Below are 56827 nucleotides of genomic sequence, written 5' to 3'. Positions count from 1 at the left end.
CGGTCTCGGCGATGTTCACGGGCGACGCCGAGCGCGCCTACGTCGTCATGAGCCGCACGCGCAACCGCGGGCCGGACGGCTCGGGCGCGGGGCTGGGGCCGGGTGCGGAGTTCGTGCGGTTCTTCGCGAGCCCGTTCGTGCTCGCCCGCGCGGTCTCGCTCACGTTCGGCGAGGTCGTCAAGGAGCTGTACCAGGCGCGGCGCCAGCACGTGCGCGACGTGCGGCCGCGGATCTCGCGCGGCGGCTGGTACGTGCTCCTGCGGGGCGTGACCAACGTGCTCATGCGGGACCTGTCGACCTCGCTCGTCGCCGAGGCGCTCGTGCGCGGCGACCCGACCGTGTTCGTCGACCTCGTCGACTACGACGAGATCGCCCACCACGCGGGTCCGACGCGGCCGGAGTCGCTGCGTGCGCTCGAGGGGCTCGACCGCGTGCTGCGCACGCTCGAGCAGGCAGTCCTGGTCGCGCCCCGTGACTACCGCGTCGTCGTGCTGTCCGACCACGGGCAGGCGCTCGGCGAGACCTTCGAGCAGCTCGAGGGCCGCAGCCTGATCGATGTCGTGCGCGAGCTCATGGCCCGGCCCGACGCGAGCGGGCTGGAGAGCGGGACGGGTGAGGACTGGGGGCCGCTGAACGCGCTCGTGACGAGCGTGGTGGGCTCGGGCGGGAGCCGGGCGATGGGACCCGACGCCGGGCGTGCGTCGCGTCGCCCGCCGGGCGAGGGGACGCCCGAGCCCCCCGAGCTGGTCGTCGTCGGGTCCGGGAACCTGGGGCTCGTGTGGTTCCCGCGCGTGGACCACCGGCTCGTGCTCGAAGAGCTGCAGGACCGCTGGCCCGCGCTCGTCGCCGGGCTCGCGGCGCGACCGGGGGTCGGCGTGGTCGTGGTCGACACGCGTGAGCGGGGGCTCGTCGCGTTCGGCGCTCGCGGGCTCGCGCTGCTCGAACCGCGCGAGGGCGACCATGACGTCGAGGGCGAGGACCCGCTCGCGCCCTACGGGCCCCGCGCTCGCGCGGACCTGGCGCGCGCCGCGCGGCTGCCGCACACCGGCGACCTGCTCCTGGTCTCGACGGTCACCGCACGCGGTCACGTGCACGCGTTCGAGGGGCAGGTCGGGTCGCACGGCGGGATCGGCGGGCACCAGAACAGCGCGATGCTCCTGCACCCGACCGACTGGCCCGTGGACGACGACCTGCGCGAACGGGTCGGGGACGACGAGCTGCTCGTCGGCGCCGAGGCGGTGCACGCACAGCTCGTGCGGTGGGCGCAGCGGCACGGGGTGCGGGAGGTGTGACGTGGACGGATCCCGGCACGTGAGCGTGGCGGCCGGTGCCTCGGGCGCGACCGGCGTCGACCCGGACGTCGCGGTCGGCATCGACCCCGTCGCGGCGGGACCCGCCCCGGGCGCGGCGCGGGAGGTCACCGTGCGGTGGCTGGGGCACGCGAGCGTCGTGCTCGACCTGCCGGTGCCCGACGAGCGCACCTCGGGCACGCGGCGGGTGCGGGTGCTCACGGACCCCTTGCTGCGGCGGCACGCCGGTCTGCTGCGCCGGCGCGGGGGAGCGCCGCGGAGCGAGGACTGGGGCGACGCGGACGCCGTGCTGGTCTCGCACCTGCACCACGACCACGCCGAGCTCGGCTCGCTCGAGCTCGTCCCCGACGTGCCCGTGGTCACCGCGCCGAGCAACGCGCACTGGCTGCGTCATCACGATGTGCGGGCGGTCGGGGTCGCGGAGGGCGCGTGGTGGCAGGTGCCCGGCGCCCCGGTGTGGGTGCGTCCGGTCACCGCGGTGCACGGTCATCGACCGATGCCGCACCGACCCAATGCGGCCGTGGGGTTCCTCGTGGTCGCGCCCAGCGCGCGGGTGTGGTTCGCGGGGGACACGGCGCCGTTCGCGCAGATGGCCGAGCTCACCGAGCTGGCCGGCGGCCCGATCGACCTCGCGCTGGTGCCGGTGGGGGGCTGGGGGCCGCGGCTGTCCGGCGGGCACATGGACCCCGTCCAGGCGGCGCACGCGGTCGAGGTGGTCGAGGCGTCGACGGCCGTCCCGGTGCACTGGGGCACGCTGCACGCCCCCGTGTCCCGGCACCTGCCCCCCGGGTGGATGGACGCCGCGGGCCCGGCCTTCGCGGCGGCGGTCGCGCGGGGCTCGGGGCGGTGCGCGGTGCACGTCCTCGCGCCCGGCGAGCAGGTCCGGCTGCCCGTCGCGTGACGCCACGACGAGCCGCGCGACACGCGTGCGGCGTGTCGCGCGCGATCGAACGTCTGTTCGGTAGTGTGGGCCGTGGTGACGACGACCGTGTCGTCCACCCGTCCCCAGGCCGGGCCCGCACAGGGTCCGTCCCCAGGGTCGGCGGGCGGCGCGGACGGTGTGTCGGTGGTCGGGCATAGCGTCACCGCGACGAAGAGACCAGCCCCCGCAAGGCGCAGCGTGACGCGCTGCCGAGACGAAGGTGAGCACCATGCCTCCTGCACCCCAGGACCGCGAGAAGGCCCTCGAGGCCGCCCTGTCCCAGATCGACCGTCAGTTCGGCAAGGGCTCGATCATGCGCCTCGGCGACGAGGGCCGCGCCCCCGTCGAGGTGATCCCGACCGGCTCGATCGCGCTCGACGTCGCGCTCGGCATCGGCGGTCTGCCGCGCGGTCGCGTCGTGGAGATCTACGGCCCGGAGTCCTCCGGGAAGACGACCGTCGCGCTCCACGCCGTGGCCAACGCCCAGAAGGCGGGCGGCATCGCGGCGTTCATCGACGCCGAGCACGCGCTCGACCCGGAGTACGCCAAGAAGCTCGGCGTCGACACCGACGCGCTCCTCGTGTCCCAGCCGGACACCGGTGAGCAGGCGCTCGAGATCATGGACATGCTGATCCGCTCGGGCGCGATCGACATCGTCGTCATCGACTCGGTCGCGGCTCTCGTGCCCAAGGCCGAGATCGAGGGCGAGATGGGTGACAGCCACGTCGGGCTCCAGGCGCGCCTCATGTCGCAGGCGCTGCGCAAGATCACGGGTGCCCTCAACCAGTCGGGCACGACCGCGATCTTCATCAACCAGCTCCGCGAGAAGATCGGCGTGTTCTTCGGATCGCCTGAGACGACGACCGGTGGCAAGGCGCTGAAGTTCTACGCGTCCGTGCGCATGGACATCCGGCGCATCGAGACCCTCAAGGAGGGCACCGAGGCCGTCGGCAACCGCACGCGCGTCAAGGTCGTGAAGAACAAGATGTCGCCCCCGTTCAAGCAGGCGGAGTTCGACATCCTGTACGGCGTCGGGATCTCGCGTGAGGGCTCGCTCATCGACCTCGGCGTCGAGCACGGCTTCGTCCGCAAGTCCGGCGCGTGGTTCACCTACGAAGGTGACCAGCTCGGGCAGGGCAAGGAGAACGCGCGCAAGTTCCTGCGCGACAACCCCGACCTGGCCGACGAGCTCGACAAGAAGATCAAGGAGAAGCTCGGCATCGGCGCCCGGGTCGACGCGCCGGCCGATCCCGCGGCCGCGGTCGACTTCTGACCGCATGACCGGTGACTCGGTCGACGACGTGGTGACGGGCTGACATGGCACGACGTGACACGGCACCCCGTCGGCGGCGCTCCCAGGAGCCGCCGTCGACGGGCGCCGCGGCCATGGACGCGGAGCCGGACCCCGAGTCCGTCGCGCGTGCCATCGCCTTGCGCCAGCTGACGAGCGCCCCCCGCAGCCGCTCCCAGCTCGAGGAGGCGATGGCGCGCCGCGACGTTCCCGAGGACGTCGCGGCGCGTGTGCTCGACCGGTTCACCGAGGTCGGTCTCGTCGACGACGCCGAGTACGCGCGCATGCTCGTGCGGACCCGCCACGCCGAACGCGGGCTCTCGCGGCGCGCGATCGCCGTCGAGCTGCGGCGTCGGGGGATCGACGAGGAGACGGCGACGGCCGCGCTCGAGCAGGTGGACGCCGACGACGAGACGCAGGCCGCCCGGGCGCTGGTCCGGCGCAAGCTGAGGGCGACCGCGAGCCTGGACACCGAGACGCGGCTGCGCCGCGTGGTGGGCACGCTCGGACGCAAGGGTTACGCGCCCTCGCTGGTCCTGCGCCTCGCGCGCGAGGAGCTCGCGGCGGAGGGCGCCGACCCCGCGCCGGACGACGACCCGTGGCCCGCCACGGAGTGACCGCCGACTGACCGTCGGCGGGCGCGCCAAGGCCCAGCGCGTCGCGCCCTGACGAGGACCCTGGGCTCGGCCAGCCCGCTGCGCGTGACCCACTCGGCTCCCGATCGGGTGTCGGGTTCGGCCGGCCGTGCAGGGTGTCGCGAGCCACACGGGACGGCGCGTGCGCGAGAATGTTCCAGCCGCGGCGTGCCCCGGCACGGTGAGACGGCGGGTGCGGCCCGTTCGACGAGCCGCCCGATGCCGCAGCAGCGGCCGGACGAGCGGGAGGTGCGCGTGGGAGAGGGCGGGATCGCCACTGTCGTGGGGCTGCTCGGCGCGTGCCTCGTCGCCCTCATCCTCGTCCTCCTCGCGCGTCGCGAGGCGAGCGCCCAGCGTGAGCAGGCCGAGAAGGACGTCGCGGAGATCAAGGACGAGGCCCGCGCTCTGCTGGCCACGGCGGAGCGGCGCGAGCAGCGCGCGCGCGAGCGTGACGAGACCGCCGCCGCCGCGCAGGCGGCTGCCGCCGAGGCCGAGCAGAAGGCGCGCGAGCACGAGCGCGTCGCTGCGCAGTCCGAACGCGCCGCGGAGCGCGCGCTCGGGGCCGCCGAGCGCGACGCCGCCGCCCAGCTCGCGCACGCGCACGAGCAGGCCCGCGCTGCGATCGACGAGGCGCAGGACAAGGCGCGCGTCGAGCTCGAGTCGGTGACCGGCCTGACCATCGACGAGGCCCGCGACGCGCTCACGCGGCGCATCACCGAGCAGGCGCAGAACGAGGCGTCGTCCTACGTGCGCCGTGCCGAGGCGCAGGCCCGCCGGACCGCCGAGGCGCGGGCCCGACGCATCGTCGCGACCGCTGTGCAGCGCACGGCCGTCGCGACCAGCGCGCAGTCCGGGCTGACGGTGCTGCCCTTGCCCTCGGACGAGATGAAGGGCCGGATCATCGGCAAAGAGGGCCGCAACATCCGGTCGTTCGAGGCGCTGACCGGGGTCAACGTGCTGGTCGACGAGCAGCCGGACGCCGTGGTCCTGTCGTGCTTCGACGCGGAGCGCCGTGAGGTCGCGCAGGTCGCGCTCGAGGCGCTCATGGCCGACGGCCGCATCCACCCGCAGCGCATCGAGGCGGCGTACGCCGAAGCACTCGCGGGTGCGGACGAGCGCGCGGTCGCCGCGGGCCACGATGCGGCCGAGCGGGCGGGAGTCGCCGACCTGCATCCCGTGCTCGTCCGCGCGCTCGGGCGGTTGCGGTTGCGCACGTCGTACGGGCAGAACGTGCTCGAGCACCTCGTGGAGTGTGCGTTGCTCGCCGGTTCGCTCGCCGCGGAGCTGGGTGCGAACGAGGCGGTTGCGCGTCGGGCTGCGTTCCTGCACGACCTGGGCAAGGCGCTCACCAACGAGGTCGCCGGCACGCACGCGGCCGTGGGTGCCGATCTCGCACGCCGTCACGGCGAGAGCGACATCGTGGTCAACGCCATCGCGGCGCACCACGACGAGGTGCCGCTCGAGACGGTCGAGGGCGTGGTCGTCCAGGTCGCGGACGCCATCTCGGCGGCTCGGCCGGGAGCGCGGCGCCAGGAGCTCGACCAGTACGTCGAGCGGATGGACAAGCTGGAGAGCCTCGTGGCGGCGCACGACGGTGTGCGCCGGGCTCTGGCGATGTCGGCGGGCCGTGAGGTCCGCGTGGTCGTCGAACCGTCCGAGGTGGACGACGCGGCGCTGCCGCAGCTCGCGGTCGCGATCGCCCGGCACATCGAGGCTGACCTGTCGTACCCGGGCGAGATCCAGGTCACCGTCGTGCGGGAGATCCGGGCGAGCGCGACCGCAGGCTGACCCAGCCAGGACGCGTCAGTCGCGCGCCGTGACGGCCAGGCTCGGTGCCTCGACGCGCGTCTTGCCCGCCGTGCGGCGGCCGACGCGTCCGGCGAGCGCTTCGGCGAGCCGCGTGAGCAGCCAGTTGATGACGATGAAGACGACGGCCGCGACGACGAGCGCCTGCAGGATGTTGCCGTTGCCCGACCCGAACCGCCGCGCGGCTGCGAGCAGCTCCGGGTAGGTGATGATCGCGCCGAGCGCGGTGTCCTTGAGGATCACGACGAGCTGGCTCGCGATCGCGGGCAGCATCGCGATGATCGCCTGGGGGACCTCGACGAGGCGAAGCGACTGCGACCGACGCAGGCCGATCGCGAGCGCCGCCTCGCGCTGGCCCCGGGGCAGCCCGTGCACGCCGGAACGCACGAGCTCGGCGAACACCGAGCCGTTGTAGAGCGTCAGGCCCAGCACGACCGCGACGAGCGGCAGGTCCTTCGGCGAGACGATGTCGAGCCGGGGGATCGCCATGTAGAAGAACACCATCATGATCAGCACCGGGACCGCGCGGAAGAACTCCACGACGCCCCCGGACAGCGCGCGCACGGTGCGGGACGCGGAGAGTCGTCCGAGTCCGAACACCAGCCCGAACACGCCCGCCGTGACGATCGACAGGCCCGCCGCGACGAGGGTCTGGCGAAGGCCGGGCAGGAAGAAGTTCTCCCAGGCGTTCGCCGTGAACAGCGGGCTCCAGAGGTCGGCGTCGAGCTGGCCCTTGCGGTTCAGCAGGACCAGCGCGTAGAAGCCGATCCCCGCGACGACGAGCGTCGCCCCGACGTTGACCCACACCATCCGGCGCCGGGCCCGCGGACCCGGTGCGTCGAAGAGGACCGAGCCGCTCATCGCGCCACCGCCAGACGCCGCGACAGGCTCGTCGTCGCCAGACCGATCGGGACGACGATGAGCACGAAGCCGAACGCGAAGACCAGGAAGATCGCCACCATCAGGTCGGGCCGGAACTCGATCATCTGCTTGAGCAGGCCGGAGGTCTCGGCGACGGACCCGGCGGCGGCGACCGTCGAGTTCTTGGTGAGCGCGATGAGCACGTTGCCGAGCGGTGCGACCGCGCCGCGGAAGGCCTGCGGCAGGATCACGAGCCGCGCCGAGTCGCCGAACCCGAGGCCGATCGCGCGCGCGGCCTCGGCCTGCCCGACGGGCACGGTGTTGACGCCCGAGCGCAGCGCCTCGCACACGAACGCGGCGTGGTACACGGTCAGCCCGAGCACCGAGAGCCAGAAGAAGTTGCGCTGGAAGTCCGACGACAGCGTGATCCCCAGCTGCCCCCAGAGGCCGAGCACGCAGAACACGATGATCACCGTCAGCGGTGTGTTCCGCAGCAGCGTGACGTACGTCGTGCCGGCCCAGCGCAGGCTCGGCACGGGTGAGATGCGCATGACCGCCAGGACCGTGCCGAGGACGAGGGCGAAGATCGCCGCGAAGAACGTGAGCTGGATGTTCACCCAGAACGCGCCGAGCACGTCGAACTCGTCGAACAACGACGCGAAGTCGTCCACCGGTCCTCCTGTCGTGGCGGGGTCTGGCGCGGACCGCGGGCCGGGCGACGACGCGAGCGCCGCTCGGCCCGCGGGCTCAGCGGCTCACGCGCAGGCGGCCGGCTCGGGCGGGTTGAGGTCGGCGTTCGGCTTGTACCCGGACGTGCTGACGTTGTCGTCGAGCGCCTTCTGCCACGAGCCGTCCTCGATCATGGCCTTGATCGCGTCGGTCACGGCCTGGCACTTGTCGGTGTCCTTGGGCAGCCCGACCCCGTAGTTCTCCTCGGAGAACGGGTTCCCGACGACCTTGACCTTGCCCTCGTTGGCCGGGATGGCGGCCAGGCCGGCGAGGATGATGTCGTCGGTGGTGACGGCGTCGACCGTGCCCGCCGTCAGCGCCGTGACGCACTCGCTGTAGCCGGGCTGCTCGAGCAGGTTGGTCCCGGCCGCGTGCTCGTCCTTGATGCGCTGCGCCGAGGTGGACCCCGTCACCGAGCACAGGTTCTTGCCGTCGAGGTCCTCGGGCCCCGTGATCGTGTCGTCGTCGACGGCCACCAGCAGGTCCTGCCCGGCGACGAAGTACGGCCCCGCGAACGAGACGACCTCCTTGCGGGCGTCCGTGATCGAGTACGTCGCGAAGATCATGTCGACCTGCTTGTTCTGCAGCATGGTCTCGCGCTGGGCCGAGGGTGACTCCACGAACTCGATGTCGTCCTCGGCGTAGCCGAGCTTGTCGGCGACGTACTTGGCCACGTCGACGTCGAAGCCCGTGTAGGTGTCGCCGTCCTTGAAGCCGAGACCCGGCTGGTCGAACTTGATGCCGATGCGGATGGTCCCGCCGCCGCTGTCGCCGCTGCTCCCGCCCGTGGCGTCGTCGGACGTGTCGCTGTCCGAGGAGCAGGCGGCGAGCGTGAGGGCGCCTGCGAGGGTGAGTGCGGTCGCCATGATTCGGGTGCGCATGGTGGTTCCCTTCGTGTCGGTTCTCAACGTGTCGTGCGGGAAGCCTCGGAGGGACGGTCGGGCAGGGTCGGCGGCGGCGTCAGTGGGTGAGGATCTTGGACAGGAAGTCGCGGGCGCGCTCGCTGCGCGGTGCGGTGAAGAACGTCTCGGGGTCCGCCTGCTCGACGATCTCGCCCGCGTCCATGAACACCACGCGGTGCGCGGCGCGACGCGCGAAGCCCATCTCGTGCGTGACGACGAGCATCGTCATGCCGTCGCGCGCGAGCCCGACCATGACGTCGAGGACCTCGTTGATCATCTCGGGGTCGAGCGCCGACGTCGGCTCGTCGAAGAGCATGACCTTCGGACCCATCGCCAGCGCGCGAGCGATCGCCACGCGCTGCTGCTGCCCGCCGGAGAGCTGCGCCGGGAGCTTGGCGGCCTGGTTGCCGACCCCGACACGCTCGAGCAGCTCGGTCGCTCGGGCCGTCGCCTCGGCCTTCTTCATGCCCTTGGCCTTGATCGGCCCGAGCGTGACGTTCTCCAGCACGGTCCGGTGCGCGAAGAGGTTGAACGACTGGAAGACCATGCCGACCTCGGCCCGCAGCCGTGCGAGGTCGCGGCCCTCCTCGGGCAGCTCGCGCCCGTCGATCACGATCGAGCCGGAGTCGATCGTCTCGAGACGGTTGATGGTGCGGCACAGCGTCGACTTGCCGCTCCCGGAGGGGCCGATGATGACGACGACCTCACCGCGCGAGACGGTCAGGTCGATGTCCTTGAGCACGTGCAGCGCACCGAAGTGCTTGTCGACTCCGCGCAGCTCGACGAGCGGGGGGCCGAGCTGCCCGGGCGCAGGTGCGGGCTCAGCCCCGGGTCCGGGTTCCGTCACGACGTCCGCCATCCGTCGAACGTAGGGGGAATTGTCCGATCCTGCATCCGTCGTGCGTCTCGATCCGGCAACATTCGTCGGGGCAACAGGCCGGTCAGGCGAACGGGTGACCTGCGGGAGCGTGCGGCAGGCGCGTCCATGCGGTTCCGGCGGGCACGGTCGTCGGCCGTACCCTGGTCGGTGATGTCCACGACCCTGCCCGCGCCCGACCACGCCCCGACCACGACCACGTCGGGCGGTTCTGCGCGCACGTACCTCGTCAAGACGCTCGGCTGCCAGATGAACGTGCACGACTCCGAGCACATGGCCGGCATGCTCGAGCAGGCGGGCTACGTCGCGGCCACGCCCGAGCAGGCGGCGTCCGAGGACGCCGACGTGATCGTCATCAACACGTGCGCGGTGCGCGAGAACGCGGCCGACAAGCTGTACGGGAACCTGGGCCGCCTGGCCCGCACCAAGCGCAGCCGCCCGGACATGCAGATCGCCGTCGGCGGGTGCCTCGCGCAGAAGGACCGCGCCGGCATCGTCGAGCGCGCACCCTGGGTCGACGTGGTGTTCGGCACGCACAACCTCGACGTGCTGCCGGTGCTGCTCGAGCGCGCGCGGCACAACGCGGCCGCGCAGGTGGAGATCGAGGAGTCGCTCAAGGTCTTCCCGTCGACGCTGCCCACGCGCCGCGAGTCCGTCTACGCGGGCTGGGTCTCCATCAGCGTCGGGTGCAACAACACGTGCACGTTCTGCATCGTGCCGCACCTGCGCGGCAAGGAGCGCGACCGGCGGCCGGGGGAGATCCTCGCCGAGGTCGAGGCCCTCGTCGCAACCGGCGCGATCGAGGTCACGCTGCTCGGGCAGAACGTGAACTCCTACGGTGTGGGCTTCGGCGACCGCGGTGCGTTCGCCAAGCTCCTGCGTGCCGTGGGCGCGATCCCCGGCCTCGAGCGGGTGCGCTTCACCTCGCCTCATCCCGCGGCGTTCACCGACGACGTCATCGAGGCGATGGCGGCGACGCCGACGGTCATGCCGTCGCTCCACATGCCCCTGCAGTCCGGCTCGGACCGGGTGCTGCGCGCGATGCGCCGCTCCTACCGGTCCGAGAAGTTCCTCGGCATCCTCGACCGCGTGCGCGCGGCCATCCCGCACGCGGCGATCACGACCGACATCATCGTCGGCTTCCCGGGGGAGACCGACGAGGACTTCGAGGACACGCTGCGCGTGGTCGAGGCCGCGCGGTTCTCCTCCGCGTTCACGTTCCAGTACTCGCAGCGGCCGGGGACGCCGGCCGCCGACCTGCCGGACCAGCTGCCCAAGGCGGTCGTGCAGGAGCGGTACGAGCGGCTGATCGCGCTCCAGGAGCGCATCTGTGCGCAGGAGAACGCGGCCCAGGAGGGTCGGGTCGTCGAGGTGCTCGTGGCGGAGGGCGAGGGGCGCAAGGATGGCGAGACGCGCCGGATCTCGGGGCGCGCCGCCGACAACCGTCTCGTGCACCTCGCGCTGCCGGCTGACCTCGACCCCGACGCCGCGCCCCGGCCGGGTGACCTCGTGACCGTTCAGGTGACGCACGGTGCACCGCACCACCTGGTCGCGGACTCCGCGCTCACGGGTGGGCCGTTCGCCGTGCGGCGCACGCGAGCCGGTGACGCGTGGCAGACGCGGCAGTCGGGCGACGACGAGCACGCGGGCGGGCACGGCGCAGACGCGTGCGGCACGGGCGCGGCGCCCGGTCCCGTCAGCCTCGGGATGCCGTCGCTCACCGTCCGCTGAGCTCGGGTACGACTGAGCTCGGGTACGGCTGAGCTCGGGTGCGACTGAGCTCGGGTGCGACTGCGCTCGGGTACGGCTGAGGACCGGTTCGACGAGCGCCAGTGCCGCCGAGCCGTCAGTTGTCCGGCACGTCCGGGGGCAGACCGCCGCCGGGGATGGTCGCCTCGAGCGCGGCGAACAGCTGCACGCCCGTGCCCAGCCCGCACGACAGGACCTGGGCGAGCTGGTTGTCGGTCGCGCCCGGCTCGAAGTCCGCGCTGACCTCGGAGTAGAGCGCGAGCATGCCCTCCTCCTCGCGGACGTACGCCTTGGGCCAGATGCGCTCGCGGTTCCAGTCGTTGAGCGCGAGCGAGACGGCCGCCCGCTGCTCGAGCGGCACCTGCCGGTGCCACCGTCCGCGCACCTGGACGATCTCGTCGTGCTCGCCGAGCAGCAGGAACCAGAACCGGCTGCCGTCCCACGTCCCGGTGAGGTCGCCGTCGTCGTCGACGATGAACCGGTAGCCCTTGTCGAGCAGGTAGTCGCCCACCCGGTCGCGCGTGACGGGCTGCGGCTCCTCGTCGTCGGCGGGAGCGTGCTTGGCGGGCTTCGGCAGCCCGCCCAGCACGCGCAGGAGCCAGCCCGGCCCGCTCACGGCACGCTCCCGGCCGGGTCGGGGTACTTCTCGTCGATCGCGTCGAAGAACATCGAGCCGGTCGACAGGCCGCAGAACAGCAGCTGCGAGAGCTGGGCGTCGGTCGCGCCGTGCTCGAGGTCGGTGGCGACCTCCGCGACGACGTGCACGCGACCGTTGTCCCGCACGCGCACGTACGCCTTGGGCCAGATGCGGTCGGCGTTCCACTCGTTGCACAGGTCGAGGACCTCCTCGAGGCGCTCGATCGCGATCTCGCGGTGCCACTGCCCGCGGATCTGCAGGATCTCCGCACGCTCGCCGAAGAGGAAGAAGTAGAACAACCGCCCGCGCCACAGCCCGCCGAGATCGCCGTCGTTGTCGACGAAGTAGCTGAAGTGGTTGTCGGCCATCCACGCCGCGATGCGCGCGGGGGTGACCGACCGGGGGTGCTCGGTCGCCGACTCGGCGACACCCAGCTCGCGCGCGAGCAGGCGCGTGACGTTCGCGTGCAGCTCGTCGTCGCTCGGCTCCATGCGTGGTTCCGGGGCGTCCCCGGACGCACGCCGACGACGCCACCACGGGCGGTGCTCGTCGGGCTGCGCGGCCATGGGGCGACACTACCCGCGCGCGTCGGGGGGATCGCGGTGGCCGTCCCAGAGCGTGGACGGCGTGGCGCGTCGTGGTGCGGCGGGTGCCGCCGGGTTCGCGGGTGTCGTGGGGTGCGGGCTAGTGTCGCGAGGACCCGCGAGCCGGGTCCCGGAACGACGACGAGGACGGTGCCCATGGGCTTCTTCAGCAAGCACGACGCGCCGGAGCCGGCCCCTGCCGCGCCCGCGCCCGCGCTCGAGCCGTTGACGCACGAGCGCGTCACGGCGACGCTCGACGCCCACGGCTACCGGTACGCGATCGACTCGGACGGCGACATCGGCGGCATCTGGGACGACCACGTCTTCTACTTCGTGCGGATCGGAGCCGAGCGGGAGTTCCTGCAGGTCCGGGGTCGCTGGACGCGCCCGCTCGCGGCGTCGCGGTACCTCGAGGTCCTCAAGCTCGCGAACGCGTGGAACACCGACAAGGTCTTCCCGAAGACCTACGTGCGCGTCGAGGACGACCTGCTCGGGGTGTACGCGGAGCACGCGGTCGACTACCGGCCGGGGGTCGCGGACTCCCAGCTCGACCAGCACCTCGGCTGCGCGGTCTCCACGGCGCTCGCGTTCTTCTCCCACCTCGACGAGCAGTTCCCCGAGGCCGTCGAGGCGTTCCGGGCCCAGCGCTCCGCCGCCGCACGTGCCGCCGAGGACGCAGCCGCGCCGGGTGCCGCGAGCACCGACCCCGGCGGCACGGACCACGTCTGAGCCGCGCGGCACCGGCCCAGCGCCTGATCCGTCCCCGCGTAGGCCGTTCGAGCGGCCTGGCGCGTCCTGACCAGCCCGCGCTCGTCCGGCTCCTGCCCACGCGGCCCTCCCCGCCTGGTGACCGGAGCGCGCGGCGACCTCGGATAGCGTCACCTCATGCTGGTCGCCGCTGCTCTCGTCCCCGACACGGCGCTGCTGGTCCCCGGTGCGTCCGGTCGCACGGATCCTGCGGCCGGGCTGCGCGAGGTGGCGACGGCGGCGGTGCGGCGCGCGGTCGAGCACGCGGACCGCGTCGTGGTGGTCGCGCCCGGCAGGGCTGCTCGTCGGACGCCCGGGACCTCGCCGGAGGGGTCGGCAGCGCCGGGCGGTTCGGCGCACGCGAGAGCGGGGACGACGACGGTGCCCGCGGTCACTGTGGTCGGACAGGTGCGCGCCAGCCTCGCCGCCGCCGGGATCCCCGACCAGATGCTGGCGCAGGTCCCGCCGGCGGACCTCGTCGTCCCCGAGGAGGTGGCTGCGCGCCTCGGGCGCACGCACCGGGCGAGCGTCCCGACGGCGGTCGCGCTGCGGCTGCTGGCCGCCACGGGGCGCGGTGCGGCGCACGCCGTCGAGACCTGCGGGCGCGACGGGGTCGCGCTGCGCGCGCTCGGGTCCAGCCTGGTCTCGGCCCGGACGCGCACGGCGCTCGTCGTCGTCGGCTCGGCCTCGGGACGGCACGGCCCGGACGCGCCGCTCGCCGACGACCCCGAGGCGCTCGCCTACGACGACGCGCTCGTGGACGCCCTGCGCTCGGGGGAACCCGCGGCGCGCGAGCGGATCGCCGCGCTCGACCCCGTGCGTGCCGAGGCGCTCGCGGTCACCGGCTGGGGGCCGTGGCAGGTGCTCGTCGGCGCCACGGCGGCCGAGGTGCGGGCCGACGTCGAGGGGCTCGTGCTGCTCGGTGCGCAGCACGTCGTCGGGACCTGGCTGACGGGCGGCGCACGGTGAGCGCGCTCGTCGTCGCCGTCGTGGGGCCGACCGCGACCGGCAAGTCCGACCTGGCCGTCGCCCTCGCGCTCGCCCTGGGCGGCGAGGTGCTCAACGCCGACGCGCTCCAGCTGTACCGCGGCATGGACGTCGGCACCGCCAAGATGACGCTCGCCGAGCGTCGAGGCGTCCCGCACCACCTGCTCGACGTGCTCGACCCGCGCGAGGAGGCCTCCGTCGCGGACTACCAGGCGCTCGCGCGCGCGACGATCGACGACTGCGCCACGCGCGGTGTGCGCGTGGTCGCCGCGGGCGGGTCGGGCCTGTACGTGCGGGCGCTGCTCGACCACATGGAGTTCCCGGGTACCGACCCGGACGTGCGCGCGCGCCTCGAGGCTCGCGTCGAGGAGCACGGGTCGCGTGCCCTGCACGACGAGCTGGCGCGCCTGGACCCGATCGCGGCCGAGGCGATCGGGCCACGTAACGCGCGGCGCATCGTGCGTGCGCTCGAGGTCATCGAGCTCACCGGGCGGCGGTACTCCGCGTCGCTGCCGCAGCACGTGTACGAGGTCCCCGCGGTGCAGATCGGGCTCGACTGCGACCGCGCGGTCCTCGACGCCCGCGTCGCGGCGCGGACCGAGCACATGCTCGAGCGCGGGCTCGTCGCCGAGGTCGAGAGGTTGCTCGAGCACGGTCTGGGCCGCACCGCCGCACGCGCGGTCGGGTACGCGGAGACGGCAGCGATGCTGCGCGGCGAGCTCACGTCCGACGAGGCTCGTGACGCGATCACCGCCGGGACGCGCCGCCTGGCGCGCAAGCAGATGGGCTGGTTCGGCCGCGACCCGCGCGTGCACTGGCTCGACGCGCAGGACCCGGACCTGGTCGACCGGGCGCTCGCGCTCGTCGCCCAGGCGGACGCCGGACGGCTCGGCCCGGCCACCGACGACCCGGCACCCCGCCGTAGTCTGGGTTCATGACGACCGCCGTGGGCCCGTCCGTCGACGGACAGGCCGCCGCCCCACCCGCGCGCCCGGACGGGACCCTGCACGTGACCAAGGGTCACGGCACGCAGAACGACTTCGTCCTGCTCGACGACCGCGACGGTCACCTCGACCTGAGCGCCGACCTGGTGCGGGCGCTCGCGGACCGGCGTGCGGGCGTCGGGGGAGACGGCGTGATCCGGCTCGTCGCGAGCCGCCACGTGGTCGAGGGCGCCCCGCTGCTCGCCGACGCACCCGAGGCGCAGTGGTTCATGGACTACCGCAACGCGGACGGCTCGATCGCGGAGATGTGCGGGAACGGCGTGCGGGTGTTCGCCCTCTACCTCGACCGGCTCGGACTGTGGCCCGATGCCGACGAGGTCGCCGTCGGCACGCGCGCGGGCGTGATGCGCGTGCGGCGCGTCGCGGTGCCCGAGGGCGTCGGCGACGGCGCGTGGTTCGCGTTCGACATCGGCCGGTGGCACCTGCCCGGCGGTCGTGCCGCGGCCGAGGCCGGGTTCGACGCCGAGGTCGCGGTCACGGGGCTGGACGTCGTGCGACCGGCGCTGTCCGTCGACGTCGGCAACCCGCACAGCGTGCTCGCGCTGCCCGACGTCGCCGAGCTGGCCGCGGTCGACCTCACGCGCGCGCCGCAGGTGCAGCCGGTCCCGCCCCACGGCACGAACGTCGAGATCGTCGTCCCGCTCGGCGAGACGGTCGTCGACGGCCGCACGACGGGACGCGTGCGCATGCGGGTGCACGAGCGCGGCGTGGGGGAGACCCGCTCGTGCGGCACGGGTGCCGTCGCGGCAGCGATGGCGGTGCGCACGTGGGCGGGTGCCGACGCGCCTGACACCTGGCTCGTCGACGTGCCCGGCGGCACGGTCCGCGTCACCGCGCTGGGCGACGACCACGCCGAGCTGGCCGGTCCGGCCGTGCTCGTCGGCGAGATGGACGTCGACCTGACGGCGCTGCTCGGCCGGTGAGCGTGGCCGACCAGCAGGTCCTCACGCCGGACGACCTGGGAGTCCCGCTCGGCACGCGGGCGACGGTGGTCGAGCTGTCGAGCACGTTCTGCCAGCCGTGCCGGATGGCACGCGTGGTGCTGCAACGGGCCGTGGAGACCACCGACGGGGTGCGCCTGGTCGAGCTCGACGTCGCCGGGTCACGCGGCGAGCGGCTCGGGGCCCGCCTCGCCGTGCACAGCACGCCCACGGTGCTCGTGCTCGACGCGCACGGGCGCATCGTCGAGCGGACGGCCGGCGTCCCGCGGCTCGCTCATGTGCGTGCCACGCTCGACGCGGTCGGCGAGCCCGCAGCGTCCTGAGGCGCGCTCACCACCCGGGGCGTCACGCGGACGGCGACGAGCGCCGCGCCGGCGGCGAGCACCGACGTCAGCGCGAAGCACGCGGCGTACGGTGCGTCACCGCCGCGGGCCGAGAACGCTGCGAACAGCACCCCCGTCACCGCCAGCGAGAGCGACGCACCGATCGAGTCCGAGACGGACAGGGCGGAGCTGTTGGTGCCCGCGGCGCGGCCGGACGAGTACCGCAGCACGAGCACGGTCTGCCGCGCGTAGGTCAGACCCATGCCGAAACCCGCGACCGCCCACGCGGCGACGAGGACCGGGATCGGCGCGTGCGTCGCGGCACCCACGCCCGTGCCCGCGATACCCAGGGTGACGACGACCGTGCCGACCCGGATGGCCCGTGCGTGGGGGAGTCGCTCGCCCAGGCGCCCCTGCACCCACGCCGCACCCGCCCAGGTGAGCGCTGCGGCCGTCAGCGTCACGCCCGCGAACGTCGGCGAGACGTCGTACCGACGCGTCAGCAGGTAGGGCAGGTACACCTCGGCGCCGAAGAAGGCGCCCGCGAGCAGCCCGCGGTCGGCCACGATCGCGGGCAGCCCGCGGGCCGCTCGCAAGGTGCCGGGCGGGACGAGCCGGGACAGGGCAGCGAGCGCGACGGCGACGCCGCCGAGCGACGCCGCCACGGTCCCCGCGCCGCTGAGCTCGCCGCTGACGCCGAGCACGAGCACCGCCAGCGCGGCGAGCGCCGCCCACCCGATCCGGCGCGCGCTCGTCGTCGACGCGTCGTCGACGGGCTCCGCCCCGGGCTCGGGGGGCGCGGGGTGCTCGGGCGGTCCCACGGAGCGCACGCGGGCCAGCACGACGGCCGCGATGGGCGGGACGAGCACCGCCACGCCGAGGAACACCCACCGCCAGTCGGCGCGCTCGGTGACGAACCCCGCGACGGGCGGCCCGACGAGCGAGGGAATGACCCACGCCGCGGAGAACCCCGCGAAGACACGCGGGTGCAGCGCGCCGGGGTAGAGGCGCGCGACGACGACGTAGGAGACGACGGTGAGCGCGCCGCCGCCGAGGCCCTGCAGCAGCCGCCCGCCGGCCAGCACCGCCATCGTCGGCGCGGTCCCTGCGACCAGCAGCCCGGCGACGAAGGCGAGGGCGGCGGCCAGCAGGGGCCGCGCCGGTCCGACGCGATCCGCCCACGCCCCGGCGGCGACCATCCCGACCACGCCCGACGCGAGCGGGGCGGCGAAGGCCACGGCGTACAGAGCTGCGCCGTCGAGCTCGAGCGACACGGTCGGCATGACGGTCGTGACGGCGAGCGACTCGAAGGCGGCGAGGAACACGAGCGCGCACATGGCCCAGGTGGTCGTCCGCAGGCGGGCCCAGGTCGCGCGCGCGTCGTCGGTCACGACGGCGGGCATCGCAGCAGACTAGGCGTCGCGACCGACACGGACGTCAGGCGCTCCCGGGGGACGCCGTGACCTGCAGCACGCGGAAGCCCTTGGCACTCGCGACGCGCTCGACCGTCGCGCTACCGGCGAGCTCGTCGGCCAGCCAGCGCTGCAGCGAGTCCGCGCCCAAGTTCTTGCCGACGACGAGTGACGCCACGCCACCCGGCGCCAGGCGCGGCAACCACCGCCGCAGCAGCTCGTGCAGCGCGGCCTTGCCGACCCGGATCGGCGGGTTCGACCAGATCGCGGCGAACCGCACGTCGGCGGGCACGTCGTCGGGCTGCACGGCGTGCAGGTGCGACGCACCGACCGCGCGGGCGTTGTGGCGCACGAGGTCGAGCGCGCGCTCGTTGACGTCGACCGCCCACACCCGGGCCTGCGGCGAGCGCAGCGCGAGCTCGAGCGCGAGCGGCCCCCAGCCGCAGCCGAGGTCGAGCAGGTCGCCCGCGGCGGGCGGCGGCGGCACCTCGTCGAGCAGGACGCGCGTCGCGTGGTCCACGTGGTCGGGCGAGAAGACGCCGCCCGCGGTCTGCACGTGAAGGTCACGGCCCGCCAGGCGTACGACGATGTCGCGACGCTCGTCGTCCGAGGCCGGCTGTGCGGTGAAGTAGTGGTCTGCAGCCACGGGCCCGACCCTACCGACGAGCCTGCGCCTCCAGCGAAACACCTCGCACGTGCTCGGCCGTGCGTGCGACCCTGGAGGCTGAACGCGGGACGGCCCGCGTCCCCACCGAGAAGGAGCCGCGTGAGCGAGACGCACCACACCACCACACCGAGCACGACGCCGGACGAGCCCCGCTCGCCCCAGCAGGTGGCCGACGACGTGGTGGCGCGGGTGCTCGCGAGGGCGGGGACCGCGCTGCACGCGGGCGGCACCGTGCACTCGGCGTACGACGGCGACCAGCTCGACCTCGAGGAGCGCACGTCGCTGCGCCGCGTCGCGGGCCTGTCCACCGAGCTCGAGGACGTCACCGAGGTCGAGTACCGCGAGCTGCGGCTCGAGAAGGTCGTCCTCGTCGGGGTCTGGGGCTCGTCGTCGTCCGCGGGGACGTCCAACGGCACGCTGCAGGACGCCGAGGTGTCGCTGCGCGAGCTCGCGGCGCTCGCGGAGACCGCGGGGTCGACCGTGCTCGACGGTCTGCTGCAGCGGCGCGCCAAGCCGGACCCGGGCACCTACCTGGGCTCAGGCAAGGCCGCGGAGCTCGCGTCAGTCGTCGCGGCGGTCGGCGCGGACACCGTGGTCATCGACGGCGAGCTCGCCCCGTCGCAGCGCCGCGCGCTCGAGGACATCGTGCGCGTCAAGGTCGTCGACCGGACCGCGCTGATCCTCGACATCTTCGCCCAGCACGCGAAGTCGCGGGAGGGCAAGGCCCAGGTCGAGCTCGCGCAGCTCGAGTACCTGCTGCCGCGCCTGCGCGGCTGGGGCGAGTCGATGTCCCGGCAGGCCGGCGGTCAGGTCGGCGGCGCCGGGGCGGGCATGGGCTCGCGCGGACCGGGTGAGACGAAGATCGAGCTCGACCGACGGCGCATCCGCAACCGCATGGCCAAGCTGCGCCGCGAGATCGCGGCGATGGAGCCGGCGCGCATGACCAAGCGCGCGTCGCGCAAGCGGCACGCGATCCCGTCCGTCGCGATCGCGGGCTACACCAACGCGGGCAAGTCCTCGCTCCTGAACCGGCTGACGAACGCCGGCGTGCTGGTCGAGAACGCGCTGTTCGCGACCCTGGACCCCACGGTCCGCCGCGCCGAGACGGTCGACGGGCGCGTCTACACGCTCGCCGACACGGTCGGGTTCGTGCGGTCGTTGCCCCACCAGCTCGTCGAGGCATTTCGCTCGACGCTCGAGGAGGTCGCGGACGCCGACCTGATCCTGCACGTCGTCGACGCGTCGCACCCCGACCCCGAGGGCCAGATCGCCGCGGTCCGCCACGTGTTCGCGGACATCCCCGGCGCCATGGACGTGCCCGAGATCATCGTGCTCAACAAGGCCGACCTCGCCTCGCCCGAGGTGATCGCCCGGCTGCGCTCGCGCGAGCTGCACTCGATCGTCGTCTCCGCGCACAGCGGCGAGGGCATCGCCGAGCTGCAGGCGCTCGTCGCGGACCAGCTGCCGCGTCCGGGGGTCACGGTCGACGTCGTGGTGCCCTACCAGCGCGGTGACCTCGTCAGCCGTGTGCACGAGCACGGCGACATCGACCACGAGGAGCACACCGCGGACGGCACGCTGCTGCGCGCGCGCGTCGACGAGTCGCTCGCGGCCGAGCTCGAGGAGGCGTCGGTCCGACGCGCGTGAGCGGGCGTCGCACGCGGCGCCCGGCAGTCCGGCAGGCCCTCGACCCGCACTAGGCTGGCCCGATGCCCGCGTCCCCGTCCGTGCCCGACGACCCGGCGGCGACAGAGCCCGGTGCTCGCGAGCCCGACGGCCGCGAGCCCGGTGACCGCGACGGCGCCGTCGACGAGCTGCTCGACGTCGCCGTCGGCGTGCTCGGCGGAGCTCGCCGAGAGGGCCAGCACGCGATGGCCCGCGCGGTCGCGTCGTCGCTGCGGACCGGCGAGCACCTGCTGGTCCAGGCGGGCACCGGCACCGGAAAGTCGCTCGGGTACCTCGTGCCCGCCGTCCAGCACGCGGTGCACGCGGACGAGCGCGTCGTCGTCTCCACCGCCACGCTCGCGCTGCAGCGCCAGGTCCTCACGCGCGACCTCCCGCTCGTCGCCGACGCGCTCGCCCCTCACCTGCCGCGCCGCCCCGACATCGCGCTGCTCAAGGGCTGGCACAACTACCTGTGCCTGCACAAGGTCGAGGGCGGGTACCCGGCCGACGACCAGGGCTCGCTGTTCGACCTGCCGGAGAAGGCGGGCGCCGCCGAGCACCCCTCGGCCGGGGCGACCGGTCCCGGCGCGCTCGGCCAGCAGGTCGTGCGCCTGCGCGAGTGGTCGCAGGAGACCGACACGGGCGACCGGGACGACCTCGTCCCCGGCGTGAGCGACCGTGCGTGGCGCCAGGTGTCTGTGACGTCGCTCGAGTGCATCGGCTCGGCGTGCCCGAAGCTCGACGAGTGCTTCCCGGAGCGTGCGCGTGGCCGTGCACGCGAGGCCGACGTCGTCGTGACGAACCACGCGATGCTCGGGATCGCCGCGTCCGGCTCGCCGGGCGTCCTGCCCGAGCACCAGGTCCTCGTCGTCGACGAGGCGCACGAGCTCGCGGACCGGGTCACCACGCAGGCCACGGCCGAGCTGTCGCTGCCCGTCGTGCAGCACGCCGCGCGCGTCGCCCGGCGACACGGCGGAGTCCCCGCGTCCGACCTCGAGGCCGCGGGAGAGGCGCTCGCCGGGGTCATCGTGCCGCTGCGCGAAGGTCGCTTCCCCGCCGGGCTGCCGGCCGAGGTGCACGACGCCGTGGCGGTGGTCCGGGACGCGGCGCGCACGCTGCTGTCGCTCCTGCGGCCCGAGCCGGGCGGATCGGGTGGATCGGGTCCCGCGGACGGCGGCCGCAAGGTCGCGCAGTCGGCCGTCCTGACGTTGTTCGAGACGGCGGAGCGCATGACCGCCGAGGCCGAGGACGCCGCGCGCACCGTGATGTGGTGCGCGCGCGGTGAGGACCGCTCAGGCGCCGTGACGACGAGGCTGCACGCCGCGCCGCTCGCCGTCAACGGGCTGATCCGCACCCAGCTCTTCGCGGGGCGGACCGCTGTACTGACCTCCGCGACGCTCGCGCTCGGCGGCACGTTCGACCCGATGGCGCGCTCGGTGGGTCTCGAGCGCCGGCCGGACCTGGAGCCCGAGGGCCCCACCAGCGTCCCCGGCGCCGATCCCGTCCCGGCCGCCGTGGCAGCGGGCGAGATGCGCTGGACGGGCCTCGACGTCGGCAGCCCGTTCGACTACCCCCGGCAGGGCATCTGCTACGTCGCTCGCCGCCTCCCGCCGCCCGGCCGCGAGCCCGCCACCGACGCGCAGCTCGACGAGATCGAGGCGCTCGTGCGCGCCTCGGGCGGCGCGACGCTCGGGCTGTTCTCGTCCCGTCGAGCGGCCAACGCGGCCGCCGAGGCGATGCGGGAACGGCTCGACGTCCCCGTGCTGCTGCAGGGCGACGACCAGCTCCCCACGCTCGTCGCGCAGTTCGCGGCCGACGAGCCGAGCTGCCTGTTCGGGTCGCTCGCGCTGTGGCAGGGCGTCGACGTGCCGGGACGCGCGTGCCGCCTCGTGCTCATCGACCGCATCCCGTTCCCGCGCCCCGACGACCCGGTCCGCTCGGCCCGCGCCGACGTCGTGGCCGCGGCGGGCGGCAACGGCTTCATGGCCGTGTCGGCGACACACGCCGCGCTCCTGCTCGCGCAGGGCGCCGGACGGCTCATCCGCGGGCCGCAGGACAAGGGCGTGGTCGCGGTCCTCGACCCCCGGCTCGCCACGGCGCGGTACGGCGAGTTCCTCGCGCGGTCCATGCCGCCCTTCTGGCGGACCACCGAGCGCGACGTGGCCGTGGCGGCACTCACGCGCCTGCGTGACGGCTGAGCCGGTAGCCTGCGGACGAGGGTCAGCAGACAGTGGACACGCAGGTCGACGGCGTGTTCCGCGCCGGCGCACCCTCGCACGCCCGCACGACGCACGCCCGATCCCCGCACCCTCTGGAGGCGCACCGATGTCCGAGCAGATCCTCGAGAGCCGGGACAGCGACGACCCGTCCGCATCCGTGGGTGCGACCCACCGCCGGACGTCGAAGCTCGCGATCGTCGGGGCCGGAGCGGTCGGCTCGACCATGGCGTACGCCGCGCTCATGCGCGGCGCGGCACGCAACGTCGCGCTGTTCGACATCAACAAGGCCAAGGTCGAGGCCGAGGCGCTCGACCTCGGGCACGGCATCCAGTTCATGTCCATGGCGGAGGTCGTCGGGTCCGACGACATCGCGGTGTGCGCCGACGCCGACGTCGTCGTCTTCACCGCGGGAGCCAAGCAGAAGCCGGGCCAGACGCGCGTCGACCTCGCCGAGGCGACCATCGGCCTGGTGAAGAAGGTCCTGCCCTCGCTCGTCGAGGTCGCGCCGAACGCCGTCTACGTGATGGTCACCAACCCCGTCGACGTCGTGACCTACGCCTCGCTCAAGATCTCCGGCCTCCCGCCGTCGCAGATGTTCGGCTCGGGCACCGTGCTCGACTCCTCCCGCCTGCGCTACCTGATCGCCAAGCACACCGGCGTCGCGGTGCAGAACGTGCACGCGTACATCGCGGGCGAGCACGGTGACTCGGGGCTGCCGCTGTGGAGCTCGGCGTCCATCGGTGCCATCCCGCTGCTCGAGTGGCAGGGGATCGAGGGCGAGGGCCCGCTCACGCACTCGGTGCGCGACGAGATCGCCCGCGAGGTCGTCGAGTCCGCCTACCGGATCATCGAGGGCAAGGGTGCGACCAACTACGCGGTCGCGCTCGCCGGCTCGCGGATCATCGAGGCGATCATCAAGGACGAGCGACGGGTGCTGCCGGTCTCGTCGCTGCTGACGGACTTCTACGGGATCAGCGACGTGTGCCTGTCGGTGCCGACGATCGTGGGGTCGAGCGGCGTCCTCGACCGTCTGCCGGTCCCGATGTCGGTCGACGAGCTCTCGGGCCTGCGGGCGTCCGCCCAGGCGGTCCGGGACGTCGCCCGGCGCTTCGGCTTCTGACCGGACCCGCTGCCGGTCGAGGTCCGATCGTGATCCGGCACCGATCCTGATCGGACCCTGGGCCGACTGACACGCTCACGCCCGTCAGTCGGCCCAGGAGTCGTCCTCCCACCGGTCCCCGTCCGGAACCGGCCCGTCCTGCGCGGAACGGTCGGGGGACGGGTGCTCCGCACTCGGGTCGACGTGGTGCGGGGCGGGGCCGTGCTCCGCGTGATCCGCGCCGTCGCCCGGGTCCGTCTCGGCGAGGCTCGTCTCGTCGGCGAGGTTCGTCTCGGCGAGGTTCGTCTCGTGGGCGTCATGCGTGCCGGAGAACGCGTCGCGCAGGCGGCGGTCGAGGTCGCGGCCCGGGTCCGGGAGTCGTCCAGGCATGGGCGTCAGAGGCTGCGCAGCACGCTGACGACGCGGCCGAGGATCGTCGCGTCGTCACCGGCGATCGGCGCGTAGGCGGCGTTGTGCGGCATGAGCCACACGTGCCCGTCCGCACGCCGCAGCGTCTTGACCGTCGCCTCGCCGTCGATCATGGCGGCGACGATCTCGCCGTTCTCCGCGACGGGCTGCCGGCGCACGACCACCCAGTCGCCGTCGCAGATCGCCGCGTCGACCATCGAGTCGCCGGACACCTTGAGGAGGAACAGCTCGCCGTCTCCCACGAGCTGGCGGGGGAGCGGGAAGACGTCCTCGACGACCTGCTCGGCCAGGATCGGGCCGCCGGCCGCGATCCGGCCGACCACCGGCACGTAGGCCGGCGCCGACAGGCGCTCGGAGCCCGTGTCGCCGAGCTCGACCTCGGCGGCCCCGTCGCCGCTCCACTGCGGCACGCCACGCGAGTCGTCGGCGTGGACGACCTCGATCGCGCGGGGGCGCTTGGGGTCGCGGCGCAGATAGCCCTTGCGCTCGAGCGCGGTCAGCTGGTGCTTGACGCTCGACGGGCTGGTGAGACCGACCGCGTCGCCGATCTCACGCATGCTCGGCGGGTAGCCGCGGGTCTCGACGGAGACGCGGATGGTCTGGAGCACGAGCCGCTGACGGGCTGTGAGGCCGTCCGGGCCCGGCGGCGTCTCGGGCAGCTCGTGCACCGTGCCGAGCCTGCCCAGCGCACCGCTCTCGGTCTGGTCGTCGGTCCGCTCGTCCGTCACGTCCACCCCTCCAGTCCACCTCCGTCGCCCGGCCGTGGTCGGCCCGGTCGCCCGGTGCGCGCCTCCGCCACGACGCCGGTGCCGACCCCACCTGCACCGCCCGAACGCCTGTGGTGCCAGGCGGTCGCGGTGCTGATCGTGGCCGTGCCGCCGGCCGGGCCGGCGGCGTGACGAGTGGTCGTGTCAGTGGTCGGTGGTGCGCTGTTCCTCGGCAGGAAGCCTACGCAGGCCGGACGGTGATTTCAAACATCTGTTCGACATCTCTGGACGCGTGTCGCAGGCCTCTGGTAGAACTCGTACAGACGTACGACGAACAGGTGTATGACGAACGTGTGTACGGGCGGGGCGCGTGGAGCGGCCGCAGTCGCCCCGCGAGCGTCACGAGGAGAGGAAGCGCGATGAGCACGATGGTGATCGGTCCCTCGGTCCTGGCGGGTCGGGACGAGCGCCCTGCGACGGCTCAGCGGCGTCGCGCCGAGTCCGCACCCGCGCTGCACCTGACGCGCCGTGGGCGTGCAGTCGTGGTCGCGTTCGCCCTCGTGCTGGCGGCCGCCGTCTTCGGTCTCGGGGCCCGTGCGGCTGCCGGCGCTCCGTCGGACGTGACGTTCGACCGGTACGTCGTGCAGCCTGGCGACACGCTGTGGGACATCGCCGCCGACTCCCGCGGAGCGCACGAGTCGGTGGGCGCACAGGTGCGCGAGCTCGTGCGCGTGAACGGACTGTCCGGCGACCAGGTGGTGGCCGGCGAGGAGCTCGTCGTCCCGCGGGGCTGACGCGAGCGGACTCTCCGACGGGCGGTCGCCGATCGAGGCGACCGCCCGTCGGTGTCCACCCGCAGGTCCTGTCTGACGACAGCGCGGGTGCAGATGCGCTCGTGCGGACGCCGACGCGGGTGCGGACGCGCGTCGATCGGAGCGCGCCGGGCCCGGGAGCGGAACATCGTCCGGGATGGTGGCGTCGGCCGGTCAGGGAGTCCGGTGGCGGGCTCGACTCGTCGGCCGGGCCCGGGTCGGTACGATCGCTGTCGGGTCGTCGCTCGTCGACCCGCCGAGGTGGAGCAGGGAGGCTCAGGGTGCACTGCCCGTTCTGTCGTCACCCGGACTCCCGGGTGGTCGACTCGCGCACGTCGGACGACGGGTCGTCGATCCGGCGCCGTCGCCAGTGCCCCTCGTGCAACCGCCGGTTCACGACCGTCGAGACCACGAGCCTGTCCGTCGTCAAGCGGTCGGGCGCGACCGAGCCGTTCAGCCGCGACAAGATCGCGGGCGGCGTGCGCAAGGCGTGCCAGGGTCGCCCGGTGAGCGAGGACGACCTCGCCCTGCTCGCACAGAAGGTCGAGGAGACGCTGCGCTCGTCGGGCTCGGCGGAGATCGACGCCTACGAGATCGGGCTGGCGATCCTGGGCCCGCTGCGCGAGCTCGACGAGGTCGCGTACCTGCGGTTCGCGAGCGTCTACCAGGCCTTCGACTCGCTCGAGGACTTCGAGGCGGCGATCACGGTCCTGCGAGCGGAGCGCGCGGAACGCGACGGTGACGACGTCGCCGAGGACGACCCCGGTCCCGATCAGGACTCCGAACGCCAGCCCGTCGCGGGTTCCGGCCCGGTCCTCTGAGCGGCCCTGCCGGTCACGGGATGTAGCCCGTCGGCGGGTTAACGTCGAGTCATGCTCCCCGCTGACGTCTTCCTGCTGCGCGCCCCCGGCGCACCCGCCCTGCTGCCCGACGGCTCCGCCGCGATCGTCGCCGTGACCCGGCCCGACGCTGAGTCGGACCAGTACCGCGGCGGCTTGTGGCTCGTCCCGACCGACGGCTCAGCGGCCCGGCAGCTCACGCGCGGCCACGCGGACAGCGACCCCGACGTCTCGCCCGACGGCCGCTGGGTCGTGTTCGTCCGGGGCGGCGGCACGGCCAGGCCGCAGCTGCACCTCGTGGAGACCGCCGGCGGCGAGCCCTTCGCGCTGACGTCGGCGCCGCTGGGGGCCGCGCAGCCGCGGTTCTCGCCCGACGGCCGACGGGTCGCGTACGTCTCACGCGTCCCGCAGGAGGGGCGCTACCTGCCGGACGGCGACCCGGCCGCCGAGCGCCCTCGCCTCGTCACCGAGCTGCGGCACCGCTCCGACGGGCTCGGGTACACGCGTGACCGCACCCGCCAGCTGTTCGTCGTCGAGGTGCCGCAGGCTGCGGCGGACGCCGTCGCGGTGCCGCCTTCGTTCCGCCTCACGGATGCCGACAACGACGTCGACGCCCCGCGCTGGTTCCCCGACGGCACCGCGATCGCGGCCGTCCTGGCGCGCCACGCGCAGCGCGAGCAGGATCTGCGGCGCGACGCCGTCGCGATCGCTGTGCCGTCCGAGCTCTCGGGCGACGAGGGCGCGGCGCCGATCGTGCCGATCACGGACGCCGACGCCGGTTCGACGCTCGCGGTGTCCCGCGTGCTGGTGTCGTCGCATGGGCGCCGCGCGTGGCTCCTGGCTGACGACCAGGGGGAGTCGGGGCGCGACTTCGTGGCTGCGCTGACGGGGCTGTTCGAGGTCCGGCTCGACGCGACGGGTCGCGCGGCGGGGCCGGCGCGGCGGTTGACGGACGCCGACGAGGTCGAGCTCGACCCGGCGGTGCTGCTCGAGGTCGGCACGGCGGACGGCGGAGCGGACGGTGGGGCAGTCGTCGTCGCTCCGGCGCGCTCGGGCGCAGTCCACCTGAGCCGCGTCGACCAGGACGGCGCGCTGCACGACCTGCTGACCGGTCCGGTCGTCGTGACCGGCGCCGCGGCCGCGAGCGGCGTGCTCGTGGCCGTCCGTGCGACGCCGCTGAGCGCGGGCGACGTCGTCGTCGTCACGGGTGGCGGCGAGCGCGTGCTCACCGACCTGTCCGCGGAGCTGCGCGCGACCGGCCGTGTCCGCGAGCCGCGGGCCCTGGTGGCGCACGCGCCCGACGGCTACCGCGTCGAGGGCTGGGTGACCACGCCTGACCCCGACCGTCACGGCCCGGGCCCGTACCCGACGATCCTCATGATCCACGGCGGGCCGTTCGCGCAGTACACGCACGCGCTGTTCGACGAGGTGCAGGTGCTCGCCGAGGCGGGCTACGCGGTGGTGCACGGCAACCCGCGCGGCTCGTCGGGCCGCGGTCGTGCGCACGGCCGCGCCATCCGGCGCGGGTTCGGCACGGTCGACACCGACGACGTGCTCGCGCTGCTGGACGAGGCGCTCACCGACCCGCGCCTCGACGCGACGCGCACGGGTGTCATGGGTGGGTCGTACGGCGGCTACCTGACGGCGTGGCTGACGACGCGCACGGAGCGGTTCGCCGCGGCGATCGTCGAGCGCGGCTTCCTCGACCCGATCAGCTTCGTCGGGTCGAGCGACATCGGCTGGTTCTTCGGGCTCGAGTACCTCGGTGAGCCGCAGACCGAGCACGCGCAGGTCGCCGCGCAGTCGCCCATGGCCCGTGTGGACGCGGTGCGCACCCCGACGTTCGTCATCCACTCGGAGCAGGACTGGCGGTGCCCGGTCGAGCAGGGTCAGCGGTGGTTCGTCGAGCTCAAGCGCCGTGGCGTGGCCACCGAGCTCCTGCTGTTCCCGGGCGAAGGGCACGAGCTGACCCGGTCGGGCCGACCGCAGCACCGCGTCGAGCGGTTCGACCACGTGCTGCGCTGGTGGCGCCGCTGGCTCCCGGTGGAGCAGGCGGTCGCCATGCGCTGACGCCAAGGGGTGGATTGAGGTGGCACGCGCGCCGCGCGTCGGCCACGCTGGGGTCTCGACGAAGTACAGGAGGAGCCGATGGCGCACGACGACACGAAGCCTGCGGTGAGCGAGGACGCGAAGGCGAAGTTCCGCGAGGCGCTCGAGCGCAAGAAGAGCTCGCAGCACCGCACGGCCGACGCGCAGGCGAACACCGGGACGGTGCACGGCTCGGAGACGAACGGCCCTGGGCAGCGGCGCTTCCAGCGCAAGTCCGGTTCGTCCTGACGGACCGCTGACTGCTGCGCCCCGAGGCGCGGACGGACGAAGGCCCCGACCGGAGACGGTCGGGGCCTTCGACGTGGATGGTCTTCGATGTGCAGTGCCTTCGACGAGCAGTGCCTTCGACGTGCAGTGCCTTCGACGTGCGCGGGCCCGGCCGCGGCGCTCAGGAGAGCAGGCGGACCCGGATCGCCTCGGGCTGGGCGGCGAGCGCGTCGACGAGCGCGTCCTCGACGGGCGAACCCGCGTCGGTCACCACGTAACCGAGCTCGCCGCGCGTCGCGAGGAGCTGGCCCTCGATGTTCACGCCGTGCTCGGCCAGCGTCGCGTTGACGGTGGCCAGCACGCCGGGGACGTTGCGGTGCAGGTAGGCGAGGCGGTGCACGCCCGGGGGCTGGTCCAGCGCGACGTTCGGCAGATTGACCGACAGCGTCGTGGAGCCCGTGGCCAGGTAGTCGCGCACCTTGTTCGCGACGAACTGACCGATCGCCTCCTGGGCCTCCTCGGTCGAGCCGCCGGTGTGCGGCGTGAGGATGACGTTGGGCAGACCCCGCAGCTCGGACTCGAACGGGTCGCCCTTGCGCTTGGGCTCCTCGGGGAAGACGTCGATCGCCGCGCCGGCCAGGTGGCCCGAGACGATCCCGTCACGCACCGCCGCCGGGTCGACGACGAAGCCTCGCGACAGGTTCAGCAGGATCGAGCCCGGCTTCATCCGCGCGATCTGGGGGGCGCCGAAGAAGCCCGCGTTGCCGGGTCGGCCGTCGACGTGCAGCGTGACGACGTCGGCGGTCTCGAGCAACTCGTCGAGCGTCGCGGCGCGACGCGCGTTGCCGAGCGAGAGCTTCTCGGCGGCGTCGTAGAAGACGACCGACATGCCGAGGTTCTCCGCGAGCACCGACAGCTGGGTGCCGATGTTGCCGTAGCCGATGATGCCGAGGGTCCGGCCGCGGACCTCGTGCGCGCCGGTCGCGGACTTGTTCCAGACGCCGTCGTGCATCTCCTTGTCGAACACCGTGAGGCGCCGGGTCAGGGAGATGATGTCGGCGATCGCGATCTCCACCACGGAACGGGTGTTGGAGAACGGCGCGTTGAACGTCGCGACGCCGAGCGAGGCAGCGGCACGCAGGTCGATCTGGTTGGTCCCGATGCAGAACGCGCCGATCGCGACGAGGTCGGGCGCGTGCGCGAGCACGTCCGCCGTGACCTGCGTCTTGGAGCGGATCCCGAGAAGCTCGACGCCGTCGAGGGCGTCGATCAGCTCGGACTCGTCCAGCGCGCCGGTCCGCGTGGTGACGTCGAAGCCCGCGGCCTCGAGGATGGCGCGGGCGTGCGGGTGCAGGTTCTCGAGAAGAAGGGCCTTGGGCACGGGGCCATCGTGCGCCTGTCCGGGTGCTGGGCGCCGCGGTGTCCGACCTGCGGACACCGCGGCGGACGTCCCGACCGGCCAGGGCGCGTGGGGCGGCCGGTGACCACCCCGGGCCTGGTCAGTCGACCAGCCCGGCCGGGAGCTCGCGTGCGTGCAGGACGTGCAGCGTCCTCGTCGTCCGGGTCATGGCGACGTACAGGTCACCCGCCGAGCCCGCCAGGATCTCGCTCGGCTCGACGAGCACGACCTGGTCGAACTCGAGGCCCTTGGACTGCCGTGCCGTGAGCACGACGACGGGCGCGTCGAGGTCGAGCACGCCGTTCGTCGTGGGCGGCGTGCATCCCGCGGCCTCGATCGCGTCGCGCAGCTCGGGCACGCGTGACTCGACGGCGACCACGGCGACGCGCCCGGCGCCCGACTCGTCCTGCACCGCCCGCAGCGCGTCGACCGCGGTCGATGCCGCGGTCCGGACGAGCTGCTCGTCGTCCACCCGGGTCAGCTCGAGCGCGTCGGGCACCTCGCGCGCCGACGTCAGCGGCGAGCGCGAGAGCCCCGCGGCATCGGCCACGCGGCCCGCCGCGTCCGCGACCGACGCCGGGGTGCGGTAGTTCACCGTCAGGTCGGCCTGCCGCCACGTCCCGCGCAGCACCGGGTCGAGCATCGTGGCCCACTGGCGCGCACCCGCGGCCGACGACGTCTGCGCGACGTCCCCGACGATCGTGAGCGAACGCGTGGGCACGCGCCGCAGCAGCGCGCGCCACGCCATCGACGACAGCTCCTGCGCCTCGTCGACGACGACGTGACCGTACGTCCACGACCGGTCCGCCGCGGCGCGCTCCGCGGTGGTGAGCACCGGCCCGCCGGCCGAGAAGCGATCCGCGAGGAGCTCGGCGGAGACGAACGCGCCCGCGCTGGTCTGCTCGAGCACCTGGCGCGCGTAGGAGACCTCGCGCTGCCGCGCCGCGGCCGCGGCCCGCGCTTGGGCCTTGGCGGCCTGGTCGTCCTCGCCGAGCAGCTCGGCGGCCTCGTCGAGCAGCGGGACGTCGGCCGGGGTCCACGGCGCGTCGGGGTCGCGCGCGAGCAGCGCCCTGTCGCCGGGGGAGAGCTGCGGCGCGGCCGACTCCAGGCGCCACGGCTTGGCGTACAGGTCCGCCACCAGCTTCTGGGGCGTGAGCGGCATCCAGGCGAGGTTGAGCGCGACCCGGATCTCGCGGGTCGAGCGGAGCTCCTCGAGGATCTCCGCACGCTCGTCGGCGGGGACCTCGAACGCGAGCTGGTCGACGTACTGCGACGCGAGGCGCGAGAGCATGTCGCGGACGAACGCGACGCGCGCCAGGTTGTGCGGGCGGTGCAGTCGGCGCGCGCGGGCGATCGCCTGCGCGACGTCGTTCGGCCGCACGACGACGGTGCGGCCGTCGATGCGCACGCTCGTCGGCTCGGCGGGCACCCGCTGGCGGTCGCTCACGGCGCGCGCGATCACGCGGGCCATGACGGCCCGGCCCTTGATCGCGGCGACGTGCTCCGGCTCGGTGCCGGTCGCCTCCACGCCGGGCACCAGGTCCGCGATCGTCGTCGTCACGACGCCCGTCTCGCCGAGCGACGGCAGGACCTGGTCGATGTAGCGCAGGAACGTGCGGGACGGCCCGACCAGGAGCACGCCCGAGCGCTCGAGCAGACGCCGGTGGGCGTACAGCAGGTAGGCCGCGCGGTGGAGCGCGACCGCGGTCTTGCCGGTCCCGGGCCCGCCCTGCACGACGAGCGCGCCGTTCAGCTCGGAGCGGATGATCGCGTCCTGCTCGGACTGGATGGTCGCGACGATGTCGCCCATCCGGCCGGTCCGGCCCGCGCGCAGCCCGGCGAGCAGTGCCCCCTCGCCGGACAGCCCGCTCAGCGCGTCGGGGTCGCCGTCGAGCAGGTCGAGGTCGAGCACCTCGTCCTCGACGCTCGTCACGGTCCGCCCGCGCGTGACGACGTGGCGGCGACGCTGGACCCCGTCGGGGTGCGCTGCGGTGGCCCGGTAGAACGCGCGTGCCGCGGGTGCCCGCCAGTCGGTCAGCAGCGGCGTCTGCTCCACGTCGGTCAGGCCGATGCGACCCACGTAGCGCCGCGCGCCGTCGTCGAGGTCGAGCCGACCGAAGACGAGCCGCTCCTCGACCGCCTCGAGCTGGGCCAGCCGGTCCTCGTAGAGCGTCGCGAACGCGTCGCGCTCGCTGCGGTTCTGGGGCGAGCCGCACGGGCCCTCGCGACGCACGGCCGCGAGCCGCGACCGGTTCTGCGCGCGCAGCTCGTCGAGGCGGCCGTAGACGACGTCGACCTGCTGCTGCTCGAGGGCGATCTCGTCGTCCGGGCTCGTCACGCGGGTGTCCTCCTGGAGAGAGCTCGTCGTGGGGCCACACGAGCGACCGTCCATCATTCCACCTCGTGCGGGTCGTCGCGACGCCCCGCCGTGTGACGCGAGGTGCCTGCGACCGCAATCCGACCGGCATCACGGCGCGATCACGCGACGACGGACGCATCCGCCCGTACGCTGCCTGGTGCCGAAGGAGGGCTGACCATGATCGACGTCGACGACGCGCGCCGCGCGCCGGGTCCCGACGTGCCCGCGACCCTCCGGCTCCTCGTCGTCGAGGACGACGAGGGGGACTGGATGCTGGCCTCCGAGCATCTCGCGGACTCCGGGCTCGACGCACGCCTCACCTGGGCGCGCACGCTCGACGAGGCGGCGCTGATGCTCGACGTCGACTGCGTGCTGCTGGACCTCGGGCTGCCCGACGCGTCGGGACTGCCGGCCCTGCGCCGACTGCTCGCGGCGGGCGCGCCACCCGTGATCGTGCTCACAGGACTCGCGGACTCGACCACGGGGCTCGCGGCCGTCGCGGCCGGCGCGCAGGACTACCTCGTCAAGAGCGACGTCGACGGCGAGCGGCTCGCGCGCTCGGTGCGGTACGCGATCGCGCGCCGCCAGCTCGAGCACGCGGACCGCGCGCTGTACCGCAGCCTCGTGCGCGAGCAGGAGACGACGCGGCTCGAGCAGGCGCTGCTGCCGCGTCCGGCCGTGAACGACCGGGCGCTCGAGCTGCTCGTCGGGTACCGCGCGGGGCGTGACGGCGTGCTGGGGGGCGACTTCTACGACGCGGTCGAGCGGCTCGACGGCACGGTGCTGGCGATCGTCGGTGACGTGTGCGGCCACGGGCCCGACGAGGCTGCGCTCGGAGCGACGCTGCGGACCGCGTGGCGCACGCTCGTGCTGGCGGGGGTCCCGACCGACGACCTGTTCGGCCTCCTGGAACGCGTGCTGGAGGCCGAGCGCCCCCGGGCGGAGATCTTCACGACCGTCGCGATGGTCGCCGTCGCGCCCGACCGACGGTCGGCCGACCTCTACCTCGCCGGGCACCCGGTGCCGCTCGTGCTCGGCACCCCGACGACACTCGCGAGCGCTGCACGGCGGGGCCGTGCCCTGGGCATCCCCGTGCCCGGCGGGTGGACACCGCTGCACCTCGACCTGCCCGCGAGCTGGCGCCTGCTGCTGTACACCGACGGGCTCATGGAGGCCACCCTCGCGGACTCGACCGAACGGATCGGCAAGCCGGGGTTGCTCGCGGTCGTGGACGAGTCGCTCGCGGCCGAGGCGCTGGACCCCGGCGGTCCCGACGTCGTCGAGCGCGTGATCGAGGGCGTCCGGACGCTGCACGGCGGCGACCTCGTGGACGACGCGGCCGTGGTCGTGGTCGGGTGGCGCGCGTGAGCCCGGAGCCCGGCGCGAACGGGCGTGCGCTGCGGTGGCAGCTGCAGCGGTGGTTCGCGGTGGTCGGCGTGCTGCTCGTCCTCGTCGTGGCGTTCGCGACCGTCGCCTACGTCCAGCAGGTGCGCCGCCAGGACATCGTCACGCAGGACCTGTTCGACGCGATCAGCGCGACGGACGGCGCCTACATCGCGCTGATCGACGCCGAGTCGGCCGTGCGCGGCTACGCCCTCACGGGTGACCCCGCTGCGCTGCAGCTGTACGAGAGCGAGCGCGCCGCGGCGACCCCGTTCCTCGACGTCGCGGCCGCCGTGACGCGGGTGCGCTCGGACCCCGAGACGACGCGTGCGGCCGAGCGCGCGCACGAGCTCGCGACGGCCTGGTACGCGGACTACGCCGACCCGCTCGTCGCGCAGATCGAGGCGCGAGGCCCGCAGTCGGTGCGCCGCGCGCAGGTCGAGGACGGCAGTGCGCAGTTCGCCGACGTGCGCACGGCGGTCACGGCCTTCGTCGAGCAGCTCCGGGCGGTGCGCGCGGACGTCGCGGGCGAGCTCACGGCGTGGACGCGCGGCGCGAGCACGGTCGTCCTGCTGCTCGCCGCCGCGATCGTCGTGCTGGGTGGGGCGACGTGGATCGCGCTGCGACGGTGGGTGCTCGAGCCGATCGAGGCGGTCGGGGCGGATGTCCGCCTGGTGGCCTCAGGACAGCTGGCGCACCCCGTGACGGTGCGCGGCCCGGGGGAGGTCGCGACGCTCGCGCGCGACGTCGAGCACATGCGCACGACGCTCGTCCAGCAGGTCGCGAACGTCGAGGCCGCGCACGCGCAGGTCGAGCAGGCGCACGCCCAGCTCGCCGCGCAGGCCGAGGAGCTGCGGCGTTCGAACCGGGACCTCGAGCAGTTCGCGTACGTCGCGTCGCACGACCTGCAGGAGCCGCTGCGCAAGGTCGCGAGCTTCACACAGCTCCTGCAGAAGCGCTACGGCGGACAGCTCGACGAGCGCGCCGACCAGTACATCCACTTCGCGGTCGACGGCGCCAAGCGCATGCAGCGGCTCATCCAGGACCTGCTCGGGTTCTCCCGCGTCGGGCGCGTCGGTCGCGAGGTCGTCGACGTCGACCTCGGGGACGCGCTGCGGACCGCGATCGAGCAGCAGTCCGAGGCGATCGAGGAGTCGGGCGCGTCGGTCTCGTACGACGACCTGCCGACCGTGCAGGGCGAGGAGGCGCTGCTCGTGCAGCTGTTCGCGAACCTTGTCGGCAACGCGGTCAAGTTCCACCGGCCGGACCAGCCGGCCCACGTGCGTGTCACCGCGCGCACGACCGACGAGGGCGTCGAGCTCGCGTGCGAGGACGACGGCATCGGGATCGACCCGCAGTACGCCGAGCGGGTCTTCGTCATCTTCCAGCGGCTGCACGCCAAGGACGTGTACGACGGCACCGGGATCGGCCTGGCGCTGTGCAAGAAGATCGTCGAGTTCCACGGCGGGCGCATCTGGCTCGAGCAGCCCGCCTCGGGGGTCGGCACCCGTGTGTGCTGGACCCTGCCGACCTCGGGCGTCGCCACGAACGACCCCGCACCCCCGACGACCGTCCCCGAGTCGCCGGCCACCGCCACGAACGGAGCACCGTGATGCCCGCAGCGCGCCAGACGATCGACGTCCTCCTCGTCGAGGACGACCCCGGTGACGTGCTCATGACGCGCGAGGCGTTCGAGCACAACAAGGTCAAGAACGCGCTGCACGTCGTCTCGGACGGGGTGAGCGCGCTCGAGTACCTGCGCAAGGAGGGCGAGTACGCGGACGCTCCCACGCCCGACCTGATCCTGCTCGACCTGAACCTGCCGCGCATGGACGGCCGTGAGGTCCTGCAGGCGCTCAAGGCCGACGACCGGCTGCGGTCGATCCCGGTCGTCGTGCTGACGACGTCCGAGTCCGAGGAGGACGTCGTGCGCTCCTACGCGCTGCACGCGAACGCCTACGTCACCAAGCCCGTCGACTTCGACGCGTTCATCACGATCGTGCGCCAGATCGACGAGTTCTTCGTCGAGGTCGTGCGGCTCCCGCGGCACTGAGCGGGCCGGCGGGAATCCACGCCGCTCGCGGCGCGTTGTGCACGCCAGACGTCCGACCGAGACGACAGGGAGTGCGCGTGCTGGACCCCAGCGAGATCTACGAGGTGGACCCGGTGGCTGCGGCCGAGGTCAGGGCCCGGTCAGTGGCACAGGGCAGCGGACCGGTGCTCGTGCACGCGGTGCGCGGGTTCGTCGACGCCGGCAGCACGGGACAGCTCGCGGTCGAGCACCTGGTCGAGGAGCTCCCGCACACGCGCCTGGCGACGTTCGACGCCGACCAGCTGGTCGACTACCGCTCCCGGCGGCCAGCCATGACCTTCGACGCGACCGCCTGGACGCACTACGAGGAGCCGCAGCTCGTCGTCGACCTCGTGCGTGACGGCGAGGGTGTGCCCTTCCTGCTGCTGCACGGCGCGGAGCCGGACGTGCAGTGGGAGCGATACGTCGCGGCTGTCCGGCAGCTCGTCGAGCGGTTCGACGTCCCGCTGACCATCGGGCTGCACGGCATCCCGATGGGGCTGCCGCACACCCGTCCGGTCTCCGTGACGGCGCACGCCACGCGCGACGAGCTCGTCGCCGACCACAAGTCGTGGTTCGGCCAGGTCCAGGTGCCGGCGAGCGCATCGGCGCTGCTCGAGCTGCGCCTGGGCGAGGCCGGCCACGACGCGATGGGCTTCGCGGTGCACGTCCCGCACTACCTCGCGCAGTCGCAGTACCCGCAGGCCACGATCGCGGCTCTGCGGGCAGTCGAGCGCGCGACGGGGCTCGACCTGCGTACGGGCGAGCTCGAGTCGGCCGCGACCGACGCGACGCTCGAGATCGAGCGGCAGGTCTCGCAGTCCGACGAGGTGCGGTCGCTCGTGACCGCGCTCGAGGAGCAGTACGACGCGTTCAGCCGCAACCTCGGCAGCACGAGCCTGCTCGCGCAGGCCACGGACCTGCCGACGGCCGACGAGCTGGGCGCCGAGTTCGAGCGCTTCCTGGCCCAGCAGGGCGACGACCCCGCCGGGCGCTGACCCGTCCCGCGTCACCCGTCCGGCCCACGCGCGGTCCGGTGTTTACCCAATCGTTGTCGAAATCTGGTCGAACGGGCGCCGGGAGGCGTGGCGCACGACACATCGGCGATGCAAAGATCGCTGACGTTGCAGTGGCGTGATCGCTTGACCGGTGCCGTCGCTCCCGGTTCTCCCGGGCGGCAGTCCCACCAGCCCTTGGCTGGCCCACCCGGTGCAGGACGTGAGGCATTGCGGCACGGACGCGGAGCAGTTCCGCGGCCGTCACCGAGTGGAACGACAAGGAAGCACGACATGGCGCAGGGTGCAGTCAAGTGGTTCAACGCTGAGAAGGGCTTCGGCTTCATCGCCCAGGACGGCGGCGGTGCCGACGTCTTCGTCCACTACTCCGCGATCGAGACGCAGGGTTACCGGACGCTCGAGGAGGGTCAGCGCGTGGAGTTCGAGATCACGCAGGGCCAGAAGGGTCCGCAGGCGGAGCACGTCCGCCCGGTCTGACCTCGGGCGCTCGACGTCGAGCGTCGGACGAGTCCGCGAAGGGGCCGACCCGTCAGGGTCGGCCCCTTCGTCGTCCCCGCGCGCGAGTCGTCCCATCCGCCGTGCCCGTGCCCCCGGGGCGCGCTCGTGCGTGGACGCGGTCAGCTCGGGTCGGGCGGCGGGTCCCGCAGGACCGGCGCTGCGCCGACGAGGGTCGTGAGGTCGTCTCCGCGCAGCAGGCGGGCCGGTGCCGGCAGGCTGCGGACCGCGCGCGCGAGGCCCGCGACCGCGAGCAGCTGGGGGTCGTCGGTGGCGGCGAGCACGACGTTGCCGTAGCCACGTCCGCGCAGCAGCGCGGGCTCGGCGATCGCGACGACGTCGGTGAGCACGTCCGCGAGCGTGGCCGCCTCGCTGCGGGCACGCACGAGCCCCGCGCCATCGGCGCAGTTGACGAGGTAGAGGCCGCCGGGCCGCAGCACCCGGGCGACGTCGCGCACCATCTCGACGGTCGTGACGTGCGACGGCGTGGAGTCCCCGGCGAACACGTCGCGCACGACGACGTCCGCGGAGGCGGCGGGGAGCAGGGCGAGCTGGGCGCGTGCGTCGCCGGCCCGGATCCGCAGCGCGGGGGAGCGCGGCAGCGCGAACCAGGTGCGCACGAGCTCGGGCAGCTGGGCGTCGAGCTCGATCGCGATCTGGCGCGAGCCGGGCCGGACGTGGTCGATCGCGCGCGCGAGCGCGCACCCCGCCGCCCCGAGGTGCACGACGTCGAGCGCGTCGCCGGGGCGCAGCACGTCGACGACCAGCGCCATCTGCTGCATGTACTCGAACGCGAGGACGCCGGGGTCCTCGAGGTCGAGGTAGGAGCTGGGCACGCCGTTGACCAGCACCGTGGCGCCCGAGGAGTGGTCGGGGTCGGGGACGACCTCGACCGTGCCCGTGGGGATCGTGACCGGACCGGACGGCCACGCCGCGCGGAGCGTGCGGACGTCGGACCGGGAGCCCGGGCGTCCGCCGGAGCCGGGGGATGTGGGTGGTCGGTGAGAGCCTTGGCGTCGTCCACGGTCGGGCATGCGTCGACCCTAAGGCTCGCCCGGGGGCTCCTCGTCCCGGCGGTTGCGGGCCGGGAGCGCTTGACGCGGATCGAACAGACGTTCGATACTGGCGAGACGCGAATGCGGGACACGGACTCAGGACACGGGACTCACCGGCGACGGGCCGGACGGCGCGAGGCGGAGGTGGCGAGATGGTGGCAGTGGTGCACGCGGGCCGCGCTCAGGAGCTGCTGGCGCGCGCCGATGCGGAGCTGCTCGCCGCCCAGTACTCCGCGGAGCCGTGGGAGAGGTTCGGGCACGCCCACCTGGCCGGCCTGCGGGCCGGTGCGGCGGTGGTCGCGCGCCGTGGCACCCCCACCGGCCGGGGCGCGCCGCGCACGGTCTGGGGGATGCTCACCCAGGTGGCACCCGAGCTCGAGCGTCTCGCGCGGTTCTTCGCCGACGGCGCCGCGCTGCGTTCGGCGATCGACGCGGGCCGGTTCGACCAGGTCGACGAGGACCGTGCCGAGCGCACGCTCTGCGCCGCCGAGGACCTGGTGGATGCCGCGCGCGAGCTCGTCCACGAGCTCGACGCGCAGGACGCCGCCGAGCGTGGCGCCGCCCCGCGCATGCTCTCGGTGCGTGCCTCATGAGCAGGGCGCCCCGCGCGGCACAGGTGCGCCGGAGCTGGGGGTCCAGCGAGGACGGCTGCTCGATCCTGCACGTGGACATGGACGCGTTCTTCGCGTCGGTCGAGCTCGCGCGACGGCCGCAGCTGCGCGGGCTGCCGGTGATCGTGGGTGGCGCAGCGCGCGGCGTCGTGCTCGCGGCGACCTATGAGGCCCGCGCGTTCGGGGTGCACTCGGCGATGCCCATGGCCGCCGCGATGCGCCTGTGCCCGCAGGCCGTCGTGGTACCGCCCGACCACAGTGCCTACCACGAGGTCTCGGTCGGCGTCATGGAGGTGCTCTCCGACGTGACGGCACTGGTGGAGCAGGTGAGCGTCGACGAGGCGTTCCTCGACGTCGCGGGGGCCAGACGACGGCTCGGGCCCCCGACACAGATCGCTGAGGCCATCAGACGGGTGGTGCGCGAGCGTTACGGGATCACGTGCTCGGTCGGCATCGCGTCGACCAAGTTCGTCGCGAAGATCGCGTCGGGCAACGCCAAGCCGGACGGGGTGCTGCTGGTGCCCAAGGCCGCGACGGTGGAGTTCCTCCGTGCCCTGCCCGTCGGGGCCCTGTGGGGCGTCGGCGAACGCACCGAGGTGGCGCTCGGCCGGTGGGGGATCACGACCGTGGCCGAGCTCGCGGACAGTGACGTGACGACCGTGCAGCGCGCTGTGGGCAAGGTCGCGGGTGCGCACCTGCACGACCTCGCGTGGGGTCGGGACCCACGGCCCGTCAGCCCGGGGCGCGAGGAGAAGTCGATCGGCGCGGAGGAGACGTTCGTCACGGACGAGCACGACCTCGGCGTCGTCCAGGCCAAGGCCCTGGAGCTCGCCGACCGGTGCGCGCGCCGGCTCCGGCAACGCTCGCTGGTTGCCCGGACGGTCACGGTCAAGGTCCGTACGGCGGACTTCAAGACCCTCACGCGCTCGCGGACCCTGGCCACCCCGACGGACGTCGGGCGGGAGATCTACCTGGCGTCGCGCGCGCTGCTGGCGGGCGTGGACCTGGGGGGACTGCCGGTCCGGCTCGTCGGCGTGCGGGTCGAGATGCTGTCGCCCGTGTCCGCCGCCGTCCGCCAGCCGACGTTCGCGGAGGTCGACGACCAGGTGGACGGCACGGACGGTGCGCACCGGGAGGCCGAGCGCGCCATGGACCAGGTCCGGGACAAGTTCGGAGCCCGCGCGATCCGGTCTGCCGCCGCGATCCCGGCGCCGTCGTCGGCCCGCCCGACTACCACCTTCCAGGTGGCGGATCTATCCTGATGCCGACACGTTCATCGACATGACCATCGGGGGTCGGGATGCCTCTCTCTGAGTACGAGCAGCGCGTCCTGGAGCAGATGGAGCGCCAGCTCGCGACTGACGATCCGCGCCTGGCGAACACGCTCACGCAGCGTGGCCGTCGCGCTGTCGGGCGCTACGTCGTGGCCGGGATCGGTGCGGCCGTCGGCCTGTTGCTGCTCGTGATCGGAGCCGCGGGCAGTCTTCCGCTGCTCGGGGTCGTGGGCTTCATCGTGATGTTCGCCGCGGTCGCCTACGCGTTCGCGCGGCCGCACCGCCAGTCCGGGCCGACCGGCGTCGTGACCGAGGACGGCGGTGTGCGCAAGCACGGCGGTCAGAAGTCCTCCCGTGGCCGGGCCAAGGGCCAGAGCTTCATGTCACGCATGGAGGAGCGCTGGGACCGCCGTCGCGGCGAGGGCGGTCTCTGACCCCCGGACCCCGCGCGGCGTCGCCCGTGGTCCGGTCGTCTCACTGACTGGTCGTGCCGGCCGGTCGGCATCTCACCCACGCCGTCCGTGGTGGGGTGAACTTCGTCATGCCCCGCGCGAGCGACATGGCGGGCGCGCGCCACGTGCCCAGCGCCAAGCGAGATGCCCGGTGCGAGCCGCATGGCGCCGTGCGAGCGGCATACCCGGTGCGGGTGCACCGGGCGCGAGCGATGGCGACCGACGCCTCAGCGTCGCGCGGTCTGACCGGTGCGGCTGACCCTCGCCCGCACCGCGCGCACAGCCTGGGTGAGTCGACTCGTGCGGGCCACGCCCGCGCCGCGCGCACCGGCGACCACCTGGTCGGCCCAGCGCACGGTCGCGCCGGGCTCGGGTGCCACGGGTTGCCGCGCATAGCGCTCCTGCTCGACCGCGCGTGCGAGCGAGCGCAGCGCCTCGACGGACGCGTCGTCGAGTGCACCCCCACCCGCGCGCTCGACCTGCCGCACGACGACAGGCACGGCGGCGCGAGGGGTCGTCGCCGCCGTCCACCGGACACCGAGCCGTGCGAGGCCACGGCGCAGCCGTGCCCACGCCTGCTCGGGCGTCAGGTCGGCGAGCACGCGCGCGCGACGACGCGCGAGGACGGTCACGACGAGCGCCGCCAGCAGCAGCACCACGGCCACGGTGATCGCGACCGGGATCCATGTCGAGCGCTCGGTGGTGGTCACGGTGCCCTGCCCGCCCGTCGCCGGGGCGGTGCTGCCGGTCTGCGGGCCGGCCGTCGGGATCGCCTCGTCGCTCGGGAAGGGTCCTCCGCCGGCGTTGGCGAACGGGTCGCTCCACGGCGGCGGCGCGCCGGTCTGCACGGCGGGAGTCGGCTCGAAGCGCGTCCAGCCGAAGCCCTCGAAGTAGATCTCGGGCCACGCGTGCGACTGCTGGCCCGTGATGACGTAGGAGTCGCCGTCGGCCGCGCCGGGCAGGAAGCCGACCGCGACGCGCGCGGGCAGGCCCAGGGAGCGCGCCATGACCGTCATGGCGGTCGCGAACTGCACGCAGTAGCCCTGACGTGACTCGAGGAAGTCCCAGACGGGGTCGTCGGTGCGGGCGGGGGCGACGCGGGTGTCGTAGGTGAAGTTCGCGGCCGAGCGCAGGTAGGTCTGCAGCGCGAGCGCGCGCTCGTACGGCGTGCCCGCATCGGCCTCGTCGGCCACCTGGTTCGCGAGCGCGCGGATGTCGTCGGCGTGCGAGCTCGCGGGCACCTCGAGCGCCCGCGGGTCACCGGGGTCGCCCACCGTGGCGTTCTCGAGGTCGTCTGCCGTCAGGGAGGGGATCTCGACGACCATCGAGAACTGCATGCCCTCGAACGTCTTCTCGGCCCCGTCGACCTGGTCACGTGGCACGTCGTACGTCCAGTCGCCCTCGATGGCGAGCGTGCGCGGGAACGTCGGGATCGGGAGCTGCCGGTCCTCGAGCGCTCCGACCTCGGCGTCGACGATCGCGAGCGTGCCGCGTGCGGCGTCGGGGGCTGTGCCCAGCAGGTCGGGGTCCGGGGTGAGCAGGCCCTCGAGGTCGCGCACGGGGACGGTGCTGTCGGACGCCGAGTCGGCGTGCCACGACCGGCCGTCGAAGGACAGCAGCGTGAACGCGCGCAGCGGGCCGACCGAGTTCGCGTTGACGGGGCGTGCCGCGCTCGCGGTGGCCGTCGGAGTCGGAGCGGCCGAGTCGTCCTGCTCGTCGGCCTGGTCCTGCGCGACCTCGTCGGGGCTGCGCACCTGGTAGCGCAGGACGGCGCGGTCGGTGCGTCCGCCGAGGCTCTCGCGCACGTCGAGGTCCGAGGTCAGGTCGACGGGCCCGCCGCCACCGGAGCCGAACCGCGGCAGCCCCCACGACGACCAGCCGGGCAGCCCGGCCAGTGCGGGACCCGCGACGAGCGCGACGACGAGCACGCACGCGGCGGACAGCCCGGCGAGGCTCGCGCGCCGCGCGTCGTCGTCGCGGGTGCCGCGGGGCGCGACGCTCAGGGCGAGCAGAAGCAGGTAGAGCAGGCCGGTCCAGAACAGGGCGGAGCCGCGCGCAGGGAAGCCGAGCACGATCGTCGGCGTCCACATCGAGGCGAAGGCGACGCCCGCCAGCGCGGGCATGCCGAGCCCGACGGCGAGCAGGTCCGCCGCCAGGAAGACGAGCAGCGCGCCGACCGCGAGCAGGAGCTCGAGGGGTCGGACGACGTCGACGGGCACGACCGCCACCTGGACGACGTGCAGCCCCTCTGACCACAGCGCGGTCGTGCGCTCCCACGACGAGAGGTCGGGGACCAGCTGGAGCCGGCCGGGCGGCTGACCGTACCGCAGCACGACCGCGACGAACGCGACGACGAGCCCGACGACGCTCGGTACCCACACAGCGCGGGTGACTGCGCGCACCGCGACGACGCTCGCGGCGACCACGAGGACCATCGCGGTGACCGCACCCCGCCAGGGCACGGTGCCGAGCAGGTTCGTGAGCGCGTGCAGGGACGCCAGCGTCGCGAGGGCGCACAGCGTCGTGGCGAGCACGGCGCGCCACCCGCGCGGGGCCGTGACGTTGAGCGGGCTCATCGCGTGCTCCCGAGCAGTCGCAGCCAGCAGTCGACGAGCGGCTCGCCGGGCGTGGCCTCGCACGCGCGCCACCCGGCCCGCCGCAGCGCGGCGACCGTGTGCTCGGCGTCGCGCCGCTCGCCCGCGTGCTGCGGGTCGGTGCGCACGATCGCCCACCCCTGCGCGGTGTCGGCGACGTGTGCGAGCGCGCTGCGTGCTCCGGCGCCCAGCGGACCGAGCACGCCCAGGACGATCTCGCCGCCCGCCTCGGTGCTCTCGAGCAGGTGCGCGCCGCGCACGAGCCTGGCCTGCGCCTCGGTGCTGCCCCGGGGGGCTTCCAGGTCGACCGTGCGGTCGAGCAGCGCGGCCCGTGCGCCGTCGTGGCGCGTGTGGACGAACGGGACTCCCGTGAGGGTGCTGTGCTCGCTGACGCCGTCGAGCAGGCGGACGGGGTGACCCGCCTCGAGCATGGCCAGCGCGATCGACGCCGCGAGCGAGATGGTCCACTCGACGTGCGGGCCGCGGCTGGGCATGTCGAGCAGCACCGAGACCGGGCGCATGCCCGCACGCTCGTCGGACCGCACCAGGAGCTCGCCGCGCCGCGCGCTGCTGCGCCAGTGCACGCGGCGCAGGTCGTCGCCCTCGTGGTAGTCGCGCAGCGAGGCGTCGTCTGTCGACGGCGACCGCGCGCCCAGTGCCACGCGGTCGGGCTCGCCGATCAGCACGTCCGAAGGCGTGGGGAGGGGGACGATCGTGGGCCAGACCGTCACCTCTGCCTGCTCGCCGAGCGTGGTGGTGCTCGCCACGGTGCCGAACAGGTCGGTCCGGGTCACGACGAGCGGGCCGAGCGGCCAGCGTCCGCGCCGTGCGGCCTCGACCCCGTAGGACACGAGGACGATGCCGGGCGAACGCTGCACGCGTGCCCGCAACGGGCGTCCCGCGGACAGCTCCGTGGCGGCCTGCTCCGCGAACTTCAGCCCGGCGAGCCTGGCGCGCCCGCTCGGGTCGCTCGACGTGATGCGGACCTCGACGCCGACCCGCTCACCCGCGTGGACGGGGTTGGGCAGGACGAGCCGCTGGACGGTGAGCGGACGGCGCGTGCCGCCCGCGTCCAGCCAGGCGACGACCCCCGCACTCGCGGCGACGACGACGAGGGCCAGCGCGCCGATCCGTACGACGTCGCGTGAGCCCATGCCGATGCCGACCAGGACGAGGGCCAGACCGGTCGCGGCGAGCGCCCAGCCCCGCAGAGTGGGCCGCAGCAGCATCAGATGGCGCGCCGCGCACTCGCGACGCCGGCGGTCGCGCTCGGGGCGTGGGTGGGTCCTGCGGCGGGCAGCGGCACGCTCTCGACGAGGCTCGCGACGATCGACTCCGTGCTGCGGCCCGACAGCCGCGACTCGGTGCTGGGCAGGAGCCGGTGGGCGAGGACCGCGGGCGCGAGCTGTTGCACGTCGTCGGGCAGCACGTGGTCGCGGCCGTCGATCGCGGCGACGCCCTTGGCGGCACGCAGGAGCTGGATCGCCGCGCGCGGCGAGGCCCCGAGCCGCAGCCCGGGCTCCTGACGCGTCGCCCCGACGAGGTCGACGACGTAGCGCTTGACCGCGGGCGACGCGTACAGCCGACGCGTGATCTCGATGAGCCGCGCGACGTGCGCGGCGTCGGTCACGGCCTGCAGGCCCGCGAGGGGGTCGGAGGTCTCCTGCAGGTCGAGCATGTCGAGCTCGGACTGCACGCTGGGGTAGCCGACCGTCAGGCGTGCCATGAACCGGTCGCGCTGGGCCTCGGGCAGCGGGTAGGTGCCCTCCATCTCGACGGGGTTCTGCGTCGCGACGACGAAGAACGGCCGGGGGAGCCGGTACGTGCGCCCGTCGACGGTCGCCTGCCCCTCCTGCATGCACTCGAGCAGCGCCGACTGCGTCTTGGGGGAGGCGCGGTTGATCTCGTCGCCGATGACGACGTGCGCGAACACGGGCCCGGGCCGGAACTCGAACTCGTTCGTCTGCGCGCGGAAGATGTTGACGCCCGTGAGGTCGCTCGGCATGAGGTCGGGCGTGAACTGGATGCGGCCGACGCTGCAGTCGATCGTGCGTGCGAGCGCCTTGGCGAGCGTCGTCTTGCCGACCCCGGGCACGTCCTCGAGGAGCAGGTGGCCCTCGGCGAGCAGCACCGCGAGCGTGGTGCGTACGAGCTCGGGACGACCGGTGACGACGTGCTCGATCGCGGTACGCATCCGGTCGGTCGTGGCGACGAGGTCCGAGAGCTCGTCGGACGAGGGAACGGACTGCAGCATGGGCGCCTCCTTTGGCGGTCGGGGACGAGCCTACGACGCGGTACGTCCGGTCGGGGCTGCCTTGTCGCAGTTCCACCCGCACGCCCCGCGCCAGGGGCCGTCAGGGGCGTCGCGGTCGCGCTGATCGCCTTGTTCGCCCGAGCCCCCCACTTGCCTCCACCTCGCACGTCGCGGCGTCGCCGCAGCGCCCGTTGATATGGGGTCAGAACGGGACGAGCGCGGACATTCCGACCGTCGGCCCGGCTCTGTCGCCCGAGGCGACCCTCGCGGGACGCGAAATCTCCTCCACTTCTCCCCACCCCCTCTGACCTGCATAAACGCATGCCGTTCGGGTGAAAACAGGGGTCCGTCAAGGTGCGGGTGGAGCAAAGTGGAGTACCGTGGGGGCACGTGGTGAGGCAGGGAGTGAACGGGTTTCGCACCGTCGTTCAGGTCGCACCGCGGGCCGGTCTCCGGACCGGCGGAAGGTCAGTCAGCCGCCCCGGGACCGGGTCGGTGAGGTGCGGTCGGCGAGGCGGCGGGACCGAAGGGTCGGCCGGCGGAGGGAGGCGAGGTGTCGCATGAGACCGTCGGCATCCTCGGCTCGGGCATGCCCTTCCTCGGCACCTACACGCCTCGCCTCGACGACAAGGGCCGGCTCATCCTCCCGGCCAAGTTCCGGCCTCAGCTCGCGCAGGGACTGGTCATGACGCGCGGTCAGGAGCGCTGCCTCTTCCTGCTCCCGCTGGACGAGTTCCGCCGGTACCACGACCAGCTGCGGCAGGCGCCCGTCACGAGCAAGCAGGCGCGCGACTACCTGCGCGTGTTCCTGTCCGGGGCGAGCGACGAGCTGCCCGACAAGCAGGGCCGCATCTCCATCCCGCCGATGCTGCGGCAGTACGCCGGGCTCGACCGCGAGGTCGCCGTGATCGGCGCCGGGACGCGCGTCGAGATCTGGGACCTCGCGGCCTGGGAGACGTACCTCGCCGAGCAGGAGGCCGGCTACGCCGACGCGACCGAGGAGGTCTTCCCGCAGGGCAGGTGGTGAGGCCGAACCGCCGACCACACGGACTAACCGCACGACGACGAGCACGACGACAGCCGCACGACGAGCACCGCACCACGACGAGCCCGGCTCCCGCCCGACGAGACCTCCTCCCGACCGCTCTGCCGCACTTCCCCGCGGCAGAGGGCCGGTGGGGGATCTGGTCGGACGGCGGAGGGGCTGCCCGACCACCAGCCACGAGCACGAGAGCGCGAGAGGGGGACCGCATGACCGAGTCGAACGAGCCGACGAACGAGCCCGACGCCGCCTCGCGCCACGTGCCGGTCCTGCTCGAGCGCTGCCTCGAGCTGCTCGCCCCCGCGCTCGAGGTCGAGGGCGCCGTGATGGTGGACTCGACGCTCGGCATGGGCGGTCACACCGAGGGGGTGCTCCGGCGCTTCCCGCACGTGCGGGTCGTCGGCCTCGACCGTGACACGCAGGCGATCGCGCTCGCGAGCGAGCGGCTCGCGCCGTTCGGCGACCGGTTCACGGGCGTGCACGCGGTGTACGACGAGATCCGCGACGTCCTGGCCGAGCTCGGCATCCCCGCGGTGCAGGGCGTGCTCATGGACCTCGGGGTCTCGTCGCTGCAGCTCGACGAGGTCGAGCGGGGCTTCTCGTACGCGCAGGACGCGCCGCTCGACATGCGGATGGACGCCACCTCGGGTCTGACCGCGGCCGACGTCCTCAACACCTACGACGAGCGTGACCTGGCCCGCGTGCTGCGCACGTACGGCGAGGAGCGGTTCGCGCCGCGCATCGCACGCTCGATCGTGCGTGCCCGGCAGGAGGCGCCGCTGACCCGCACGGGCGAGCTCGTCGACCTGGTCCGCGCGAGCATCCCGGCCGCCAAGCGGCAGACGGGCGGCCACCCGGCCAAGCGCACGTTCCAGGCGCTGCGGATCGAGGTCAACCACGAGCTCGACGCGCTCGCCGCGGCGATCCCCGAGTCGATCGAGGCGCTGGCCGTCGGCGGACGGATCGTCGTCGAGGCGTACCAGTCGCTCGAGGACCGCATGGTCAAGCAGGCGTTCGCGCTCGGCGCGAGCGTGAGCGCGCCGCCCGACCTGCCGGTCGTCCCGGACAGCCACCAGCCGTACCTGCGCCTGGTGACCCGCGGTGCGGAGGAGGCCGACGAGGCCGAGCTCGCGCGCAACCCGCGCTCGCAGTCCGTGCGACTGCGCGCGGCCGAACGCCTTCGTCCCACCCCCGACCACCTGCGACCCGCACCGAGGAGGGCAGCATGAGTGCCAGCAGCGCCGCCCGCGCGTACCCCGCTCCGAGCCGCCCCGCGTCCGCGGCCGGGGCTCGTCCCACGCCGCTCGAGGCGCCCGCGCGTCAGGCGTCGCCGCGACTGCGGCTGGTGCGCGCGCCGGCCCACGGGCGCACCCGGGTCCCGTTCGTCCTCGTCTGCATGGGTGTGCTGGCCGCGGCGCTGCTGTCCGCGCTGCTGCTGAACACCCAGATGGCGAAGAACTCCTACGAGAACTACGACCTGTCGAACGAGCTGGGCAGGCTCGACCAGGACGCGCAGGACCTGTCCGCCGCGCTCGACCAGAAGGCCTCGCCCGCGCAGCTCGCCAAGGCCGCGAGCGCGCTCGGCATGGTCCCGTCCGACGGGACGGGCTGGATCCGGCTGTCCGACGGGGCGGTGCAGGCCGCAGCCGGCGGGCGCTGATGACGGACGTCACCGAGCGCCGGGCCCCACGCTCCCCGCGTGGCGGTCCGGCCGCTCGGCCCGGCAGCGGGCACAGTGGCCCCGTGAGCTCCACGACGGTGCGCCGTGCACCGGGTCCGCGCGAGCCGCAGGGCGGTGCGGACAAGCCCGCGCGCCCGCGCGGCACGCCGCCGATCGTGGTCCCGCGGCGTGAGCAGCCCGCCCCGGCGGGTCGTCACGCCCGGCTGCTGGTGCTCGTCGTCGTCCTCGCGCTGGTCGTCGCGGCGTTCGCGGGACGGCTCGTGTACGTCCAGGCGGTCCGCGGCCCGTCGCTCGCGCAGGAGGCGCGCGACAAGCGGCTGTCGACCTACGCGGTCATCGGGGCGCGCGGCCAGATCACGGATCGCGACGGCGTCGCGCTGGCGAGCTCGGTCGAGCGGTACAACATCTCGGTCAACCAGGTCCTGGTGGGGGAGTACCGCGGCGACGGCACCGACGAGGACCCGCCCGGTGCGCTGGGCGTCGCGCGCAGGCTCGCCCCGCTGCTCGAGAAGGACGCCGCGGTGCTCGGCGGCGAGCTCGTCGGCGACCGGAAGTTCAAGTACCTGGTCAAGGGCGTGCTGCCGACCGTCGCGCGCGAGATCTTCAAGATGCGGCTGCCGGGCATCAACATCGACAAGGTCGCCGACCGCGTCTACCCGAACGGCAACCTCGCGGGCAACCTGATCGGGTTCGTCAACTCCAACGGGCAGGGCCTCGAGGGGCTCGAGGCCTCGCTCGACGAGCGGCTCAAGGGCACGCCCGGCACCGAGGTGGTCGAGCGCGGCGCCAAGGGCCAGCAGGTGCCGGGCGGCTACTTCGAGGACACGCCCGCGACCAGCGGCGAGTCGGTGCGCCTCACGATCGACTCGGACATCGCCTGGAAGGCGCAGAGCCTGCTCGACGCCCAGGTCAAGGCGACGGGCGCCGACTCGGGCACGGTCGTCGTGCTGGACGTGCGCACCGGCGAGCTCCTCGCGCTGGCCGACTCGGGTGCGCGGGACCCGAACAAGCCCGGCGACTCGTCGGGCGGCTCGCTCGCACCGTCGATCTCGAACATCTTCGAGCCCGGCTCGACGGGCAAGGTCATCACGATGGCCGCGGTGCTCGAGGAGGGCCTCGTCACGCCGACGGACACGTGGACCGTCCCGTACCAGCTGACGATCGAGAACGGGCAGACGTTCCGGGACTCGCACCCGCACGAGACGCAGCACCTGACCACGACGGGCGTGCTCGCGGAGTCGTCGAACACCGGGACCGTGCAGATCGGCTCCCTGCTGACGACCGAGCAGCGCTACCAGTGGCTCGAGCGGTTCGGCCTCGGGAGCAAGACGGGCATCGAGCTCTCGGGCGAGTCGGCCGGGTTCTTCGCCGACCGCAACAACAACCGCACGCCGTACGCGGTGCTGTTCGGCCAGGCAGTCGCGGTCAACGCGCTCCAGGCGACCCAGGTCTTCGCGACGGTGGCCAACGGCGGCGTGCGCGTGCAGCCCCACGTCATCAAGGGCTGGACGTCGACCGACGGCCGGTACTCCGAGGCCGACCCCGCACCGAGCACGCGCATCGTCTCGGAGAAGACCGCCGCGGACGTCATGTCGATGCTCGAGTCCGTGGTCGACGACGGGACCGGGTCGAGCGCCGCGATCCCCGGGTACCGCGTCGCCGGCAAGACGGGCACCGCGCAGAACTGGGTCAAGGGCAAGCAGGGGATCACGGCGTCCTTCATCGGCGTGGTCCCGGCCGACGAGCCGCGGCTGGCGATCAGCGTGATCCTGCACAACCCGCGCACGTCGGAGTACGGCGGCGTCGTCGCGGCCCCGGTCTTCCGGGACATCGGCACGTACGCGCTCAGCGAGCTCGGTGTGCCGCCGTCGGGCGCCAAGGCGACGCTCTTCCCCACGACGTGGTGAGCACACGCCTGACGCCGGTCGACGGCGCGTCGGGTGCGGGGCCCCGGGGTAGATTCCTCCCCATGACGTCGACGGCCCGGATGCGCCCCACGCACCCCGTCGACCACCCGCTGAGCGCATTGGTGGACCTGTTCTCGCTGGTCAGCGTCGGTGCCGACCTCTCGGGTGCGACGGTACGGGGCGTGAGCATGGCTTCCGGCGACGTCGAGCCCGGGGAGCTGTTCGTCGCCGTCCCCGGCGCGCACGTGCACGGCGCGGCGTACGCCGCGCAGGCGGTCGACGCGGGCGCCGTGGCGGTCGTCACGGACGAGTCGGGGCTCGGCGTGCTCGGCGAGCTCGCGCAGCGCGTGCCGGTCCTGCTGACGCCTGACCCCCGCGCACTGGCCGGGCCGCTCGCCGCGCACGTCGCGCAGCACCCCGCGTCGCACCTGCGGACGGTCGGGATCACGGGGACCAACGGCAAGACCACCACGACCTACTTCGTCGACGCCGCGCTGCGCGCCGTGCACGCGAGCACCGCGGTGCTCGGCACGGTCGAGCTGCGGATCGGCGACGAGGCGATCGAGAGCCCGCGCACGACCGTCGAGGCCCCCGTGCTGACCCACGTGCTCGCCCTCGCGGTCGAGCGCGGCGCGACGGCGGTGGCGATGGAGGTCTCGTCGCACGCGCTCGCGCTGCACCGCGTCGCCGGGACCACGTTCGACGTCGTCGCGTTCACCAACCTGCAGCGTGACCACCTCGACTTCCACGGCGACATGGAGGGCTACTTCCGCGACAAGGCCCGGCTCTTCGCGCCCGGGCAGGGGCGCCGCGGGGTCGTCGTGGTCGACGACGAGTGGGGCCGTCGCCTCGCACGTGAGGCGCAGATCCCGGTCGAGTCCGTGTCCACGCACGTCGGCGACCCCGTGGCCGCCGACGCCGACTGGGCGGTCGTCGCCGCGGACATCGGTCTCGACGGCGTCGGCTCGACCTTCACGCTGCGCGGGCCCGACGGACGTGAGCACGCGGCCGCGAGCCCGCTCCCGGGCCTCGTCAACGTCTCGAACGCCGCGCTCGCGATCGTCGTGGCGCACGCCGCGGGCGTCGACCTGGACGTCGCGATCACCGCGGTGGCCGGCGCGCACGCCGTGCCGGGGCGCATGGAGCGCGTCGTCGAGCGCGCCCCCGGACGACCGCTCGGCCTGGTGGACTACGCGCACACGCCCGACGCCCTCGTGCTCGCGCTCGAGGCCGTGCGACCCATCACGCCGGGCCGCCTCGTCATCGTCTTCGGCTCCGACGGCGACCGCGACCGGGGCAAGCGCCCGATCATGGGCGCGATCGCCGCGCGGCTGGCCGACGTCCTCGTCGTGACCGACGAGAACCCTCGCTCGGAGGACCCGGGCGAGATCCGCGCCGCCATCCTGGCCGGCGTGCGTGAGGTGCGGCCCGACCTCACGGACGTGCACGAGGTGACCCCGCGCTCCGAGGCGGTGCGCCACGGGCTCGCCATCGCGGGCGAGGGGGACACCGTGATCGTCACCGGCAAGGGCCACGAACCGACCCAGGAGATCGCCGGAGTGTTCCACCGGTACAACGACCGAGACGCCTACCTCAGCGCCGTCGCCGACGGCCTCGCGGATGCGTTGCCGCCCGCGACGCGGGACGGTGGTGCGGCGTGATCGCGCTGACCGCCGCGGAGGTCGCGGAGGCGACCGGCGGGACGCTGCACGCGCTGGCGCCCGCGACGCTCGTGCACGGCGCGGTCGTCACGGACTCGCGCCAGGTGGAGCCGGGCGGGCTGTTCGTCGCGCTGCCGGGCGAGCACGTCGACGGCCACGAGTTCGCGGCCACCGCGGTGGCCGCCGGTGCGGCGGCGGTCCTGGCCGCACGTCCGCTCACGGACGCCGAGGGCCGCGAGCTGCCGACCGTCGTCGTGCCCGACGTCGAGGTCGCCCTGGGCGAGCTCGCGCGTGACGTGCTGGTCCGGCTGCGGGCCGCCGCGCTCGAGCCGGGTGGGAGCGGCCTGCGTGTCGTGGGCGTGACCGGCTCGGTCGGCAAGACGACGACGAAGGACCTGCTCGCGCAGCTGTGCGGCGCGGTCGGGCCGACGATCGCGCCGGTGCGCTCGTTCAACAACGAGATCGGCCTGCCGCTGACCGTCCTGCGCGCCGACGAGTCCACACGCTTCCTCATCCTGGAGATGGGCGCGTCCGGGCCGGGGCACCTCGACTACCTCACGCGCATCGCGCCGCCCGACGTGGCGGTCGTGCTCGTCGTGGGTCAGGCGCACCTCGGCGGGTTCGGCGGGATCGACGCCGTGGCCCGCGCGAAGTCGGAGATCGTGCAGGGCCTCGTGCCCGACGGCGTGGCGGTCCTCAACGCCGACGACCAGCGCGTGCTGGCGATGGCGCAGCTCGCCCCCGGTGACGTCGTGACGTTCGGCGCGAGCACGGGCGCCGGGGTGCGCGCGACCGACGTGGTCGTCGACCGCGCCGGGCGGGCCAGGTTCACGCTCGTCGTCGACGACGGCGCCGGGCAGCGCCAGGAGGCACGCGTCGAGCTGCGGCTCGTGGGGGAGCACCACGTGCACAACGCGCTCGCCGCCGCGGCCGCGGCCCTCGCGGTCGGTCTGACGCTCGACCAGGTCGCCGCGAGCCTGACCGCTGCCGACGCGCTCTCGCCGCACCGCATGCACGTGGTCGACCGGGCCGACGGCGTGACGGTCATCGACGACTCCTACAACGCGAACCCCGACTCGATGCGCGCGGCGCTCAAGGCGCTGGCCGTCGTCGCGGGACGGGACCGCCGCTCGGTCGCCGTGCTGGGCGAGATGCTCGAGCTCGGCGAGGGAGCACGCGCCGCGCACGACGCGATCGGCGAGCTCGTCGTGCGGCTCAACGTCGGCCTCACGGTCGTCGTGGGCGAGGGTGCGCGGCCGATCGGGGACGGCGCCAACCGCGAAGGCAGCTGGGGCGACGAGGTCGCGCTGGTCGACGACGTCGACGCCGCCGCGCGGTTCCTGGCGGCCGAGCTGCGTCCGGGCGACGTCGTGCTCGTGAAGTCGTCGTACGGCGCCGGCCTGTGGCGGCTCGGCGACCTGCTCACGGACCCGGTGGAGCACCCGGCAGCGGCGGCCGCGTCGTGAGGGCCGTCCTGATCTCGGGCGGTGTCGCGATGCTCGTCGCGCTGCTCGGCACGCCGCTGTTCATCCGCTTCCTGGTCCGCAAGCAGTACGGCCAGTTCATCCGTCAGAACGGGCCCACCGCGCACTTCACCAAGCGCGGCACGCCGACCATGGGCGGCGTCGTGATCCTCGGCGCGACCCTGCTCGGCTGGGGCGCCGCGCTGCTGCTCACGGGCACGGAGCCCTCGGTCTCCGCGGTGCTCGTCCTGTTCCTCATGACGGGGCTGGGCCTGGTCGGCTTCCTCGACGACTTCATCAAGATCAGCCGGCAGCGCAGCCTCGGGCTGCAGGCCCGCTGGAAGATCGTCGGACAGGGGCTCGTCGGCATCGCGTTCGCGGTCGCCGCGCTGCAGTTCCCCAACGAGCTGTTCCGCACGCCCGCCTCGACCAACATCTCGTTCATCCGGGACACCAACATGGACCTGGCGTTCGCGGGCGCGACGGTCGGGCTCGTCCTGTTCGTGATCTGGGCGAACTTCCTCATCACGGCGTGGTCGAACGCGGTCAACCTCACCGACGGCCTCGACGGGCTCGCCACGGGCGTCTCGCTCATCGTGTTCGGCGCCTACGTCGTCGTGTGCGTGTGGCAGTTCAACCAGTCGTGCCAGATCCTCACCTCCGCGGGTCCGCGCTGCTACGAGACGCGCGACCCGCTCGCGCTCGCCGTCGTCGCGGCGGCGATCACCGGTGCGTGCTTCGGCTTCCTGTGGTGGAACGCGAGCCCCGCCAAGATCTTCATGGGCGACACGGGCTCGCTCGCGCTCGGTGGCGCGCTCGCCGGCCTGTCGATCCTCACGCGCACCGAGATCCTCGCGGCGATCATCGGCGGCCTGTTCGTGCTCGAGGTGCTCTCGGACGTGATCCAGATCGGATCGTTCAAGCTCACCGGGAAGCGCGTCTTCAAGATGGCCCCGCTGCACCACCACTTCGAGCTCGGCGGGTGGGGCGAGGTCACCATCGTCATCCGGTTCTGGATCATCGCGGGCCTGTTCGTCGCGCTCGGGGTCGGCATCTTCTACGCCGAGTGGGTGGCGGGCTAGGTGTCCACCGAGCTCGACCTCGACGGCGCACGGGTCGTCGTCGCGGGGCTGGGGGTCTCCGGGCGCGCCGCCGCAGAGGTGCTCGCGTCGCGTGGTGCCCGCGTGGTCCCGGTCGACGACCGGTCGGACGAGGCGATCGCGACCGACGAGTACCTCGCCGGCGACGGGCTGGGCCGCGCCGACCTCGTCGTGACGTCACCCGGGCTCGCGCCCCACCACCCGCTGCTCGCCGCGGCGACCGCACGCGGGCTGCCGGTGTGGAGCGAGGTCGAGCTCGCGTGGCGGGTGCGAGTGCCGGGTCCCTCGGGGGTCCCCGCGCCGTGGCTCGCCCTCACCGGGACCAACGGCAAGACCACGACCGTCGGGATGCTCGAGTCGATCCTGACCGCCGCGGGCCGCACGACGCTCGCGGTCGGCAACGTGGGCACGCCGATCACGCACGCCGCGACCGACCCGTCCCTGCAGGTGCTCGCGGTCGAGCTGTCCAGCTTCCAGCTGCACTTCACGCACTCGATGTCCGCCCAGGCTGCCGCGGTGCTCAACGTCGCCCCCGACCACCTCGACTGGCACGGCTCGCTCGCGGCGTACGCCGCGGACAAGGCACGTGTCTACGAGCGCTCGCAGGTCGCGTGCGTCTACAACGTCGCCGACCCGCTGACCGAGCAGATGGTGCGCGACGCCGACGTCCGCGACGGTGCAGTGGCGGTGGGCTTCACGACCGCGACGCCGTCGGTCGGGCAGATCGGGCTCGTCGAGGACGTGCTCGTCGACCGGGGGTTCGCCCGCCTGCGGCACACGCACGCGGCCGAGCTGGCGACGCTCGACGACCTGCGCGCCCACGCCGGGCCCGACGGGACCGTGCCGCGGCACGTCGTCGCCGACGCGCTGGCCGCCGCGGCGCTCGCGCTCGCGCACGGGGTCGAGCCGGGTGCCGTGCGCGACGGGCTGCGGGCGTTCGACCCGGGCCGGCACCGCATCGAGACGGTCGCGGTGGAGACGACGCCCGACGGCACGATCTCCTACGTCGACGACTCCAAGGCGACCAACGCGCACGCCGCGGCGGCGTCGCTGGGTGCGTTCGCCCCCGGCAGCGTCGTGTGGGTCGCGGGCGGTCTGGCCAAGGGTGCGCGGTTCGACGAGCTCGTCGCGGCGCGGCGGGACCGGCTGCGCGCGGTCGTGCTGATCGGCGTCGACCGCGAGCCGCTGCGCGACGCACTCGCCCGACACGCGCCGGATGTCCCCGTGGTGGAGATCGTCCCCGGTGAGACTGAGGACGTGATGACCTCCGCCGTGACTGCCGCGCGCTCGCTGGTGGGACCCGTGGGCGCGTCCGGTGCGACGGTGCTGCTCGCCCCCGCGTGCGCCTCCATGGACCAGTTCGCCTCGTACGCCGTGCGCGGTGACGCGTTCGCCGCGGCCGCGCGCGCGGCGGTGGGCGAGGGAGGCGAGCGGACGGGCGGTCGGGCGTGAGCGCCGTGCCGGCCGCGAGCCGGGTCGCGTCGCCCGACGAGGCCGCGTCGCCGCAGCGCCGCCACGGGTCGCTGCTCGGGCACTGGAACAGCGTCGTCACGAGCTACTACGTCATCGTCGGGGCCAGCTCGCTGCTGCTCGTGATCGGCCTCGTCATGGTGCTGTCCAGCTCGAGCGTCGAGTCCCTCGACAAGTCCGGGAACGCCTACGCGGTGTTCCTCGACCAGGCGAAGTTCGCGCTGCTCGGGCTGCCGGTCGCGATCGTGCTGGCCCGGATGCCCGTGCGGTTCTTCCGCGCGATCGCGTGGCCCGCGCTCGGTGCGGCGATCGCGTTCCAGTCGCTGGTCTTCCTCGGCCTCGGCTGCGGGGAGGGCGGCAACAAGAACTGGGTCTGCCTGCCCGGCGGCGTCACCGCGCAGCCGTCCGAGACGATCAAGCTCGCGCTCGCGCTGTGGCTCGCCGCGGTGCTCGCGCGCAAGCAGGCCTACCTGGAGCAGTGGAAGCACGTCTTCATCCCTGCCGTCCCGGTCGCGGGGATCGCGATCGGCGCGGTGCTCCTGGGCCACGACCTGGGGACCGCGCTCGTGATGTTCGTGCTCGTCGCGGGCGCGCTGTTCGTCGCGGGTGTGCCGTTGCGGATGTTCGGCGTCGCCGGCGTGTTCGCGGGGGCCGCCGTCACTGCGCTCGTGCTGCTGAGCGACAACCGCATGGGCCGGATCTCGAACTGGCTCGGCGGGGACGAGTGCAGCGCCTCGGCGGACTGCTACCAGACCCTGCACGGCAGCTGGGGGCTGGCGAGCGGCGGCATCGGCGGGTTGGGCCTGGGGCAGAGCCGCGAGAAGTGGTCCTACCTGCCGGCCGCGCACAACGACTTCATCTTCGCGATCCTCGGCGAGGAGCTCGGGCTGGTCGGCACGCTCGTCGTGCTCGGGCTGTTCGCCCTGCTCGCGTTCGCGATGATCCGCATCATCAGCCGGCACCCGGACCCGTTCGTGAAGATCGCGACCGGCGGGATCCTCGCCTGGATCGTCGGGCAGGCCTTCGTCAACATCGCCGTCGTGATCGGGCTCGCACCCGTGATCGGCGTC

Annotated in this window: 51 protein-coding genes (2 of these 51 only partly in view); 35 read left to right on the top strand and 16 right to left on the bottom strand. The window is 73.8% G+C overall.

The window, feature by feature from the left end; genetic code table 11:
* The 5 genes from CGE01nite_RS06300 to rny form a co-directional block, all read left to right on the top strand.
* A protein-coding gene (locus tag CGE01nite_RS06300; protein ID WP_141369660.1) for a phage holin family protein crosses the window boundary here: on the top strand, positions 1–1292 show its 3' portion. 820 nt of this gene lie to the left of the window's left edge; only the last 1292 of its 2112 coding nucleotides appear in the window; its start codon lies off the left edge, out of view; its stop codon occupies positions 1290–1292.
* Between the two features lies 1 nt (position 1293).
* Positions 1294–2211, top strand: a complete 918-nt coding sequence (locus CGE01nite_RS06295; protein ID WP_307722632.1) for an MBL fold metallo-hydrolase — start codon at positions 1294–1296, stop codon at positions 2209–2211.
* Between the two features lie 250 nt (positions 2212–2461).
* Positions 2462–3505, top strand: a complete 1044-nt coding sequence (recA, locus tag CGE01nite_RS06290; RefSeq protein ID WP_048342926.1) for a recombinase RecA — start codon at positions 2462–2464, stop codon at positions 3503–3505.
* A 44-nt stretch (positions 3506–3549) separates the two neighbouring features.
* Positions 3550–4140, top strand: a complete 591-nt coding sequence (locus CGE01nite_RS06285) for a regulatory protein RecX (protein ID WP_229747441.1) — start codon at positions 3550–3552, stop codon at positions 4138–4140.
* 237 nt (positions 4141–4377) lie between these two features.
* Complete coding sequence (gene rny / locus CGE01nite_RS06280) at positions 4378–5946, top strand: ribonuclease Y (protein WP_170210909.1); 1569 nt, start codon at positions 4378–4380, stop codon at positions 5944–5946.
* A gap of 15 nt (positions 5947–5961) precedes the next feature.
* Here rny and CGE01nite_RS06275 read toward each other — a convergent pair whose 3' ends face one another.
* From CGE01nite_RS06275 to CGE01nite_RS06260, 4 genes are all read right to left on the bottom strand, one after another.
* On the bottom strand, positions 5962–6825 hold the full coding sequence (locus CGE01nite_RS06275; RefSeq protein ID WP_048342924.1) for an amino acid ABC transporter permease: 864 nt from the start codon (positions 6823–6825) through the stop codon (positions 5962–5964).
* Positions 6822–7496, bottom strand: coding sequence for an amino acid ABC transporter permease (locus CGE01nite_RS06270; protein WP_048342923.1), 675 nt, complete (start codon positions 7494–7496; stop codon positions 6822–6824). The genes CGE01nite_RS06275 and CGE01nite_RS06270 overlap by 4 nt, the downstream gene beginning before the upstream one ends.
* A gap of 84 nt (positions 7497–7580) precedes the next feature.
* A complete protein-coding gene (locus tag CGE01nite_RS06265) occupies positions 7581–8435 on the bottom strand; it encodes a glutamate ABC transporter substrate-binding protein (protein ID WP_141369658.1) in 855 nt (284 codons plus the stop codon).
* A gap of 79 nt (positions 8436–8514) precedes the next feature.
* On the bottom strand, positions 8515–9315 hold the full coding sequence (locus tag CGE01nite_RS06260) for an amino acid ABC transporter ATP-binding protein (protein WP_048342921.1): 801 nt from the start codon (positions 9313–9315) through the stop codon (positions 8515–8517).
* A gap of 171 nt (positions 9316–9486) precedes the next feature.
* On the opposite strand from CGE01nite_RS06260, the gene miaB reads away from it, so the two are divergent.
* Positions 9487–11064, top strand: coding sequence for a tRNA (N6-isopentenyl adenosine(37)-C2)-methylthiotransferase MiaB (miaB, locus tag CGE01nite_RS06255; protein WP_048342920.1), 1578 nt, complete (start codon positions 9487–9489; stop codon positions 11062–11064).
* Positions 11065–11179: 115 nt separating this feature from the next.
* Here miaB and CGE01nite_RS06250 read toward each other — a convergent pair whose 3' ends face one another.
* Positions 11180–11698 carry a type III secretion system chaperone family protein gene (locus CGE01nite_RS06250; protein WP_048342919.1) on the bottom strand — a complete coding sequence of 173 codons (519 nt, stop codon included), beginning with the start codon at positions 11696–11698 and terminating at the stop codon, positions 11180–11182.
* A complete protein-coding gene (locus CGE01nite_RS06245) occupies positions 11695–12285 on the bottom strand; it encodes a type III secretion system chaperone family protein (RefSeq protein WP_141369656.1) in 591 nt (196 codons plus the stop codon). The genes CGE01nite_RS06250 and CGE01nite_RS06245 overlap by 4 nt, the downstream gene beginning before the upstream one ends.
* A 174-nt stretch (positions 12286–12459) precedes the next feature.
* Here CGE01nite_RS06245 and CGE01nite_RS06240 point away from each other — a divergent pair, with 174 nt between their 5' ends.
* The 5 genes from CGE01nite_RS06240 (at position 12460) to CGE01nite_RS06220 (ending at position 16305) form a co-directional block, all read left to right on the top strand.
* Positions 12460–13032 (top strand): type III secretion system chaperone family protein, encoded by a 573-nt coding sequence (locus CGE01nite_RS06240; protein ID WP_141369654.1) that lies wholly within the window; start codon positions 12460–12462, stop codon positions 13030–13032.
* 156 nt (positions 13033–13188) lie between these two features.
* Entirely contained in the window at positions 13189–14019 is an 831-nt protein-coding gene (locus CGE01nite_RS06235) for a class III extradiol ring-cleavage dioxygenase family protein (protein ID WP_141369652.1), read from the top strand.
* Positions 14016–14975 carry a tRNA (adenosine(37)-N6)-dimethylallyltransferase MiaA gene (gene miaA, locus CGE01nite_RS06230; RefSeq protein WP_141369650.1) on the top strand — a complete coding sequence of 320 codons (960 nt, stop codon included), beginning with the start codon at positions 14016–14018 and terminating at the stop codon, positions 14973–14975. Before CGE01nite_RS06235 ends, miaA begins: the two co-directional genes overlap by 4 nt.
* Entirely contained in the window at positions 14972–15964 is a 993-nt protein-coding gene (gene dapF / locus CGE01nite_RS06225) for a diaminopimelate epimerase (RefSeq protein WP_141369648.1), read from the top strand. Before miaA ends, dapF begins: the two co-directional genes overlap by 4 nt.
* Entirely contained in the window at positions 15961–16305 is a 345-nt protein-coding gene (locus tag CGE01nite_RS06220) for a TlpA family protein disulfide reductase (RefSeq protein WP_229747440.1), read from the top strand. Before dapF ends, CGE01nite_RS06220 begins: the two co-directional genes overlap by 4 nt.
* Here the strand turns inward: CGE01nite_RS06220 and CGE01nite_RS06215 are convergent.
* Both CGE01nite_RS06215 and CGE01nite_RS06210 read right to left on the bottom strand, forming a co-directional pair.
* Positions 16257–17708 carry an MFS transporter gene (locus tag CGE01nite_RS06215; RefSeq protein WP_141369646.1) on the bottom strand — a complete coding sequence of 484 codons (1452 nt, stop codon included), beginning with the start codon at positions 17706–17708 and terminating at the stop codon, positions 16257–16259. The genes CGE01nite_RS06220 and CGE01nite_RS06215 overlap by 49 nt on opposite strands.
* 34 nt (positions 17709–17742) lie before the next feature.
* Positions 17743–18363 (bottom strand): class I SAM-dependent methyltransferase, encoded by a 621-nt coding sequence (locus tag CGE01nite_RS06210; protein WP_048342913.1) that lies wholly within the window; start codon positions 18361–18363, stop codon positions 17743–17745.
* Positions 18364–18483: 120 nt separating this feature from the next.
* On the opposite strand from CGE01nite_RS06210, the gene hflX reads away from it, so the two are divergent.
* From hflX to CGE01nite_RS06195, 3 genes are all read left to right on the top strand, one after another.
* The gene (hflX, locus tag CGE01nite_RS06205; protein WP_048342912.1) at positions 18484–20031 is read left to right on the top strand and encodes a GTPase HflX; all 1548 of its coding nucleotides are present in this window, start codon (positions 18484–18486) and stop codon (positions 20029–20031) included.
* 62 nt (positions 20032–20093) lie between these two features.
* The gene (locus CGE01nite_RS06200) at positions 20094–22247 is read left to right on the top strand and encodes an ATP-dependent DNA helicase (RefSeq protein WP_048342911.1); all 2154 of its coding nucleotides are present in this window, start codon (positions 20094–20096) and stop codon (positions 22245–22247) included.
* A 127-nt stretch (positions 22248–22374) separates the two neighbouring features.
* Complete coding sequence (locus CGE01nite_RS06195; RefSeq protein ID WP_141369644.1) at positions 22375–23388, top strand: L-lactate dehydrogenase; 1014 nt, start codon at positions 22375–22377, stop codon at positions 23386–23388.
* Between the two features lie 84 nt (positions 23389–23472).
* On the opposite strand, the gene CGE01nite_RS06190 is transcribed toward CGE01nite_RS06195, so the two are convergent.
* Positions 23473–23757, bottom strand: coding sequence for a hypothetical protein (locus CGE01nite_RS06190; protein ID WP_141369642.1), 285 nt, complete (start codon positions 23755–23757; stop codon positions 23473–23475).
* A gap of 5 nt (positions 23758–23762) precedes the next feature.
* Positions 23763–24524 carry a transcriptional repressor LexA gene (gene lexA / locus CGE01nite_RS06185; protein ID WP_197080798.1) on the bottom strand — a complete coding sequence of 254 codons (762 nt, stop codon included), beginning with the start codon at positions 24522–24524 and terminating at the stop codon, positions 23763–23765.
* 398 nt (positions 24525–24922) lie between these two features.
* Here lexA and CGE01nite_RS06180 point away from each other — a divergent pair, with 398 nt between their 5' ends.
* From CGE01nite_RS06180 to CGE01nite_RS06165, 4 genes are all read left to right on the top strand, one after another.
* Positions 24923–25297, top strand: coding sequence for a LysM peptidoglycan-binding domain-containing protein (locus tag CGE01nite_RS06180; protein WP_141369640.1), 375 nt, complete (start codon positions 24923–24925; stop codon positions 25295–25297).
* 299 nt (positions 25298–25596) lie between these two features.
* Positions 25597–26136 carry a transcriptional regulator NrdR gene (gene nrdR / locus CGE01nite_RS06175; protein ID WP_141369638.1) on the top strand — a complete coding sequence of 180 codons (540 nt, stop codon included), beginning with the start codon at positions 25597–25599 and terminating at the stop codon, positions 26134–26136.
* A 51-nt stretch (positions 26137–26187) separates the two neighbouring features.
* Positions 26188–28224 carry a S9 family peptidase gene (locus CGE01nite_RS06170; RefSeq protein ID WP_141369636.1) on the top strand — a complete coding sequence of 679 codons (2037 nt, stop codon included), beginning with the start codon at positions 26188–26190 and terminating at the stop codon, positions 28222–28224.
* Between the two features lie 78 nt (positions 28225–28302).
* Positions 28303–28491 carry a DUF5302 domain-containing protein gene (locus CGE01nite_RS06165; RefSeq protein ID WP_048342907.1) on the top strand — a complete coding sequence of 63 codons (189 nt, stop codon included), beginning with the start codon at positions 28303–28305 and terminating at the stop codon, positions 28489–28491.
* A 160-nt stretch (positions 28492–28651) separates the two neighbouring features.
* Here CGE01nite_RS06165 and serA read toward each other — a convergent pair whose 3' ends face one another.
* Together serA and CGE01nite_RS06155 are read right to left on the bottom strand one after the other, a co-directional pair.
* A complete protein-coding gene (gene serA, locus CGE01nite_RS06160) occupies positions 28652–29851 on the bottom strand; it encodes a phosphoglycerate dehydrogenase (protein WP_141369634.1) in 1200 nt (399 codons plus the stop codon).
* Between the two features lie 118 nt (positions 29852–29969).
* Entirely contained in the window at positions 29970–32264 is a 2295-nt protein-coding gene (locus tag CGE01nite_RS06155; RefSeq protein WP_141369632.1) for a HelD family protein, read from the bottom strand.
* Between the two features lie 141 nt (positions 32265–32405).
* On the opposite strand from CGE01nite_RS06155, the gene CGE01nite_RS06150 reads away from it, so the two are divergent.
* The 5 genes from CGE01nite_RS06150 (at position 32406) to CGE01nite_RS06130 (ending at position 37175) form a co-directional block, all read left to right on the top strand.
* Entirely contained in the window at positions 32406–33596 is a 1191-nt protein-coding gene (locus tag CGE01nite_RS06150) for a PP2C family protein-serine/threonine phosphatase (RefSeq protein ID WP_141369630.1), read from the top strand.
* Positions 33593–35224, top strand: coding sequence for a sensor histidine kinase (locus tag CGE01nite_RS06145; RefSeq protein ID WP_141369628.1), 1632 nt, complete (start codon positions 33593–33595; stop codon positions 35222–35224). The genes CGE01nite_RS06150 and CGE01nite_RS06145 overlap by 4 nt, the downstream gene beginning before the upstream one ends.
* Complete coding sequence (locus tag CGE01nite_RS06140) at positions 35224–35664, top strand: response regulator (protein WP_048342903.1); 441 nt, start codon at positions 35224–35226, stop codon at positions 35662–35664. The genes CGE01nite_RS06145 and CGE01nite_RS06140 overlap by 1 nt, the downstream gene beginning before the upstream one ends.
* Positions 35665–35741: 77 nt before the next feature.
* Positions 35742–36680, top strand: coding sequence for a proteasome assembly chaperone family protein (locus tag CGE01nite_RS06135; protein ID WP_141369626.1), 939 nt, complete (start codon positions 35742–35744; stop codon positions 36678–36680).
* Positions 36681–36971: 291 nt separating this feature from the next.
* Positions 36972–37175, top strand: a complete 204-nt coding sequence (locus CGE01nite_RS06130; RefSeq protein WP_048342902.1) for a cold-shock protein — start codon at positions 36972–36974, stop codon at positions 37173–37175.
* A 140-nt stretch (positions 37176–37315) separates the two neighbouring features.
* Here the strand turns inward: CGE01nite_RS06130 and CGE01nite_RS06125 are convergent, their stop codons facing one another.
* A complete protein-coding gene (locus CGE01nite_RS06125) occupies positions 37316–38227 on the bottom strand; it encodes a spermidine synthase (RefSeq protein ID WP_141369624.1) in 912 nt (303 codons plus the stop codon).
* A gap of 173 nt (positions 38228–38400) precedes the next feature.
* Here CGE01nite_RS06125 and CGE01nite_RS06120 point away from each other — a divergent pair, with 173 nt between their 5' ends.
* From CGE01nite_RS06120 to CGE01nite_RS06110, 3 genes are read left to right on the top strand one after another with little or no spacing between them, the layout of a single operon-like run.
* The gene (locus tag CGE01nite_RS06120) at positions 38401–38841 is read left to right on the top strand and encodes an SAV_6107 family HEPN domain-containing protein (protein ID WP_048342901.1); all 441 of its coding nucleotides are present in this window, start codon (positions 38401–38403) and stop codon (positions 38839–38841) included.
* Positions 38838–40121, top strand: a complete 1284-nt coding sequence (dinB, locus tag CGE01nite_RS06115) for a DNA polymerase IV (protein ID WP_141369622.1) — start codon at positions 38838–38840, stop codon at positions 40119–40121. The genes CGE01nite_RS06120 and dinB overlap by 4 nt, the downstream gene beginning before the upstream one ends.
* Before the next feature lie 38 nt (positions 40122–40159).
* Positions 40160–40567 (top strand): SCO2097 family morphological protein, encoded by a 408-nt coding sequence (locus tag CGE01nite_RS06110; protein WP_048342899.1) that lies wholly within the window; start codon positions 40160–40162, stop codon positions 40565–40567.
* 245 nt (positions 40568–40812) lie between these two features.
* Here CGE01nite_RS06110 and CGE01nite_RS06105 read toward each other — a convergent pair whose 3' ends face one another.
* From CGE01nite_RS06105 to CGE01nite_RS06095, 3 genes are read right to left on the bottom strand one after another with little or no spacing between them, the layout of a single operon-like run.
* Positions 40813–43161, bottom strand: a complete 2349-nt coding sequence (locus tag CGE01nite_RS06105; RefSeq protein WP_141369620.1) for a transglutaminase domain-containing protein — start codon at positions 43159–43161, stop codon at positions 40813–40815.
* A complete protein-coding gene (locus CGE01nite_RS06100) occupies positions 43158–44408 on the bottom strand; it encodes a DUF58 domain-containing protein (RefSeq protein WP_048342897.1) in 1251 nt (416 codons plus the stop codon). The genes CGE01nite_RS06105 and CGE01nite_RS06100 overlap by 4 nt, the downstream gene beginning before the upstream one ends.
* Positions 44408–45433: an AAA family ATPase gene (locus CGE01nite_RS06095; protein WP_141369618.1), complete on the bottom strand. Its 1026-nt coding sequence runs from the start codon at positions 45431–45433 to the stop codon at positions 44408–44410. Before CGE01nite_RS06095 ends, CGE01nite_RS06100 begins: the two co-directional genes overlap by 1 nt.
* A gap of 589 nt (positions 45434–46022) precedes the next feature.
* On the opposite strand from CGE01nite_RS06095, the gene mraZ reads away from it, so the two are divergent.
* The 9 genes from mraZ to ftsW all read left to right on the top strand — a co-directional run.
* A complete protein-coding gene (gene mraZ / locus CGE01nite_RS06090; protein ID WP_048342930.1) occupies positions 46023–46460 on the top strand; it encodes a division/cell wall cluster transcriptional repressor MraZ in 438 nt (145 codons plus the stop codon).
* 224 nt (positions 46461–46684) lie between these two features.
* The gene (gene rsmH, locus CGE01nite_RS06085; protein WP_048342895.1) at positions 46685–47704 is read left to right on the top strand and encodes a 16S rRNA (cytosine(1402)-N(4))-methyltransferase RsmH; all 1020 of its coding nucleotides are present in this window, start codon (positions 46685–46687) and stop codon (positions 47702–47704) included.
* Positions 47701–48135: a cell division protein FtsL gene (gene ftsL / locus CGE01nite_RS06080; protein WP_141369616.1), complete on the top strand. Its 435-nt coding sequence runs from the start codon at positions 47701–47703 to the stop codon at positions 48133–48135. The genes rsmH and ftsL overlap by 4 nt, the downstream gene beginning before the upstream one ends.
* Positions 48136–48218: 83 nt before the next feature.
* Positions 48219–50063: a peptidoglycan D,D-transpeptidase FtsI family protein gene (locus tag CGE01nite_RS06075; protein WP_229747438.1), complete on the top strand. Its 1845-nt coding sequence runs from the start codon at positions 48219–48221 to the stop codon at positions 50061–50063.
* 62 nt (positions 50064–50125) lie between these two features.
* Entirely contained in the window at positions 50126–51724 is a 1599-nt protein-coding gene (locus CGE01nite_RS06070) for a UDP-N-acetylmuramoyl-L-alanyl-D-glutamate--2,6-diaminopimelate ligase (RefSeq protein ID WP_170210907.1), read from the top strand.
* Complete coding sequence (locus tag CGE01nite_RS06065; protein WP_141369614.1) at positions 51721–53190, top strand: UDP-N-acetylmuramoyl-tripeptide--D-alanyl-D-alanine ligase; 1470 nt, start codon at positions 51721–51723, stop codon at positions 53188–53190. The genes CGE01nite_RS06070 and CGE01nite_RS06065 overlap by 4 nt, the downstream gene beginning before the upstream one ends.
* Positions 53187–54269, top strand: a complete 1083-nt coding sequence (mraY, locus tag CGE01nite_RS06060; protein WP_141369612.1) for a phospho-N-acetylmuramoyl-pentapeptide-transferase — start codon at positions 53187–53189, stop codon at positions 54267–54269. The genes CGE01nite_RS06065 and mraY overlap by 4 nt, the downstream gene beginning before the upstream one ends.
* A complete protein-coding gene (gene murD, locus CGE01nite_RS06055; RefSeq protein WP_141369609.1) occupies positions 54270–55739 on the top strand; it encodes a UDP-N-acetylmuramoyl-L-alanine--D-glutamate ligase in 1470 nt (489 codons plus the stop codon).
* Between the two features lie 5 nt (positions 55740–55744).
* On the top strand, positions 55745–56827 hold the 5' portion of the coding sequence (gene ftsW / locus CGE01nite_RS06050; protein WP_141369680.1) for a putative lipid II flippase FtsW. 237 nt of this gene lie beyond the right edge of the window; only the first 1083 of its 1320 coding nucleotides appear in the window; its start codon is at positions 55745–55747; its stop codon lies off the right edge, out of view.

The sequence above is a fragment of the Cellulomonas gelida genome, from assembly GCF_006538725.1.
Taxonomy (GTDB): domain Bacteria; phylum Actinomycetota; class Actinomycetes; order Actinomycetales; family Cellulomonadaceae; genus Cellulomonas; species Cellulomonas gelida.
The sequence above is the reverse complement of the archived record's forward strand: the minus strand, read 5'-3'. Positions and strand labels throughout refer to the sequence as shown.

Coding starts and splice junctions, on each gene's coding strand:
- recA (WP_048342926.1), top strand. CDS start 2,462: ATGCCTCCTGCACCCCAGGACCGCGAGAAGGCCCTCGAGGCCGCCCTG.
- CGE01nite_RS06285 (WP_229747441.1), top strand. CDS start 3,550: ATGGCACGACGTGACACGGCACCCCGTCGGCGGCGCTCCCAGGAGCCG.
- rny (WP_170210909.1), top strand. CDS start 4,378: ATGCCGCAGCAGCGGCCGGACGAGCGGGAGGTGCGCGTGGGAGAGGGC.
- CGE01nite_RS06275 (WP_048342924.1), bottom strand. CDS start 6,825: ATGAGCGGCTCGGTCCTCTTCGACGCACCGGGTCCGCGGGCCCGGCGC.
- CGE01nite_RS06265 (WP_141369658.1), bottom strand. CDS start 8,435: ATGCGCACCCGAATCATGGCGACCGCACTCACCCTCGCAGGCGCCCTC.
- CGE01nite_RS06260 (WP_048342921.1), bottom strand. CDS start 9,315: ATGGCGGACGTCGTGACGGAACCCGGACCCGGGGCTGAGCCCGCACCT.
- miaB (WP_048342920.1), top strand. CDS start 9,487: ATGTCCACGACCCTGCCCGCGCCCGACCACGCCCCGACCACGACCACG.
- CGE01nite_RS06245 (WP_141369656.1), bottom strand. CDS start 12,285: ATGGCCGCGCAGCCCGACGAGCACCGCCCGTGGTGGCGTCGTCGGCGT.
- CGE01nite_RS06240 (WP_141369654.1), top strand. CDS start 12,460: ATGGGCTTCTTCAGCAAGCACGACGCGCCGGAGCCGGCCCCTGCCGCG.
- CGE01nite_RS06235 (WP_141369652.1), top strand. CDS start 13,189: ATGCTGGTCGCCGCTGCTCTCGTCCCCGACACGGCGCTGCTGGTCCCC.
- dapF (WP_141369648.1), top strand. CDS start 14,972: ATGACGACCGCCGTGGGCCCGTCCGTCGACGGACAGGCCGCCGCCCCA.
- CGE01nite_RS06215 (WP_141369646.1), bottom strand. CDS start 17,708: ATGCCCGCCGTCGTGACCGACGACGCGCGCGCGACCTGGGCCCGCCTG.
- CGE01nite_RS06200 (WP_048342911.1), top strand. CDS start 20,094: ATGCCCGCGTCCCCGTCCGTGCCCGACGACCCGGCGGCGACAGAGCCC.
- CGE01nite_RS06195 (WP_141369644.1), top strand. CDS start 22,375: ATGTCCGAGCAGATCCTCGAGAGCCGGGACAGCGACGACCCGTCCGCA.
- CGE01nite_RS06190 (WP_141369642.1), bottom strand. CDS start 23,757: ATGCCTGGACGACTCCCGGACCCGGGCCGCGACCTCGACCGCCGCCTG.
- CGE01nite_RS06180 (WP_141369640.1), top strand. CDS start 24,923: ATGAGCACGATGGTGATCGGTCCCTCGGTCCTGGCGGGTCGGGACGAG.
- CGE01nite_RS06170 (WP_141369636.1), top strand. CDS start 26,188: ATGCTCCCCGCTGACGTCTTCCTGCTGCGCGCCCCCGGCGCACCCGCC.
- CGE01nite_RS06165 (WP_048342907.1), top strand. CDS start 28,303: ATGGCGCACGACGACACGAAGCCTGCGGTGAGCGAGGACGCGAAGGCG.
- CGE01nite_RS06155 (WP_141369632.1), bottom strand. CDS start 32,264: ATGATGGACGGTCGCTCGTGTGGCCCCACGACGAGCTCTCTCCAGGAG.
- CGE01nite_RS06150 (WP_141369630.1), top strand. CDS start 32,406: ATGATCGACGTCGACGACGCGCGCCGCGCGCCGGGTCCCGACGTGCCC.
- CGE01nite_RS06140 (WP_048342903.1), top strand. CDS start 35,224: ATGCCCGCAGCGCGCCAGACGATCGACGTCCTCCTCGTCGAGGACGAC.
- CGE01nite_RS06130 (WP_048342902.1), top strand. CDS start 36,972: ATGGCGCAGGGTGCAGTCAAGTGGTTCAACGCTGAGAAGGGCTTCGGC.
- CGE01nite_RS06125 (WP_141369624.1), bottom strand. CDS start 38,227: ATGCCCGACCGTGGACGACGCCAAGGCTCTCACCGACCACCCACATCC.
- CGE01nite_RS06120 (WP_048342901.1), top strand. CDS start 38,401: ATGGTGGCAGTGGTGCACGCGGGCCGCGCTCAGGAGCTGCTGGCGCGC.
- dinB (WP_141369622.1), top strand. CDS start 38,838: ATGAGCAGGGCGCCCCGCGCGGCACAGGTGCGCCGGAGCTGGGGGTCC.
- CGE01nite_RS06110 (WP_048342899.1), top strand. CDS start 40,160: ATGCCTCTCTCTGAGTACGAGCAGCGCGTCCTGGAGCAGATGGAGCGC.
- CGE01nite_RS06105 (WP_141369620.1), bottom strand. CDS start 43,161: ATGAGCCCGCTCAACGTCACGGCCCCGCGCGGGTGGCGCGCCGTGCTC.
- CGE01nite_RS06100 (WP_048342897.1), bottom strand. CDS start 44,408: ATGCTGCTGCGGCCCACTCTGCGGGGCTGGGCGCTCGCCGCGACCGGT.
- CGE01nite_RS06095 (WP_141369618.1), bottom strand. CDS start 45,433: ATGCTGCAGTCCGTTCCCTCGTCCGACGAGCTCTCGGACCTCGTCGCC.
- mraZ (WP_048342930.1), top strand. CDS start 46,023: ATGCCCTTCCTCGGCACCTACACGCCTCGCCTCGACGACAAGGGCCGG.
- rsmH (WP_048342895.1), top strand. CDS start 46,685: ATGACCGAGTCGAACGAGCCGACGAACGAGCCCGACGCCGCCTCGCGC.
- ftsL (WP_141369616.1), top strand. CDS start 47,701: ATGAGTGCCAGCAGCGCCGCCCGCGCGTACCCCGCTCCGAGCCGCCCC.
- CGE01nite_RS06070 (WP_170210907.1), top strand. CDS start 50,126: ATGACGTCGACGGCCCGGATGCGCCCCACGCACCCCGTCGACCACCCG.